The organism is Parasphingorhabdus sp., assembly GCF_039939955.1.
Lineage (GTDB): Bacteria > Pseudomonadota > Alphaproteobacteria > Sphingomonadales > Sphingomonadaceae > Parasphingorhabdus.
Genome location: NZ_JBDVHS010000005.1, coordinates 631,263 through 688,933 on the forward strand (window position 1 = coordinate 631,263; position 57,671 = coordinate 688,933).

Here is a 57,671-nt window from a genome sequence, read left to right on the forward strand (position 1 = left end):
GTGTTCGATGGCAAGTTGCCGATGGTCTTTGATCAGGACGGCGGCCGGATTGTCGGGGGATATCTTGTGGCGCGCGAAGGTGGCGGCACGCTCGCCTATGTCGGAGAGCTTAGCTATGAAGATATGGGTACCATGACCAATTTTGCCTTTAACGCGCTGAAATCTATTCAATACCGTAATCTTACCATCGGTATGGAGGGGGATATAGCAGGTGAAATTATCACGGAAGTGAAGTTTGCGGGATTGCAGCAAGGTGAAGATGCGAGCCAGAATTTCATCACCAAGCAACTTGCACGCATTCCATTGGAATTTAACGTGCGTATCCAGGCACCGTTCATGCAATTGATGAACAGCGCCAAATCCTATTATGACCCCGAAGCGTTGGTCGGGGAGAATCTTCCTGCGCTGCTGCGGGCACAAGAGGCGAGGGCGAAGGAAGCGGTGAGGGTTCTGGAAGAAAATGAATAGTTTATTCAGCCGAGGGAAAGCGATGATGCTTTATAGGAGAAGTCAATTGACGGATCGATCATATGGTGCGATTCGTCGTAAAATGAGGAGTTTAACCACCACCGGCCTGATCTTGGGGACATTGACAGCGCTTTCTGCCTGCGTGCAGGTGACTGCACCTGATAAGCCAATCGTCATCAACCTTAACATCGATATCAAGCAAGTGGTGTATCGCCTTGACGGCGATGCCAAGGACCTAATCAACGAAGAAGCGGATATTTTCTAATGTTTGAATATGTAAAGAAGCACAAGTCTTTGGCTGTTATCAGCGGTTTGCTGCTGACGGCGGTTGTTACCATGCCCGCTATGGCACAACGGAACCCGGCCTATGCAGCTGCGCGTGCATCCGGCGTTATCGGCGAGAAATCCGATGGTTATCTTGGCTATGTTGTAGCGCCTTCACCAGCAATCAAAGCGCTGGTCGAGGATATCAATATCAAGCGTAAAGCGGCTTATACCCGCAAGGCGCAGGAAACCAATTCCACCGTCGAGCAATTTGCTTTCACCTCTGGTTGTAACCTGATCATGCGGACGACGGCTGGCGAGAAATATCAGACGCCATCGGGCGGATGGGAAACACGAGGTTCTGGCGCCCCAATACGGGATGCGAGTTGCCCTTGAGCACGCTCTGAACAGAGATAACAAAAGGGCGCTTTGATTGAATCAAAGCGCCCTTTTTTGTCAAAAGCATCAACCGCTATAGGATGATTGTGATTTGACCCGTCTGATGGGGACCGAACTTTCGATAGAGGCGACACTTGGAATCTTCGTCAGCTTTCCGGTTAAAAAGGCTTCGAAATCGGCCAGATCTGCCACCGCTATTCGCATCAGATAATCACGGTTTCCGGTCATCAGCCAGCAGTCGGCCACTTCTGGATAGGTAGCGATAGCGTCTTCGAACGCATGCAGTGCATTATTGACCTGTTTGTCGAGTTGAACGGACACAAAGACCGAGAACCCAGATCCTAAACGTGCATCATCAAGTTCGGCTCGATAGCCCAATATGACGCCGCTCGTTTCCAGGTTTTTTACGCGCCGTGCGCAAGGTGTCGGGCTCAATCCGATTTGTTCACTCAAATCCAACATCGATATCCGCGCATTTTTTTGCAGGATGCTCAAAATGCTTCTGTCTATGGAATCAAAATTAGAGTTATTCATCATTATATGTCCAAATATTAGTGATAATCATCAGTTTATGATCTGTATATGTGAGAAATTGCAAGGTTATTCGATTAATCCTAGTGTATCAATCGGCAGACAAATAGATTTTTCATAGTGAAGCAAAGCCATGTCAAAACCGTCTCTCGAGTCCTTGAAAACCATCGAAAGTCGCATTTTGTGGCTGGCATCTTGGACGATCCACAATGCCAATCATTTGCGCGAGAAAGACGAGACCGGCGTGAAGGTCGGCGGTCATCAGGCTTCATCTGCTTCTATGGCTACCATTATGACGGCGCTCTATTTCGCCTGTTTGAAACCTGAGGACCGGGTTGCTGTTAAGCCGCACGCATCCCCGATCTTCCACGCAATTCAATATCTTGCAGGTCAACAAACCCGTGAGAAACTAGAGAATTTTCGCGGGTTCGGCGGGGCACAAAGCTATCCGTCCCGCACAAAAGACATTGATGACGTCGATTTTTCCACGGGATCAGTGGGGCTCGGCGTGGCGCAAACCTTATTCTCGTCGCTGGTGCAGGATTATGTCACCCATCACGGTCTTATGGCCGGGCGTTCTGAAGGCCGGATGATTTCGTTGGTCGGCGATGCGGAAATGGATGAGGGCAATATTTATGAAGCCCTGATCGAAGGGTGGAAACATGATTTGCGCAATTGCTGGTGGATCGTCGATTATAACCGTCAATCTCTAGATGCTGTTGTGCATGAAGGCCTATTCGAAAAATTTGAGGGCATGTTCCGCAGCTTCGGGTGGGACGTTGTCACGCTTAGGCATGGTCGGATTCAGGCAGAAATATTTGCGCGGGAAGGTGGCGACGCGCTGAGGCTCTGGATTGAGCAATGTCCCAATCAACTCTATTCGGCTCTGATATTCCAAGGGGCTGAGGCTTGGCGCGACCGGCTCCAGACCGATTTTGCGGACAATCCCGACGTATTGAAAATACTGGATCAGCTGGATGATGATCGGTTGGAAGAGTTTATGGGCAATTTGGGCGGGCATGATCTGCCCTCGCTCACCGAGGCATTTGCGCGCGCGAGCCAGCATGATCGTCCGACATTATTCATTTGCTATACAATCAAGGGGCATGGTCTGCCGTTGGCGGGCCATAAGGACAATCACGCGGGGCTGATGACCCCGAAGCAAATCGATGTGCTGCGCCAGCGCTTGAATGTGCGCGAAGGCCATGAATGGGAAAAATGGGAAGGGGTGGAAGACAAGCAACCGTTGCTTGAAACGCTGATTGAAAACACGGCTTTTTTCGCAAATGGTCATCGGCGACTGGCCTCTCCGAAAATTGCCGTGCCAGAGCAATTGCCGGTCCCCAAAGCGAAAAACAATATGCTGTCCACACAAATGGCTTTTGGCAATATCATGCATGATATTGCCAAAGAATCGACGGAGCTGGCCGATCGGATCGTCACGACATCGCCCGATGTCACCGTCTCAACAAATTTGGGCGGGTGGGTCAATCGACGCGGCATATTCGCGCGAAACGAAGCGGCGGACTTGTTCCGGGACCAGAAAATTCCATCGACGTTTAAATGGGATTCTTCGCCGGCCGGTCAACATATTGAACTGGGTATTGCCGAGTCCAATTTGTTTCTTCTGCTGTCAGCGCTTGGTCTGTCTCACGCCATCAATGGCGAACGACTGCTGCCGGTTGGCACTGTATATGATCCTTTCATTTACCGTGCCGCGGATCAGATGAACTATGCTTGCTATCAAGATTCGCGTTTCATGATTGTCGCAACCCCATCCGGCGTCAGCCTGGCCCCTGAAGGCGGTGCCCATCAATCCATCGGAACACCGTTGGTGGGCATGGCACAGGATCGTTTGGCCTATTTTGAACCAGCCTTTGCGGATGAACTTGCGGTTATCATGCGCTTTGGTTTTGCATTCATGCAGAATGATGATGGCCCGAACGCAGAATCCAGCAATTGCTTGGATGACGAGGCGGGTGGTTCGATATATCTTCGCCTGTCTACTCGTCCAATTGAACAATTTGAGCGCCAAATGACGCCGGCGCTGCAATCTTCAATCATCGACGGTGGCTATTGGCTGCGAGAGCCGGGCCCCAATACAGAAGTGATCATCGCCTATACCGGAACCTTGGCCCCCGAAGCGATAGAGGCGGTCGGGAGAATGGGCGAAGATGTCCGTGATATTGGGCTGCTGTCGATCACTTCCGCTGACCGGTTGCTGGCTGGTTTTTCGGCGGCGCAGAAACGCCGCCAAAATGGAAGCGTTCATGCCCGCTCTCACATTGAAAAGCTGTTCGATGGTATCAATTCCCATGCCGGAATTGTAACGATTTGCGACGCTCATCCCACAACCCTAGCATGGTTGGGTTCGGTGAAAGGCAACAGAACGCGCGCGCTTGGTGTCGAAAAATTTGGACAGACGGGATCCATAGCAGAACTATATCGGAGCTATGGAATAGACACGCACGGCATTATGCAAGCCGTCCAAGAGCTGTCGATCGGACGTCCTTTTCGGAACATGCCATAGCAATAGGAAGTTGATGCTTCGAGAATGAGGGCGTTCTAGACTAAGTCGGCCTTTACTGCGCCCACGGCAGCCATTCAATCTGGCTCATTTCAGGGCTTTTTTGCGTTGATATCGGCGGAAAATTCGGCCTAGCAAACGCCCAATTTTCCACCATGCAGTATCGCTGTTGACTTGACGCTAATGCTTTCCTAAACGGACCGCGCCTTGGCGGGTCGGCCTGCTGTTGTTTATGGCTCTTTTTGGCGCTCTTCGGGGCAATTTAAGGGGTAGTAATGGTAGCAAGCGAATCTGATCGGGATCCCCTCGAAGAGGATGTGCGGGTTTCATCGCTGGAAGAGCGACTGGAAACGGCACAGAATAGAGAGCGGATCAAAGCAGGGCACCGAAACAAAGGGCCAGACGAAAGTCAGCGGCTCGGCGCAAGGGTGCTAAGCTATTTGATTGGGGGCGTGGCTGCTGGTTTCATCCTTGGGTGGCTTTTCGACACCTGGTTGGAAACAACGCCATTGTTCCTGTTGCTGTTCTTCTTCCTCGGAACTGGAGTAGCGTTCAGGAAAATTTATGTGATTGCGAGCCAACCGGTGAAAGATATCGGAACGGCGTTAGCAGATGATGATGACGATTGACGATCAGGGGTTATATTAGTGGCTAAAGAAGGCAAAATTGATCCTATGCACCAGTTCGAAGTGCAACCCATTTTTGATGGTTTCACTTTGTTCGGTCAGCAGATCAGTTTCACAAACAGCGCGCTTTGGATGTTCCTCGTCCTCGGGCTTATTTATGTATTCATGATGGGCGGTATGAAGCGGGAATTGGTTCCCGGTCGCTGGCAGGTCATGGTTGAAGGCATTGTTGGCTTTGTCGATAATATCATCGCGACCAGCATCGGCCCCAATGGCAAGAAATATACGCCTTGGGTGTTCACCTTGTTCATGTTCATTCTGTTCTCGAACCTTTTGGGCATGATGCCTTTCGGTATCATTCCGGGTATCCATCCTTTCACGGTTACTAGCCAGTTCACCGTCACCGGCCTATTGGCTGCGATCAGCTTCTCGATCGTTTTGATCGTTGGTTTCTGGAAGCACGGGTTCAAGTTTTTCAGCCTGTTCATCCCGCATGGCACGCCGCTTCCGATGATCCCCTTGATCTTCATGGTCGAACTATTGTCCTTCCTCGTGCGTCCGTTCAGCCTCGCGCTGCGGTTGTTCGTTGCGATGATCGCGGGCCATATTCTGATAAAAGTGTTTGCGAATTTCGTCATTCAGGCGATTGACGCAGGCGGTGCCAGCTTGGGTATCGCGGTTCTCAGTATTGTGTTCATCGCTTTTGTTAGCGCGCTGGAATTGCTGGTTTGCGCTATTCAGGCCTATGTTTTCGCTCTTCTCACATCGCTGTATATCAACGATGCGGAAAATCTTCACTAAGTCACTTTCAATCCTAGTTTTACAATACGGAGTTTAAAAATGGATCTCTCTTCTGCACAAGTTATCGGCGCTGGCCTGGCTGCAATCGGTGTTGGTGCCGCTGCTACCGGTGTTGGTAATGTTTTCGGTTCCTTCCTTGAAGGCGCTTTGCGTAACCCATCTGCGGCTGACGGCCAGCAGGGACGTCTGTTCATCGGCTTTGCTGCTGCTGAATTGCTCGGCCTGATCGCTTTCGCTGTTGCAATGATCATTCTGTACGCACCGCCAGCGGTTGCTGAACCAGCAGCTGCAGCTGTTGAAGCAGCAGTTGAAGCGCCGGCCGCAGTCGAAGCACCGGCAGCAGCAGAATAATCTGCTGAATGCTTTGGCCTTGTCTAACGAGGCCAGGCTGTCAGTTTTGTGTCTTGAATCTACAGGTGAATAATGCCTCAAATTAGTCAGCTTTTGGAAGTCTATGGTAGCCAGTTTTTCTGGCTACTGATCGTCATTGGCCTCATTTATTTTGGCATTGCCAAGAATATGGTGCCGAAGATCAGCAAGACCGTCGATGACCGTCAAAAACGGATTACCGACGACCTTGCTGCGGCACAGGGCGCACAAGACAAGGCTGAGCAGATTGAGGCTGATTATCGCACCAGTATCAACGATGCGCGGGCAGATGCGGTTAGCAGCATCAATGAAGCCAAGGCCAAAGCTGCTAAAAAAAGCGAGGCTGCGATCAAGCGGGCTGATACGACCATTGGCAAGAAAGCCGATGAAGCGGATGCCGCATTGAAGACAGCCAAAGCAGCTGCGCTCAAGGAAGTCGAAACAGTGGCTGCCGAAGCGGCGCAGGCGATTGTTAAGACGGTTTCCGGCGGCAAGGTTACGGCAACCGATGCAAAGAAGGCGGTCAAGGCCGCTTTCTGAGCGCCTGCTGAAGGAGATAGAATATGCTATTGACGATTTTGGCAGAAGGCGCAGAGCCTACCGCACTCGGACTGAACGCTACCGGTTGGGTTGCCGTTGGTATGCTGATGGTATTCGGCATCATGCTGTGGGCGAAAGTCCCAAAGATAATCGGTGGCATGCTGGATAAGCAGATCGCCGAGATTAAGAAGACTCTCGACGAGGCTGCGAACCTCCGTAAGGAAGCGGAAGCTCTCAAAGCTGAATATGAAGCGAAGACCGCTGGCGCGAAGGCAGAAGCCGAAGCGTTGATGGACAGCGCTGAAAAAGAAGCTGCGACACTGGTCAAGCAGGCAGAGGCTGATACCAAGGCATTGGTTGCTCGCCGCAAGAAAATGGCTGAAGAAAAAATCGGTGCTGCCGAGCGCTCTGCGATTGCAGAAGTTCGCGCCAAGGCTGCCACCGCGGCAACGCAGGCAGCGGAAGCATTGATTGTTGCTCGCCATGATGCGGCAGCTGACAAGGCGTTGGTCGATCAAGCCATTGGCGATATCGGCAAGACGGTAAACTAAGCCAGTTTGCTCCCTGCCTATGGCGGGGTTGCAGCTTTTAAATCCAATTCTTCAATACATCGATGTTCCGGCTTGCGCGGGAATATCGATGTTTTTGATTCTAGCATTGCGATCAATGCACGCTTAGAACTACCACATGTCCAAGGCCGACCGTCCAGATCAACCCAATGCCGCTTCTCGCTTTAACGAGGATAAGGCGACCTATGCGGTGCGTGGGGAGGGGGATGCCCCCGATCTGGAAGCGGGAATGGCCGCGATCCGGGAAGTTCTGAATACATTGCCGACTAGACCGGGCGTGTATCGCATGCAGGATAAGCGCGGCGACGTACTCTATGTCGGCAAAGCGCGTTCCTTGAAAAACCGGGTTGGTGCTTACATCCAGATGAACCGGCTACCGCAGCGACTGATGCGGATGGTCGCGCAAACCCGGTCGATGACCATCGTGACAACGGGTAGTGAAGCCGAAGCGTTGCTGCTCGAAGCGCAACTGATCAAGAAGTTCCGTCCCGCCTATAATGTGCTGCTACGCGACGATAAGAGCTTTCCGTTCATTCTGTTACGGGAAGATCATGATTTTCCGCGGATCACCAAGCATCGCGGGGCGCAGAGGGCCAAAGGGCAATATTTCGGACCATTCGCGAGCGCCGGTTCGGTCAACCAGACGATCAATGCGCTGCAAAAACTGTTTCTGTTGCGCAGCTGTACTGACAGTTTTTTCAGCAATCGATCGCGGCCGTGCCTGCTCTATCAAATCAAACGCTGTTCTGCGCCCTGTGTCGATAGGGTCGACAAGAATGACTATGCAGAACTGGTCGAAGATGCTCGGGACTTTCTATCGGGAAAATCGACCGCGGTGCAGAATAAACTGGGGGAGGCGATGGAAAAGGCCTCCGAAGCTCTCGATTTTGAAATGGCCGCCGTCTACCGGGACCGACTGAAGGCGCTGACTTTCATTCAGGGCAATCAGGCAATCAATGCTCAGGGCTTGCCGGATGCCGATATTTTTGCGCTGGCCGCCAAAGGCTCCACTGTCTGTATTCAGGCGTTTTTCATTCGTGGTGGCCAGAATTGGGGGCATCGTAGCTTCTTTCCCGCGCACACCAGCGATGTCGAAATAGACGAAGTTTTTTCTAGTTTTTTGATGCAATTTTACGAACGGATGCCGCCGCCGAAGCTGGTGTTGCTCGATCGGGAATTACCAGATGCGATATTGCTTGCTGAGGCGTTGAGCACCAAGGCAGAATATAAGGTGAGCGTTTCGAAGCCGCAGCGCGGCGATCGCCGGAAATTGCTGACGCAGGCCAGCCGCAACGCAGAGGATGCGCTCGACCGGCGCATGGCGGAAACGTCCACACAGGCAAAAATCATGCGTGAGATGGTTGATCTACTGGAGCTGGATGCCGTGCCGGATCGCATCGAAATATATGATAACAGCCATATTCAGGGGACGAATATGGTTGGCGGCATGGTCGTGGCCGGCCCCGAGGGCTTTCGCAAAAACGCTTATCGGAAGTTCAATATTAAAAACCCCGACATTGCACCGGGCGACGATTTTGCGATGATGCGCGAAGTGCTCGAACGGCGTTTCTCCCGTGCGCAAAAGGAAGACCCGGATCGCGAAAAGGGAGAATGGCCTGATCTGGTGCTGATCGATGGCGGTAAAGGTCAGATGAGCGCAGCTCGCGATGCGTTGGCGGAAATTGGCGTCGAAGATGTTGTGATGATTGGCGTGTCGAAGGGGCCCGATCGCAACGCCGGGCGGGAGACATTCCATCTTCCCGATGGACGTGAAATCAATTTGCCGATGAACAGTCCTGTACTTTTTTATCTCCAACGCCTGCGCGATGAGGCACACCGCTTCGCTATCGGTGCACACCGAACCCGACGCGCAAAATCTGTCGGGCATAGTTCGCTGGATGATGTGCCTGGTATCGGTCCGGCCCGGAAAAAGGCACTGTTGCTGCATTTTGGAACGGCCCGGGCAGTCAAAAACGCATCTCTGGATGATCTGCAGGGCGCACCCGGCGTGTCAGCGACGGTCGCGCAGAAGATTTACGACTATTTCCATGCCTAGCTATTTCTGATGGTGAAAAATCCACCTTTCTTAAGGACCGTGACAACCATCACGAGTATCTTCCGTAAGCTATTCCCATCATTGGAGCCGAAAACACTAGGAGGTTCTTATGGCAGGCATGATGGTCGATGCAATTAAGGTTGGTGAGCTCGATTCCGCAGGGAATCCTGTTACGGCGGTCTACGCCAAAGTGTCCGGTATTTACGCGATATATTGTGCCGGTGCGCACGTCATGGTGCATTTCGCGGACGCAGAAAAGTTGGGTGTGGAGCAGCGCTTGTGCCTCGTTGCGGTGAACGACATGCGAGGGAAAATTGAAGAGTTGGTGAGCGATCTTCTGCGTCAGGGGGATGCCGAGGGACGGAATATCGTCACCGATATCCGGCGGCATCTTGCCTTTGCGCTGCAAATTGCGCTGCAGGGACAGAAAGAAATCGCACTGCTTCGGCTGACCCGACTTCATACAAGGCTGGTGGATCAGAAAGAATCCTCGGCCCGTCTATATTATCTGCTCAGCACCTTCGTGATCCTGCTGGCTGTGATCGCCCTGTCGTGGATCGCGACATCCCCCTTGTTCATGGAGAACATAGACCGCGACGAGCCGAAATATCTGTTATGGATCGCTTTCGCCGTCGGAGGCGTGGGCGCGTTTTTCTCGATCGCGATCGCCGTGCGCAGTCGTAAGGTCCGTTCGGCAACCGTCTTGCGAGACAATCTTATTGACGGCGGGTTGCGGGTGCTGGTTGGCGCCATTTCAGCGGTCATATTGATCGATCTGGTTTTTCTGAAATATATGCAGCTCGATCTAGCCGGTGTGGCATTCGACCGCGAATTGGGATGGCCTGAGGTGCTGGTGCTGGGCATTGTCGCAGGGTTTTTCGAACGCTTTGTTCCCGACATGCTGGGCCAGTTGAAAGGCAAAATGGAGAGCTCTGCAGAGACCAGTGCGCTAGCTGGTACGGCCGTTGTGGGCGGCGTTTCGCGCGATGAAAATTCGCCACATCGCGGCAATTTCCCTTTGCCGCCACCGAGCGCGCCAGAGCCCGAAGCCGTCGGCGGCGCCAGTCAAACAGTCGAGGAGCAGGACGAAGTAGACGGGGAGTATATCGACGGATGTTGTGATCGACTGGTGAACTCCGATCCGGAGGAACCGGTGACCGATGATGTAGAGCTGCCCCCGGCCATCGGCGGCGTGGTGGAAGATATCGCAACCAAACCCGATAACGGGGAGGATTGAGATGGCCTATCAACTGATATGGATGAATTCTGCCGGAACGTCGGCTTGGCGATCAATGGAAGATTTGCTGGGCGGCCGATGATTCCGGCTACCGACGCAAAGCAGCGTCCGACCTTGCGGCGCGGTGCGCGCGGCGAGTGGGTGGAGCGGTTGCAGGCCAAGCTGGAACTGAATGTGAACGGTATTTTCGGTCCGCTCACGGAAGCGGCAGTCCGGCAATATCAGCGCGATGAGGGCCTAGTCGCGGATGGAATAGTCGGCCCGCTGACCCGGGCCACTCTGATTGACTGAATTATCGCCAAAACGCATAATGCTTTTCCTTAGCGGGTCATTTTGTTCTACTGAGGCAATATGCAAATCCGTTGCAAAGAAGCCATCATCTGTTCCGTTCGCTCCCATGGTGAACATGGTGCGGTGGTGCGCTCACTCACCCCCGAAAACGGTCTGGTGTCAGGTTATGTGCGCGGCGCCCATTCACGGACGATGCGACCGATTCTAATTCCTTCCAATATCGTGCAGGCTGATTATCGTGCGCGGACCGAAGAGCAGCTGGCGTCGATGACGGTAGAACTGCAGCAGAGCAGGGGACCGTTTCTTGGTGAACCTTTGGCCAGTGCAGCACTGGACTGGGTGACTGCTCTGACCGCTGCTATCCTTCCGGAAGAGCATAGCTATCCGCAGCTTCATTCCGCCTTGTCCGCTTTGCTCGATGCCATATGCGGGGCTCCGTCGGCGAAGGGCTGGGCGGTGGCTCTCGTACGTTATGAGCTATTGCTGCTGTCGGAACTGGGCTTTGGGCTGACGCTAGACGCTTGCGCTGTGACAGGATCGGAAGAGGATTTGATCTACATCAGCCCCAAAAGCGCGACCGCGGTCAGCGCTTTTGCCGGGCAGGAATATAAAGAGCGCCTGCTGCCGCTGCCGCCTTTCTTTAAAGGCGCAACCACGCCAGAATGGGATGAAATTTTTGACGGTTTGCGGGTCACCGGGTTTTTCCTGAAACGCCATTTTTTCGAAGACCGGCGCAAGGATGTGATGGCAACCCGATCGGTTCTTGTGGATCGACTAAAAAGGGTGGTTGCGTAACCGCTGCTTTCTCGGCAGGAACGGCGCGCTTACAAGAAGGAACTCTCATGCATATTGCAGTGCTCGCCGGCGACGGTATTGGTCAGGAAATCATGGTCGAGGCGCTGCGCGTGCTGGAGGCGATGGACTTGCCAAACCTGCGTCTGGATCATGCGGATGTTGGCGGCGTAGCCTATCGCAACCACGGCCATCCTCTACCACCAGAAACGATTGCTTTGGCGAAGTCGGCTGATGCTGTGTTGTTTGGCGCGGTCGGCGATCCATCCTGTGATGATCTAGAGCGTCATTTGCGTCCTGAACAGGCGGTGCTGGGACTGCGGAAGAAAATGCAGACCTTCGCCAATCTACGACCTGCAAAGATGTTCCCGGGAATGGAAGATTCTTCGGGCCTAAAACCGGAAATCGCGCGCACTATCGATGTTGTCATTGTCCGGGAACTGAACGGCGATGTCTATTTCGGCGAGAAGGGCATGCGCAAGACGGCGGATGGTCTGCGCGAGGGCTATGATATCATGTCTTATGATGAGAGCGAGGTCCGGCGTATCGCGCATGTCGCTTTCAGAACTGCGATGGTCCGCGGCAAGCAGCTTTGTTCGGTGGATAAGGCCAATGTGCTGGAAACCTCGCAATTGTGGCGTGATGTGATGATTGAAGTTTCTGTCGAATATCCCGAGGTCGAACTTAGCCACATGTATGTCGATAATGCGGCGATGCAATTGGTGCGCAATCCAGGCCAATTTGATGTGGTCGTGACCGGCAATCTATTCGGCGATATTCTGTCCGATCAGGCAAGCATGTGCGTGGGTTCCATAGGCCTGCTGGCGTCGGCTTCGCTGGGCGAAGGTACCAAAGGCCTTTATGAACCTATTCACGGTAGTGCGCCTGATATTACCGGGCAGGGCATTGCCAATCCTTCTGCCATGATCTTGTCCGCTGCAATGATGCTGCGCCATAGCTTTGCGATGGAAGCGGAAGCAGCCCGGATCGAAGCGGCGGTTGCTGCCGCGTTAGAACAAGGTGTTCTGGGACATGATTTGGGCGGCAAAGCTTCAACGACGGAAATCGGCGATGCTATTGTCGCGCAGCTCTCATGAACGAATCTCGCTATTCTTTGGATATTCTGCGCAGCGCCGCAGAGCAGGTCTATCAAGAAATGCCTCCAACGCCGCAATATGAGTGGCCATTGCTTGGTGATCGACTTGGTGCAACGATCTGGCTGAAGCACGAAAATCATACGCCAACGGGCGCGTTTAAAATTCGCGGCGGTATTACATTTATCGACTGGCTGGTTAACGAACATCCGGAAGTTTCTGGGATCATAACGGCGACCCGCGGTAATCATGGTCAGGCACAGGCCCGTGCCGCTCGAAAAGCAGGTTTGCAGGCTGTGATCGTTGTGCCTCATGGAAACTCTATTGAGAAAAATGCAGCGATGCGAGGGTTCGGAGCCGAGTTAATCGAATATGGCCAAGACTTTAACGAGGCCGCCGCATATGCCGAGCATTTGGCAAGCGAGCGCAACCTAAAACTTGTCTCTGCGTTCCATCCGGAAATTGTGCGCGGTGTTGCAAGTTACGGTCTCGAGCTGTTTGACGCGGTGCTATCTTTGGATGCGGTCTATGTTCCGATCGGTAATGGATCGGGCATTTGCGGGACGATTGCGGCGCGCGATGCTCTGGGTCTATCCACCAAGGTGATTGGTGTGGTTTCTGAGCGCGCACCAGCAGCTAAGATGGGGCTGGAGACGGGCAAGATCGTTTCGAAAGGTAAAGCGGATACGTTCGCTGACGGGGTTGCTGTTCGCACGCCTAATACGGAAGCCTTTGAGATATACAGCAAGCATGTCGATCATATTGTCATGGTTGACGACGATGCCATTGCCGATGCGATACGAATCATCTGGCAGGACACACATAATCTGGTTGAAGGTGCGGGAGCCATCGCACTTGCAGGCATGATCGCGGAAAAGGATCAGATTGCAGGTAAGCGGCTTGCAGCGATCTTGACGGGCGGGAATATGGATCAATCTATGGTAGCTGCTGTTCTGGCAGGTCGAACCCCGCTAAGCTAAACGCTGATTAGAATCGGAACGGATGAAATGAAAAGAAATACCGGTCAAAACCGCGATATTACCAAGACTTGGCGCCCTGCTACCAAGGCAATTCGCAGTGGCACGAAGCGCAGCGAATTTGGCGAGACATCCGAAGCTCTGTTCCTCACATCAGGCTATAGCTACGATTGCGCCGAAGATGCGGCGGCCCGCTTTGCTGGTGATCAGGACGGCATGACTTACAGCCGTCTGCAAAATCCGACGGTGCAGATGCTGGAAGAACGCATTGCAATCATGGAAGGCGCAGAGGCTTGCCGAGCGACGGCATCCGGGATGGCGGCGATGACAGCGGCCTTGCTCTGCCAGTTGGAAGCGGGCGATCATGTTGTTGCCAGTCGCGCTCTATTTGGTTCCTGCCGCTGGCTGACAGATTCATTGCTCCCCAAATTCGGGATCGAGACGACCGTGATAGACGGCCGCGATCTAGAAAATTGGGAACAAGCGATCACGCCGAAGACAAAGGTCTTCTTCTTTGAAACGCCGGCCAACCCCACCATGGACGTGATCGATATCCGTAGCGTCTGTGATCTGGCGCGAGCTAAGGGCATCACTAGCGTGGTCGATAATGCCTTCGCCACCAATGTGCTGCAGCGGCCAATGGAATTTGGTGCAGATGTTGTTGCCTATAGCGCCACCAAAATGATGGATGGGCAGGGGCGTGTCTTGGCCGGTGCGGTCTGTGGTAGTGAAGAATTTATCGAAGACACTCTGCTGTCGTTTATCCGCAACACGGGGCCGACGCTGAGCGCATTCAACGCATGGGTTGTGCTCAAAGGGCTCGAAACGCTCGACCTGCGGATCCGGAGGCAGAGCGATAACGCGCTCGAGGTGGGCAAGTTTTTAGAGCAGCGGGTAGAGAAAATCTTGTACCCAGGTCTGCCCAGCCACCCGCAACATAATCTGGCAATGAGCCAGATGGAGGCCGCTGGACCAATATTTTCACTCTATGTTGGCGGTGGCCGTAAACGGGCCCATGGCCTTCTTAACGCATTGAGTTTAATAGATATTTCTAATAATATTGGAGATAGTCGTTCGCTGATGTGTCACCCATCTTCGACCACACATCATGGACTGGGAGAGGATGCCAGAGTGGAAATCGGGATTACCGAGGACATGCTCCGGATCAATGTTGGTCTCGAAGATCCCATCGATTTGATCAAAGACTTGGATCAGGCCCTTTCGTCTGTCGATCTTTAACTCTATATCGGTTGCATGGAATCATTCTTCCCGTTTGCTGAAACCACCGATGGGGTGACCGTACGCGTTTCGGTTACCTTCTTGCCGGAGCAATCCGACATTGACGGCAATCGCTGGTTCTGGGCCTATCATATCCGGATAGAGAATCATCGGGATGCACCGGTTCAACTATTGACCCGGCACTGGCAGATCAACGACGAGCGTGGTGGCCTGCAAGTTGTCGACGGTGACGGCGTGGTTGGCGAACAGCCGATCATCCAGCCCGGGAAAGCCCATGACTATGTCTCAGGCTGTCCGCTCAATACACCGAGCGGTTCTATGGAGGGGCATTTCACCATGGTGGGCAGCACGCCCTCTGCTTTTGATGTCCGTATTCCGCATTTCCCTTTGACCGAGCCGACTGTCGAACAATGAAGCGTACCCATTTGCCATTGAACGGGCTGCGTGTGCTGGATGCTGCCGCACGGCACCTTAGCTTTACCAAAGCGGCCGATGAACTGGCGGTGACGCCTGCGGCTGTGGGGCAACAAATCCGAGCGCTGGAAGATATGCTGGGTGTGGTGATGTTCCGCCGAACGCCGAAAGGTCTTGAACTAACGGATGAAGCCGCAGCCGGACTGGATGCCCTGCGTTCTGGGTTCCTGCAATTTGAAGAGGCCGTCCGGGCGATGCAGTCCGGTCAATCTTCTCATATGCTGACGATCGCTGCGCCACGAGATTTCACTCAGAAATGGCTCAACGGAAGACTTTCAGATTTTTCCGCTGATAATCCGGATACCAGTTTCGCGCTGGTCGCTGCCGATGATGAAATTGACTTTACCGAGGCGAATCTGGACGTCGCGATTTGGCTGGGCGATGGTCCGGGCCAGCATGAAGGCAAGATGCTAGGTGACACGGTGTTTGTGAAGATCGCCGCTCCCGGCAGTGACGGCGGCAATAAAATCGATTGGCCCGGCTGTCCGATATCGGAAGGCGAGGCGACTTTGATGCGCGTGGCGGACGGTGGTCTTGCCATTGAAGCAGCTGCCAATGGCTTTGGCTATGCTTGGGTACCGAAAATGCTGGTTCAGCGCGATCTCGCTGCTGGCCGGGTTGAGATAATCGGTGAAGATAGCGTGTCTTCGCGCGGATATTGGCTGATGGCGCCGCTACCGCAATGGCGACAGAAGAAAGTCAAAGCGCTGGTTGAGGCTTTGGTCGCCGCATAGGCCTTGTTCGTTTTTAGATTTCTGACCTTGTGCCCGGCTAATCGTCGCTAGGCGTCGATAACTTCTTCATCAAGGCTGGCCGCATTTTGCTGGATGAAATTGAACCGGTGTTCCGGGTTTTTGCCCATGAGACGGTCGACGAGATCTTTTACGCTTGCGCGTTGTTCATATTCCTGCGGCAGCGATATCTTATACATGGAGCGCGTTTCGGGGTCCATCGTCGTTTCCCGAAGTTGTGAAGGGTTCATCTCACCCAGTCCCTTGAAACGGCTGACCTCAACATTTTTACCCTTGAAGGGGCCATTTTCGATTTTGGCGCGGTCTGCTTCATCTTGCGCATAGAGGCTCTTGTTGCCTGCACTCAGACGATAGAGCGGCGGACGAGCGAGATAGAGATGCCCTTGCCGGACCATTTCCGGCATTTCCTGAAAGAAAAAGGTCATCAACAAGGTCGCAATATGAGCACCATCAACATCGGCGTCGGTCATGATGATTACACGCTCGTAGCGAAGGTTGTCGGGGTCGCAATCTTTACGGGTCCCGCAACCGAGCGCGAGAATGAGATCGGCAATCTCGCTATTGGCCATGATTTTTGTATTATTGGCCGATGCCACGTTGAGGATTTTACCGCGGATTGGCAAAATCGCTTGGGTTTTGCGTTCCCGCGCCTGTTTCGCAGACCCGCCGGCGCTGTCGCCTTCCACGATGAATAGTTCAGTGCCTTCTGGATCGCCGATAGAGCAATCCGTCAGCTTGCCCGGCAGACGTACTTTGCGGCCTGATGTCGCGGTCTTGCGTTTGACTTCGCGCTCGGCCTTGCGCTTCAGTCTCTCTTCCATCCGCTCCATGACAAAACCAAGCAGCGCTTTGCCGCGATCCATATTGTCGGTCAGGAAATGATCGAAATGATCGCGCACTGCATTTTCAACAAGCTTTGAAGCTTCTGGAGAGGTCAGCCGGTCTTTGGTCTGGCTCTGGAATTGCGGATCGCGAATGAAGACGGACAGCATCATCTCACCACCGGAAATGAGGTCGTCGGCGGTCAGCTGCGATGCTTTTTTGATCTGTACTAGCTCACCAAAGGCACGCAGGCCGCGGACAAGCGCATTGCGCAGGCCGGTTTCATGCGTGCCGCCATTGGGTGTTGGAATAGTATTGCAATACCAGCTGTAGCTTCCGTCGGTCCAAATCGGCCATGTGATAGCCCATTCTACCCGTCCCTGACTGTCGGGAAAATCTTGATTGCCGGCGAAGAATTCTGTGGTGACACATTCCCGTCCGGCGAGCTGCTCCCGAAGGTGGTCCGAGAGACCGCCCGGAAATTGGAAAACGGCTTCTGCTGGAACATCATCGCTGGCTTGGCTTTCATCGCATTTCCAGCGGATTTCGACGCCCGCATAGAGATAGGCCTTGGAGCGAGCGAGTTTGAACAACCGTGATGGTTTGAACATATTTCCTTCGCCGAAAATCTCGGTATCGGGAATGAAGGATATGCTGGTGCCACGGCGGTTGGGAGCGGTGCCAACTTCTTCGAGCTTGGACGTCGCATTTCCTTTAGAAAAGGATTGGCGATACAGGGTTTTGTTGCGGGCCACTTCGACGATTGTGTCGGATGACAAAGCATTTACTACCGAAACGCCGACACCGTGCAGACCGCCTGATGTCGCATAAGCCTTGTCTGAAAATTTACCGCCCGAGTGGAGCGTCGTCATGATGACTTCCAGTGCCGATTTCCCTGGAAATTTTGGATGGGGATCGACGGGAATACCGCGACCATTATCGGTAACAGTTAAGCGGTTTTCTGCGTCCAGCGTGATTTCTATTCGGCTGGCGTGACCGGCAACGGCCTCATCCATGCTGTTGTCGATTACTTCGGCGGCTAGATGATGGAGCGCCCGCTCATCGACGCCGCCAATATACATGCCGGGCCGCTTCCGGACAGGTTCCAGGCCTTCCAGGACCTCGATGGCAGAGGCGTCATAGTCACCGGTTTTGGATTGGGCTGGCGGGTTAGCGCCGAACAGATCATCAGACATGTCCGACTCTATAAGAGCGCAGGAGTCACACTGGCAAGAGGCTTATAGGCTCTTTTACCAAAGGACTGAAAATACACGAAATCCCTCGCAGGATGTTTATCGAACGCGGGGTCCACCAAATGGTAGCGGTGGCGGAGGCCGGCGCGTGCCACGCGGCAATTGAGCCTGAAATGCGCGACCGCAATGTTCGACGCAATAAGGAAAGCCTGGATTGACCTCTTCCCCACAAAAATGGAAGTCAGGTTCACCGGGGTGATTGATCGGCCAACGGCATATCTTGTCATTCAGGTCTAAAAGGCTGGTCTTGTCGGCAATTTCTTCGCTCGGCTTCGCAGGCACCAGACGCCGTGGCGGTGCTGGTGGAATCGGAGCCTGCTGGTCACCAGGGCCTTGGCGCAAAAAGCCGCCGGGGCCGACAGACACGATTTTCGGTCCATCATGTTTGGGTTGACGAGCCTGTTGAGCGGCATGTGTCCGAGCTGCTGGCGTTGGTGGTGGCATGGCGCGTCGTGCAACATGCTCTTCTTTCGGCTTGGCCGTGGTGGGGCTTTTTGTCGGCGGCTTCTTCGGTTTGGCAGCCGGTTTTGCACCCTTTTTGGCCTTAGGCTTTGCTTTGACAGGCGAGGGACGTGACTTCAGGCCAAGGCGATGCGCCTTGCCAATGACAGCATTTCGGCTGACGCCGCCCAGTTCTTCTGCGATCTGGCTGGCGGTCAGGCCTTTTTCCCACATCTTCTTCAGCGAATCGATCCGCTCGTCAGTCCAAGCCATGCAAAGTCCCACTCATTTTCGGTTTCCCGCAATATAGGGCTGCCGGGGTGATTATACAACCACGATATTGGCACGAAATTGGTGCGAGAGTAGCGCAATATAGGGTTGTGATTGGCGTTAGGAGCCGATAGGCGGGATGAATATGCTCGACCAACTAGAAAAAGATCAAACAAACGATAGCCCGGCAACCGCAATGCAATTTGCTGAACCGGGTGTCCCTATCATTCGCGGCGTTAACTGGGCCGGTTTTCTGGCATTATACTGGAAAGAGGTCCGGCGGTTTTTCAAGGTCCAGCTGCAGACGGTCTGGGCTCCGTCGATCACGACATTATTGTTCCTGATCATATTTACCATCGCGCTGGGGCGCGGCGATCGCACCGTATTGGGTGTGCCTTTCTCCGACTTTATTGCGCCGGGCCTGATCTGCATGGGGATGCTACAAAATGCTTTTGCCAACAGTAGTTTTGCGATGCTGGTCGGCAAAATTCAGGGGACGATCGTTGACTATCTGACGCCACCGCTATCGGTTGGTGAACTATTGGCAGCGCTCGTCGCCTCCTCCATGACTAGAGCTGCATTGGTCGGCTTTGCAGTCTGGCTAGCGATGTTTATCTGGCCGGGTGTCAATGTCGGTGTGGTTCACTGGTGGGCTGTACTTTGGTTTGGCATCATGGGTGCCGCGATGTTATCTTTTCTGGGCGTGATGACGTCAATCTGGGCAGAGAAATTTGATCATGCCGCTGCGGTCACCAATTTCGTGGTTGCGCCCTTGGCACTATTGTCGGGAACATTCTATTCCATCGACCGTCTGTCACCGGCTTTTCAGGCCGTGAGCCATGTGAATCCCTTTTTCTATGCGATATCCGGGTTCCGCTATGGCTTCTTGGGTGAATCCGATTCTCCGGTAGTGCTGGGCGCACTGATCTTGCTGGCGATCAACGTTGGCCTAGCGCTCATCTGCTATTTCTTGCTGAAATCCGGTTGGAAGATTAAGTCCTGAACGCGCCGGTCTTAGTGCCGGTGAATTTGGTGTAGCTTATATTTGCCATTCTCGGTCGCCTGAAAAAGCCTTGCGACATCAGGGTGGCTTACCGGCTCACCACTGTCATCGGACAAGAGATTTTGCTGGCTGACATAGGCAACATAGCTGCTGTCCGTATTCTCAGCGAAAAGATGATAAAAAGGCTGGTTCCGTGGCGGCTGCAAATCTTTTGGAATTGCCTCATACCATTCCTCGCTATTCGCGAAGACCGGGTCGATATCATAGATCACACCACGAAAATCAAAAATGCGATGGCGCACAACATCGCCAATGGCAAAACGCGCATCAAGGACGTCAGGTGTGTTGGGCGGCAACGGATTGCCGGACTTGAACGGATCTACTGAATTCATAGTCGCAATTTAGGCGTTTTGGGGCCAGATGCAAGTGTTGCATCAGGATCGTAATGTCGTGAGATGCTGGGAAAGTGGGTGCGCGAGCACGGAGGGATAGTGGCCCGGATCGTGTCGTGACGCGTTGTTTTTGATTTCTGTCTGTGGAGGTGCGTTAGGGATTCGAACCCTAGATACCATTGCTGGCATACCGCATTTCGAATGCGGCGCTTTCGACCACTCAGCCAACGCACCTCAATAGACCGGGCAGCATGTAGCGATCATCCTGCGGCCCTGCAACCCATATCAGGGGTTAAAATAATTGCCGGCTCGTGAGTTGGGGCGTGATCGAAACGCCGCATAAAGCCGATGCACCGAAGAGGCGATGGAGATAATACTATTCCAGAACCGAACGTCTCAAAAACTCTTAATTTCTTTGTTAGAATTGGACCATAAAGGGACGGCAGACTGCAATTCAGCGATGAATTGATCTTTTCGCTAATAATAGCTGGGAATAGCCAAGATTTTTTGGCACGATAGAGTTTCGGCGAAGGACATCTGCATGACCAAGAAAAAAACGGCTGAATATCAATCTCATCTGCAGGACGTCTTAGACGCTCCGGAAGGTGCGCATATTGCCGCTTTGTTTGATTTTGATGGCACGATTATCGCTGGCTATTCAGCCACCGCGATGTTGTGGGAGAAAATCAAGCGGCGAGAAATGACCGCCGAAGAAATTGTCGAAACGATCAACGTAATGGCACAATATAGTACCGGGAATATGGGGTTCTCGGGCCTGATGTCGGGCGCAGCGAAGTTCATGAAGGGCGTAACCGAGGACAGCTATTTCGAATTTGGTGAAGAGCTTTACGAAAAACATATCGCGCGGAAAGTCTATCCGGAGGCACGGGCGCTGATCGAAGCGCATCGCGCTAAGGGCCATACGATCGCCATCGTGTCATCCGCGACAATCTATCAGATTGAACCGACCGCTCGCGATCTGGATATCGAGCATGTGCTTTGCTCGCAATATGAAGTCGAAAATGGTGAATTTACCGGCAATATCATCAGACCCTTATGCTTTGGCGAAGGCAAGGTGATCGCCGCAGAGAACCTGGCAGCGGACTATGATCTAGATCTCGACAAAAGCTATTTTTATTCCGACAGCTATGACGACATCGAATTGCTGGAACGCGTGGGCAAACCACGACCGCTAAATCCGAATACGAAATTGCGTGAAGCAGCGCGGGAAAATGACTGGCCGTTGGAAAAATATGAAAGCCGGGGGCAGGGCAAACCGGTGGACTATTTTCGCACCATCTATGCCACGGGATCGCTGATCGGGTCGGCGGTGGCATCGTTACCAATATGGGCGCTGACAGGATCGCAACGAGAAGCGATGAACTTTTCTACCGGTTTATTCGGTGACGTGGCGACGGCGCTGACTGGCTGTGAACTGGAAGTGACCGGTGAAGAAAATCTATGGACGTCACGGCCCTGTATTTTTGTATTCAATCATCAGAGCAAGGCTGATGTGATGATCCTCGCCAAATTGATCCGCCGGGATATGGGCGGCGTGGCGAAGAAGGAAGTGCGGGAGACGCCGGTCATCGGCAAGCTGATGGAATTGGCAGGAACGGTATTCGTGGACCGTGCCAATGCCGGAAGTGCGATCAAGGCCATGGCGCCATTGATTGATGCGATCAAGGTTGATGGCAAATCCATTGTGATTGCACCGGAAGGCACGCGCACTCTGTCACCGAAACTCGGTCCGTTCAAAAAGGGTGCTTTTCATATGGCTATCCAGGCTGGCGTGCCGATGGTGCCGATCGTTATCCACAATGCCGGTGATGTTGCGCCCAAAAACGAGTTTCTGATGCGCCCCGCTCAAGTCAAGGTGGATGTTCTGCCTGCGGTGGATACTAGCAAATGGTCGGTGCGGACGATGAATGACCATGTCGCTGAAGTGCGGTCCATGTTCCTAGAGGCGTTGGGCCAGGCGGATGAAGAGGAAGCATTGGAGGCGCTCGTCAATGACGAGGGTTCAACCAAAAAGACCCCAGCTAAAAAGACGCCAGCTAAAAAGACGGTAGCGCGGAAGAAACCAGCGGTTAAAAAAACGAGCATCAAAAAAACGGCGGCGAAAAAATCCGTTGCAAAGAAGCCTGCAAGTCGATCTACCCGAAAAGGCAAAGCTGCCGCCGGGAAGCCGACAAAAATGAAAGCGGCGAAGTAGACTGAAATCAAGGGGCCGGGATGGACGAAGCAGCACAGATAGCAATTTCCGCCCCGCTACTGGCGCAGGGGCCCAAGCTATTTGTGATCGACGCTCGCAACGGTGTCGAACGTCGGTATCTACTCGATTGGCTCCACACATCGATGGCGGAAGGCGGTCCTGACGGGAAGCTGAATTGGGTCAGCCTGCCAATATCCGACGAACGGGCGAAAATGCGCCTTGATCGCCTAGAAGAAAAGCTGAATGAAGGCCCCGATACTTTGGTGGTGCCGGTTCGCATCGCCTGGCGTATCCCCAATTTTGAAAAGAGCCGTGCGGTCAAAATGCGGCACGTCATTTTCGGTGATCCACGCAATCCGGGTAGCTTGCGTGCTCGTTCGATTCTCTTGCGCAATAAACGCCGGGCCCATTGTCTGACTGGGCAACCGGCAACAATAGGTGAACTGAAACAACGCTTTGCCGAACTGAGCAAGGATTATGATCAGACCGATAATGCGGAATTGGCCTCCTTTGTTGTTCGACAAGCGGGTCTAGTGCTGGATATTGCCGAGCGCGGTTTGCGGGGACGACGCTATAAGGTGCCCCGGCATGTCGCCGCCGGTTTGCGCAGCGATCCACGTTTTCGGGGCGCCATGACACGGCTGTCCGGTGATCTCGGTGAAAGTGAAGCGGCGCTCTACGAGCAAGCTTCAAAATATATGAAGGAGTTGATCGCCAGACCCAATCCCTTGTTTATCGACATGAAGGCCAAGCTGGATCGCTTCATGCTTTCGCAGGGCTATGAAGACAGGGTGGTGTTCGATCGCAAGGAGCTGAACCGATTGCGCCAGACCATGCGGGAACATCCAACATTATTATTGTTCACGCACAAAACCTATATCGATGGCGTAACTGCCACCGATCTTGCTTATCAAAACGACTTGCCGCTCATCCATCTATTCGGTGGCATCAATCTGGACTTCTTCGGGCTGGGTTTCATGTTGCGCCGCGCCGGCACGATTTTCATCCGACGTAGCTTCGAGAACAACCCCGTCTACAAGCTGGTCTTGCGTTATTACGTAAGCTATCTGCTCGAGAAACGCTTTCCGATGACCTGGGCTTTTGAAGGAACACGGTCGCGGCTCGGCAAGTTGATGCCGCCACGCTACGGATTGCTTAAATATGTTATGGATAGCGCGCACAGCAACGATATCGAGAATGTGCATATCATTCCGGTTGTTACCAGCTTTGACCTGATCCGCGACGTCGAGGAATATGCGAGCGAGCAAACCGGGCGGATAAAAAAGCCCGAGTCATTGAGCTGGTTCTTCGGTTACCTCCGCAGCCTTCGCGAGCCGATGGGTAAAGTCTATGTGGATTTTGGCGACCCGGTGGTTGTCAAAAAGGCGCCCAATCCGGATGATCGACTGGCGTTGTCGAAAATGGCCTTTGAAGTTGCCGTACAAGCCAATCGGGCAACGCCGCTGACGCTAACGTCGCTCATGTGCCTCTGTCTGTTGAGCACGGCACCGCGTGCGATGACCGCCGATGAACTGCGTGCCACGATCAACTACATGGTTGAATGGGCTCAAAAACGCGACATCCGGTTGAGCGAAGATTTGACACAGCAAAGCCTGGATGGCGTGCTTCAAGTAGTGGAAACATTGGTAAACAATGGGCTCCTGGTCCGCTATGACAAAGGCTCATCTCTGGTGTATGCGATAGAACCGGACCAGCACCCTATCGCGAGCTATTATCGCAACTCGATCATTCATCATTTTCTCGACAAGGCGATCATCGAACTATCGATTTTGAAAGCGCGGGAAGTCAGTGATCGAAAGGCGGAAGATGTGTTCTGGGAAGAAACGGACCGTCTACGCGATCTTTTCAAGTTTGAGTTTTTCTATCCCGAAAAACAAGAATATCGCAAGAATTTGAGAGCAGAATTGCAGCGGGCTGATCCGAAATGGGAGGCAAAGCTGGAGGAGGGCGGCATCATGCTTGCTAGCCTCGTCAACCGTTTTCAGCCGTTGGTCGGTCATGCGGTATTCCTTCCTTTTGTGGAGGCCTACACCGTTGTTCTGGACATATTGTCGCGGCTGGAAGTTGGCGATGTGATTGATAAGAAGAGCTGCGTAGAGATGGCTTTGAAAGAGGGGCAGCAGGCCTATCTTCTTCGCCGGATTACCAGTGAAGCTTCGATCGGAAAAATTTTGTTCGAAAATGGGTTCAAAATGGCAGCTAGTCTCGGTCTGACGGGTGAATCCACTGCCGATACGGTGGCTGAACGAAAAGCGTTGTTGCGGAAGTTCAGAGCGCTTTCCCGCCGTATGGAAAAATCCCGGCTTGAATTGCTGACGCTGGCCGACAGGGTGTTTGAATGATCCGCGCCGTGGAGAGGATATAGTTGATGACCGAGCAGAGCAATATTAGTCAACTGAGCGCACAGGATGCCCAGTTTCTATACATCCAGTCTGCCACCAATCTTACCCATGTGATGGCCGTCTATATTTTTGATCCATCAACTGCGCCGGACGGAAAGGTGCGGTTCAAGGATATCATAGAACATATGCGCAAGCGCATGGATATTTCGCCGATGTTCAAGCGGAAGCTATACCGTTTGCCGATGGATATTGATCATCCCTATTGGGTGAAAGACGAGCATTTCGATCTTGAAGCGCATATCTCGCATGGCCGCTTGCCCGCGCCTGGTGACTGGCGGCAATTTTGTATCCACGTGGCGCGCCATCACAGCAAGCCGCTGGATATGACACGGCCGCTTTGGGATATGTATGTGTTGGAAGGCCTCGATAATGTCCCGGGCTATGCAAAGGGCAGCTATGCCATTCTGACGCGTATTCACCATTCGACCATCGACGGTGTGTCGGGTGCCCATTTCTTTGCCGCTATTTCTGACAAAGATGCCAAAGGCACTCCGGCGATCCCGCTGCCGAAAAGCAACCTACCGGACAATGATCTACCGACAGCCGCCGAAATATTGAATCGCGCGGTCAACAGTACAGTGACGTCGCCGGTCAAATTGGCACAGGCATTGTTGAAATTTGCCCCCGCGCTTCTTTCAAAGGCTCAGAAAAATCTGACGGGTAGTGACGAGAAAACAGAAACCGGCGTTCCGGAAACCCGTTTCAATGGTCCTGTGACCCCCCATAAGATGTTTGATGCGGTCACATTTGATCTTGATGAGCTGAAAAAAATGCGTCTCAAGGTGGCTGATGCGACGATCAATGATGTTGTGCTTGCGATCTGTAGCGGGGCTTTGCGCCATTATCTGACGAAACATAAGGAACTTCCAGATGATTCTCTTGTCGCGGTAGCTCCCGTGAATGCGCGGAGCAGCTCGGGTGAGGAATCCAATCCAGGCAATAATATATCCGCGATGACGATCAAAATTTGGTCGAATATAAAAGATCCGGTTGAGCGTCTGGAAGCTATTCGCGATACGACGCGCGAGACCAAAGCGGCAAAATCCGGGCTCAGCGCGCGGATTATGACTGATTTGACTAAACATATCCCGGGCGTCACGATGGCGGGTGTCGCGCGGATTTTGACCGATGAACGTTTCGCCCCGAAAATGAGCAATTTGATGGTCTCTAACGTTCCTGGCCCCCAAATTCAGCTATATATGAACGGAGCGAAATTGACGCACCAATATGGTTTGGCGCCGTTGGCACATGGAATGGGTCTTTTTATCGCTACACCAAGTTACAATGGGACAATCTCTTTCAGCATTATTTCCGACCGCAAAATGATGCCGGATGTTGAGTTTTTCAGGGAATGCCTGCAAAAGGCGTTTGAAGAACTGCGGGATGCCATTCCAAATGCTGTTGCACGCCGGACCAAAAAAACGGCGGTGACATCAAAGAAACCGGTAACGCCCAAAGATGGTTCGGTGATGTATCGAAGGGTTGCTAAAAAGCCCCGAGCTACTGCATCAAAAGCGGTCGGCGGAGACAAGCCGAATGTGAAATAAGGAGCGGATATTGTACGACGCCTGCTTTTCGGGCGGTGAATGCTCCCATGCGTAATTTTGGTGAAAGAGTGAACCGAAGATGATCCTGAACACGACTTTGAAGATGGAAAAAGCGATGGCGCAGGCCAAGAGCTATTCCGAATGGTCGAAAGCCGCGAAAGCGCACGACAAATCCACCGGAGTCGACATATGGAAAACATCGGATGAAAGTAAGCATTTCGATCATATATCCATCCGCCGCCGATTGAAACGCCTCTCAAAGCTTTGGAAGTCGCAGGACAATGCGGGGCTTCTCTATGCTTTGAACGAAGGTATCCATGGAAATATGGATGGTATGGGCAATGCTCGTCTTCATCAAAAGGCCAAATTTGGTACGAAGCGGCTTATCCAAGACTATGTCGATGCGATCGCAAATTCGCTGGAATATCTAGCGAGCGACAAGGTGACCGATATACCTTTTGAGGAAAAGCTCGATTTTTTCCGGCGCGCGCAGCATTGCTATGGGCGTTCTGCTTTTCTGATGAGCGGTTCTGGTGCCTATCTCTATTTCCATGTTGGGGTCGCGAAGGCGCTTTGGGAGGAAGGGCTGCTTCCTCATATCATGTCCGGGTCCAGCGGCGGTTCTGTCGTGGGTGCCCTGATAAGTACCCACGCCGACGCAGAGATACCGCCATTTTTTGAACCGGAAAACCTGATTATCGGTGCTGACAAAGAAGATGACGGGCAGGGTGGTTTTCTGGGTGGGGCCAGACGGATGCGGGCAGATGAAATACGCCAGCGGTTGTCAGACATGCTTCCTGATTTGACGTTTCAGGAGGCCTATGAGCTTACCGGTCGTCATCTTAATGTTTCTATTGCGCCGGCAGAAGAACATCAGACTTCAAGGCTGTTGAACGCTATTGCATCTCCCAACGTCTATATTCGCGAAGCGGTGCTGGCCTCTTGCGCAGTTCCTGGCATTTATCCGCCGGTCACGCTGGCGGCCAAAAACCATCGCGGCGAGCGGGTTCCTTATTTGCCAAATCGCAAATGGGTGGACGGATCGGTGACGCATGACCTTCCGGTTAAGCGGCTCGCACGGCTTTATGGCGTGAATCACCATATCGTCAGCCAGGCCAATCCATTGATCACGCCTTTTGCCACGGACGTCAGTCATAAACGCAATCCACTCTCGTCTATCCGCAATGCGTCGACAGCGACTTGGAAAGCATGGATCAACGCCAATGTGGAAATTATGCAGAAGCCGCTATCCTATTTCCCGCGTTTGAATAGCATGGCAAATATGGCTTTGTCGGTGATCAACCAGGATTACACAGGTGATATCAACATTATCCGACCGACAATGTTCTGGGGACCATCGAAGCTTTTAAGTAATTTGCCGGTAGAGGATATCACGGAGCTGGTGGAGCTCGGTGAACGAACCACATGGCCAAAAATTGAAATGGTTCGCACCCAAACGAAGATTAGTCAGACGCTGGACCGGATATTATTCGAATATGAGAACGAACTGGCGCATGATCACGAGGTCGTGAAAAGGAAAATCGCTTGAAACAGGAAGACGGTAGGTTAGTCCTTTCAAAGGGATCAAAAGCGGCGGGGGCCCAGTTATATTGGCAGAAATGGCTGCCGGCAGGTAAACCCAAGGCCCTCATCATGCTTGTGCACGGCTATGCGGAACATAGCGGTCGATACCAGTATTTCGCAGAACATTGCTTGAGCAAAGGCTATGCTGTTTATGCGGTGGATCACTGGGGGCACGGACAATCGGATGGCACGCCCGGATTCGTTCCGGAATTTTCCGTATTCGGTGACGGGGTTGATCAGTTGCTGGCCCGTGCAAAAGAAGATTTCTCCGATTTACCGGTCATGCTTGTCGGGCACAGCATGGGCGGGTTGATTAGTGCGGCCTATTTGTTGAAAAAACAGGCAAGCTTTGCTGCCTGTGTGCTTTCCGGTCCGGCGATAAAGGCAGCGGAAGAACCCTCTGCATTCCTCAAAGCCGTCAGCGGCTTTTTATCTCGGTTTTTTCCCAAGCTTGGCGTGCTCGAACTTGATTCTGATGGGGTTAGTCGTGATACGAAAGTTGTCGCCGACTATTTGGCAGATCCGTTGGTTTATAATGGAAAGATGGGGGCCAGATTGGCCGCAGAAATGCTGAACAACATGACCAGCGTTCAGCAAAATGCCGATCAGATTTCACTACCACTTCTCCTGTTGCACGGTGAAGAAGATAGTCTTGCGGGCGTGGAAGGCTCCAAATTTCTAAACAGCCATGTTTCTTCCACTGAAAAGATGCTGAAAATCTATCCCGAGCTATTCCACGAGATTTTCAATGAGCCGGAAAAAGATCAAGTCCTCAATGATATGACTGATTGGTTGGATGCGCATCTGTCAGCCGCGAAGGGATAGGGGAAAGTCATGGCAATATTGGTTTCGATCTTAGGGCTTATTCTGCTGAGCTTGGTTGCCCTCTATGCACTGTTTCCGCGGGCTCTGTTCGAATTTTTGCGTAACGCCCTGCGTAAAAAGGGTCGGCTGACGCTGAAATCGATCCAAGTAGGGGATATGAACTGGCCTTATCTGGAGGGAGGGGCTCCCGATGCCGAACCTCTATTGCTGCTTCATGGCTTTGGCGGTGACAAGGACAACTGGGCTGCATATGCGCCAGAGATTGTTGGGCAATATCGGCTGATTGCTCCTGATTTACCCGGGTTTGGAGAAAATAACAGAGATATTGATCGCGATTATGACATGGCTACCCAAGCTTCGCGTGTCCGGGAATTCCTGGATGTGATGGGAATTGAAAAATGCCATATTGGTGGCAATAGCATGGGTGGTTATGTGTCGTTGCGCTTTGCATTGGACTATCCAGATTATCTGATGTCCTTGACATTGTTTAACAACGCCGGGGTCATTGGAGCCGACGAAAGCAAACTCCAGAAACAAGCCCAGGATGGTCAAAACCCGCTCGAGATTCAAAGTCCCGACGATGTGAAGCGGATGCTTGCTTTTATTGCTCACGAGCCGATGAAGGTTCCCGGACAATTTCGGAAAATCTTCTACGAAGATTCATCTGCGCATCGAGAGTTGCTCAACAAAATATTCTGGACCCTGGTCGAAGACGGCATGAACAATCCATTGAATGACCATCTTGATCAAGTGAAGGCACCAACATTGATCATATGGGGCCGTCACGATCAGTTGATTGATGTCAGTTGTGTGGATGTTTTGGAAAAGGGCATTCCAAACGCTGAATCGGTAGTGTTTGAGGATGTTGGCCATGTTCCGATGATAGAAAACCCAAAGGGAACGGCGCGGCATCATCTCGAGTTTCTTGCAAAATACTGAAATTCCTTTCAGTCTAAACGAGATGGGCTTCCGCTAGAGGAGTCGTCGGAGAAGGGATTTTTATGGAATTGAAAGTTGGATTGCTGGGTGGCGGGTCGTGGGGAACCACGGTGGCGTCGTTGGTGTCGCGTAACGCGCCGATTAAACTCTGGGCGCGGGATCCCGAAACGGTCAGCGATATCAACAACAATCATTGTAATAGCAAATATTTGCCGGACATAAAATTGCCATCGGCTTTGACCGCGACGTCCGAAATTGGCGAGGCGGTATCGGGTGCAGATGTGTTGGTTATGGGAATCCCCTCCAGCAATTTTCGCAGCGTATTGGAAGATGTTAAACAACATCTGCGGCCTTGGGTTCCGGTCATCAGTCTAACCAAGGGCCTAGAGCTGGCTACCAGCAAACGGATGACGGAGGTCATTGAAGAGGTTCTTCCCGGGCATCCTGTCGGCGTTTTGACTGGCCCCAATCTGGCGCGTGAAATTATGGCTGGCCAAGCGGCTGCCAGCGTAATCTCGATGGAAGATGAGATAATCGTGAAACAGCTACAGAAGCTTTTCCATTCCGGCTTTTTCCGCGTCTACACCAATACCGATTTGCTCGGCTGCGAATTGGGCGGCGTGCTCAAAAATATTATCGCTATTGCCGTGGGTATGGGTGATGGTCTGGGTGCAGGGGACAATACCCGGTCGGCCTTGATCACCAGAGGGCTTGCGGAAATTACGCGTTTGGGCGTTGCCATGGGCGGTAAAGCCGAGACATTTGCGGGTCTCACCGGAATGGGCGATATGATAGCCACTTGCACCAGCCCGTTGAGCCGCAATCGTCATGTCGGTGTCGAGCTTGGCAAAGGGCGTCATATTGATGAAATCATCGATGAAATGCTGATGGTAGCCGAGGGCGTTAAAAGTGCGCCGACAGTTATTGCGCTGGCGAAGAAATACGGGGTCGAGATGCCTATCGCCGAAGATGTTTTTGAAGTCACCAAGGGAAACCGCTCTGCTGTTCGAGCGTTCCGCGGGTTGGTAAATCAATCTGCCGGTGCAGAGTCAGATGCAGGCTAAAAACAGCCGGTGCTCACGGCGCTAAAATGCTCAAAACATGATTTAAAACATTGGGGTGATGACGGATAATTCGTTCAAAATCGCAAAATGTTAACGAATTCGGCTGCGCAAATTTGATTCAAATGACTCAAAGATAAGAAAATTTTCGAGTCAATTAAGCATGTTACGAAATCTTCTGAGTTTTACTTGCGTTGAAATGGGGCATATTGTAAAATTTTGTACCTTAGGCAGAGGAACTTGTTAGGCTGAGTATCGTCAAACACCTTGTCACATAAGGAGTATATTATGGACTTTAGCAATCGCGCTGCCAATGATGTGGAACAGAATTTGCTGATTGAAGCGAATGATTTGTTAGTCCATGCGCCCACTTCTGAACCTGATATTTTCGCGAAACAATTTAATGAAATTGATCTGAGGTTTGATCGATCTGATGAAATTTTCTGGTGCTATATGAACCAGACATCTCGTCCAAGTTACACCTATGAATTGGGAGATGAAATTCAACAGGTTCAAGACTGGATCCACTCGAACTATGCGATGGATGGGCTGAAAGTCGCAGATCCTTTGCGCTATTTTGTTTGTGGATCACACACACCCGGTATTTACAATTTGGGTGGTGACTTGAAGCATTTCGCCGACTGTATACGTCGTCGTGATTTGGGAGCATTGAAGAAATACGCTCGTACTTGCGTCCATATGCAATATGAGAATAGCACTGGCTTCGGTGCGCCGATCATTACCATGGCTTTGGTGCAGGGTGATGCTCTGGGCGGTGGATTTGAACATGCGCTGGCGTTCGATATATTGGTCGCCGAAAAAAGCGCGCGACTAGGCCTGCCGGAAATTCTATTCAATCTCTTTCCAGGCATGGGCGCCTACAGTTTCCTGAGACAACGTCTCGGCCGCAGAGATACGGAGCGCTTCATTCTTGAAGGCAAATTGTTCACCGCCTCTGAACTTTATGATCTTGGTGTAGTCGATATCTTGGCAGAAGATGGAATGGGCGAAGCGGCTATCATTGAATATACCAAAGAGAACCGCAAACGCTTCCACGCGGAACGGGCCGTTTATCGTGCCAGGAAAATCGCAAATCCAGTGAGCTTGGAAGAGCTGATGGAAGTCACCGATCTATGGGCCGAAACCGCGCTTTATCTTGAAGAAGCGGATGTCCGCAAGATGGAACGCTTAGCCAAGGCGCAGGATCGCCGCATCCAACGCTCATTGAGCGCGGTCTAGTAATCCACTAAATTTGTGCAACTTTTTCAACGGGCATATCGTCGTGATTGCTTGTCGAAACGGTTGCGAGATAGGCACGAACATCGGCTATTTGTTGCTCGACCTTGGCGAGATATTCACTCCGCATATCTTCGAAATCCCGTTCGGTGATCACTTCGAGTATTGAACATGTTTCGACGAGCCCGGTTGCGCCAATATTTGCAGCACCGCTTTTGAACGCATGGGCGTGGAACCGAAAGTCCTCTACCGATTCATCAACGATTGATTTTTTGAATGCGGTCAATATCTCGTTGGTATCCTCAAGATAGGATTCGATAATGGATTGAACGAAGGCATCATCTCCAATCGATAGCAGATATTCTAACTGAGCTGGATCGACTGCTGGTGTTGCGGGCTCGCTAGATTCACTATGGAGGTTGCTGATGACTCCGAGTGGGTCGGGAACGATTTCAAGGGCTGTTGAGCTGATATTACCGGCAGTCTGCGCAGTGATAACGTTGATTAACTCCTTGGCCTCTATCGGTTTTGTCAAGCGCAGATCCATACCGGCATCAAGGCATTTCTTTTCGGTTTCATCCGTTGAATCGGCCGTCAAACCAATGATCGGAATATGCTGACGCGGTCCTTCTATCTGACGCCATAATTTGCAGCATTCAATACCGCCCATGATTGGCATGTTCACATCGAGAAAGACAATATCAAAGGAAGTTTGCTCAAGCTCCTCAAGCGCTTTCTCACCGTCGGCTACCGCGGTAACTTCATGACCAGCATTGGCCAATATTGTTTCCAGTACCATCTGATTGGTACGATTGTCGTCAGCAATAAGCACCCGAGCCGATGCAGTGGTGGACGGCTGAGGCTCGATATCATTTCGTGGATCAGCATGCTGCTGTGCTCCCGTGACAAAGGAACAACCGATCTGGACGGCGCTGCGTATCGTGCCGAAGTCTGAACCCGCCGGAAGGAGAGTGGCGAAGGCCGCCCGCAGTTGGATGTCTTTGAGATTCTTCTCTTTGCCTTCAGCAAACAAGACGGGAGGAAGCTTGGCTTCCCGGAAAGCAGACCAAAGCGGCGATTCATCATCATGGTCGTTTGCAATTGCGTTATCCAACAGAGCGATATCGTAGGATTCGAGGTTCCGTTGATCCAAGATTTTTTCGACATCGTCCAATTCGTGACATTGGATATGATCTATCTGTATTGGTTGATCATCATCATTGCAGATGATCGGAGCATGACGATCTCGGGTAAGAGAGAGAATTCTAACGATGCTATCGTCAGCGCTATCCTCGTCTGCATCCAATTCTTCAATGTCTTGAGTTTCTGTAGGAAAAGACACGGTGAATGTGCTGCCAGCACCCAGCTCACTTTCCACCGAAATATCTCCACCCATTTGGGCCGCAAGATTTTGGCATATCGCCAAGCCAAGCCCTGTTCCACCGAACTCGCTTGCAATCGTTTCATCTGCTTGTTGGAAAACATCAAAAATTTTCTTCTGCGCTTCGATAGCAATGCCTGGACCGGTGTCGCTAACCGAAACCCACATTTGACTATGATCATTCTCGGAACCGAACCCGCATCTCAAGGTAATTGACCCTGATTCAGTGAATTTGACCGCGTTGCTGGTAAGATTGATGAGAATGTTGCGGACATAATCCAGTTGACCGGAGATGATCTGGTCGCTGCTAGGGTCTGCCTGAAGGACGATTTCGAGGCCTTTTTCGTCCGCCGCAATCTGCATGATGTCGCGCACTTCAGACAGGACAGCAACAACAGAAAATGGTTTCGGTTCTGGCAATTCTTCAGTTGAATCCGAATGTGCAAAACTAAGTAGCTGGTTGATCAGGTGCAATAGATGGCGCCCGGCCGATACACTGGTCGAGACCATTTGATGCTGCTTTTCCGGTAGCTTCATATCGAGCATATAGGTGCCATAGCCAATGATGGCATTGAGCGGCGTACGCAGTTCATGACTGATACTGGCGAGAAACAGGCTTTTGGACTTGTTGGCCGCTTCTGCTTCTTCCTTTGCTTGTGATATTTTGGTGATCAGCGTCGAGCAATATGCCGGTATCGCTATCAATCCGACAAGCAAACCGATGGAGAGGGAAGAGTTCTCGCGCCAAAAATCTACGGAATAGATCGTCCAGCCGAAAGCGAGAGACGCCATTGCTGACGCAAGGAAAAGCCAAGGGACTCCGAAGCGGAATCCATTTCCCAAAATGACCCATAGCAATAAGGGATAAACGGCAGCGGAGCTTTCTCCGCCAATCTGAAACAGGAAGGCTGCTGCGCCAAAATCCGTGCAAAGTCCTAGGAATCGCCTTAAGTCTGAAGGCGCGCGATCAACATGATAGGCGACCGCTATCGCGATGCTTACAACGAAATAGACACCGAAGCCGATGATCATTCCGGCCGGGGCGCCTAGAATGGCGCATGCTGAAAATGCGAGAACGATCAAAACTATCCTGTTTTTGATCATCTCATGTTCGCGGTCCCGAGCCTGACCATCCATACCATGGGAATGGTGGTGGTGATGGTGGTGGTGCGATTTTGAAGAACTATGGGTTTTTCTGGACAGCATATCGCTCAACCTTCTGCCGACCGGCTGGGCTCATCAATCTTACGACCTTCAAACAGCTTGCCAAGATCTTCGGCTCTTTGTGGCCGTGCAATTTTAAATCCTTGGATTTCATCGCAACCAGAAATTCGCAGCAAATCCAGCTGCGCATCATTTTCAACACCTTCCGCCACTACGCGCATATCCAGTGCGTGGGCCAAATGCGCGATGGTCCCGATGATGGCGCGATCTGCTGCGCTATGCTCGATGCGCGAGATGAAGGTGCGATCAATTTTAAGGCAGTTGGCAGGTAAATCTCTCAGATATTGCAGAGAGGAATAGCCGGTTCCGAAATCATCAATCGAGATTCCAACGCCATGGCTGCGAATGCGTTGCAGCGTTTCTCTCACCTGCTCATTGTTGTCGATCAGCAATTCTTCGGTGATCTCGATGGTAATTTGTGAAGGATCAATGTCATTGGCTTCAATATTTGCCAATAATTCATCGCAAAGCTTATTATTTTGGAATTGCCGTGGAGAAACATTGATCGCGACGCGGGGCAGGTCAATGCCTTTGTCCGCATAGGCTTTGATTTCGCGACATACTTCGCCAATGACCCAATTGCCGACAAGGTCCATGAGGCCGCTATCATCAGCAACGCGAATGAACTGAATTGGTAACAACCGGCCTCGAGTTGGGTGATCCCATCTGATCAGGGCTTCCAAGCCTACGTAATCAAGGTTTTTGGAGTCAACAATTGGCTGATATTCGAGCGCAAACTGGTTCTGATTCAGCGCATCACGCAATTCATTTTCTAGTGCTGCGTCGGCTTGGGCAATTTCGTTCATGCCTTCCGAGAAAAACCGATGGCAATTGCGGCCGTTTGCCTTGGCATCATACATGGCAAGATCCGCCATGCGCAGAACTTCTTCATATTCATCCCCATCACCGGGAATTAGGCTGACGCCAATTGACGCGCCGATGACTTGCTCAACGCCGCTAATCGCGTAAGGTTCGTTGATTGCCTTGAGGATTTTTGAACAACGAGAATTGATAGAATCCAGGCTTTCAAATTTGTTCAGGATGATTGCAAACTCATCGCCACCAATGCGTGCAGCAAAATCATCCGGCTCTATGACTTTGGAAATCCGTTCAGCAACTTCTCGCAAAAGCGCGTCACCACTATGGTGGCCACGGGTGTCATTGATGATCTTGAAGCGATCCAAGTCGAGAAGCAAAAGGGCTGCTTCGCTATTCGATTTTTTGCAGTTTTCAATCGTCGTTTTGACGTTTTCGGCAAGCAATACGCGGTTAGGAAGACCCGTCAGCATATCGTGCAATGCCAAGTGTGTTCGATGCTCTTCGGCAAATTTCCGGGCAGTGATATCGACTGCCGTTGTCAAAACGCCGATCGTTTCGCCTTTGTGATTAAGAAGTGGCGACTTGTTGCAATGGAAAATCAGATCGACGCCGTCGCTCGTTATTTTTTCTTCATAATGCGGGATAGCCAGTGAGGACTTCAGAACGAGGGCATCGCGTCGACGTGAATTGGCCGCCAGAGTGGATTCAAAATTATTGGCAAAATCTGTGCCCACCATTTCATCTGGATCTTTGTCGAACAAGGCAGATTGATAGGCGTTCGTAAACAGACATTTTCCGGAACGATCTGTGGCGTTGATCATGATCGGAATTGTGTCGATGATTTGTTCCAGCATACTTTTCCCTGAAGACCCTTCAGGAGATACTGTTGCACCAGAAGCGGCATGCTTGCGTTCGATTTCCGACGCCCGCCGGCGCAGTGTCACGCTTCTCTTGGTTTTGGTAAGCAAGGACGAAGCCCGGTTGCAGAATTCAACGTGCGAAACGGGGCTCTGAAGAAAATCTGTGGCGCCAGCATCTAGTGCGGCCAACCGACATTCTCGGTCCTGATGTGCTGTAATAACAATAGCAGGAATTTCGCTGGCACCCGGCATCATCCGGACTTGCCGGATAAATTCGGCACCATTCATTTGCGGCATACGATAGTCGACGACCATCAAATCCGCTTTGTTTTCACGAAGCCATTGTAGGGCTTCGACAGGGTCGGCATAGGTGACGGCGGAATACTTCTCCCCCATCAACGTAACGAACTGAGCATAGATCCTCAGGTTCGTTGGCCGATCATCAACTATTAATACACGCGTGCTCATGTTTATGGGCACTACAGGCCGATGTTCAAGATAAGGTTAACGTCCAATAACGAAATTATTTTTTACATCACAGCCTGTTATCGCGGCCCGCGCGAATCATGGTTTGAGTCAGGCGTTCAATAGTGAGACATCCCCGCCTGCTGCAGCAATATTGCGGGTTATAGTTTTTTCATGAACATAACGGTCCGCCAAATCACTGGGTATGAGCATCGGAATGATTGCTCCTTCTTTTTCTGCCAGCATTTTGCCCCAAACCCCAATTTTCGGATCTTGGGGGGAGACTAGCAGAGCGTCAAAGCTCCCCTGTTTTATGTTTGCAGCGATATCCGGTTCGGTAAGTGAAAACTGACCAATCAGGTTTGCGATGTCGTCATAGTCAGTCAGATTGGTGGGCAAAAGGTCAAGCGGCTTATTGGCGTCTTTGTCTATTTGTACAAAAATATTACCCGTTATCAGCGACCGTAAGCATCCCTGAGCAATCTCCTTGGGATCGGACAGTAAGGACAGAATGACCCCTCTGCCTCTCATCTGATAGAGATTAGTCTCTCCCGCCGGTGAGGCTAACCATTCAGAGGAGGGAAGGGCTTCCTTGCACCGCAAAATCTCTGACGCGAGAAGTGCTTTCCAATCGGCGGGCATGCTTTCTGTTGCTGCAGACAGGGCTTCGGCTTTATCTGTCCGGTCGAACCAGCTCATTTGTTGTTTGTGAATTCCGGCGAGATGATCGCAAACTGTAGCGAGGCTGCTTACGGAGAATGCACTCTGATCGCCGATGGCCACTTCGTCGGAAATAATAGGCTCGCCGTTCGATTTACTCAATCGGCGAAGATAGAGAGGCCCGCCTGCTTTGGGGCCTGTGCCCGACAGGCCATGGCCACCAAAAGGTTGAACGCCGACAACCGCGCCAATTTGGTTCCGGTTGATATATATATTACCGACATCGGCGGAGTCAGCCATCTGGTCGCTTACAGAGTCAATCCGGCTCTGAATTCCTAAGGTTAGACCATATCCTCTTTGACAGATTTTGCTAATTAGATCTTTCTTTTCCGCTGCCGGGAAACGAACCACATGCAGTACGGGGCCAAATATTTCTCGATCGAGATCCGAAAATTCGGTCAGTTCATAAGCGACCGGATAGACGAAGTGCCCTTGGTCAATGTCTTTACCCGGCGTTTGCTGGATCAATCGAGCGCTATGGTTCAGGCGGTTGATATGATCCTGAATATTGGTCCTGGCGGCGGTATCAATGACGGGCCCAATATCCGTTTCCAGCTTAACGGGGTCGCCAATCCGTAACGCTTCCATTGCGCCGGACAGCAATTGTATAAAATCATCGGCGATATCGTCTTGTATGCATAATATCCTGAGTGCGGAGCATCTTTGTCCCGCACTCTGAAAGGCCGATGAAATCACGGCGTCAACGGTCTGCTCCAGAAGCGCCGATGAATCGATGATCATGGCATTAATACCGCCTGTTTCGGCGATCAAAGGCGTTAAAGCTCTGCCCGCATCTGCGAGACTAGTTGCAATTCGTTTGGCAGTCGCCGTCGATCCTGTGAAGCAGACACCTGCCGTTGTGGGGTGTTTGACCAGCGTTTCACCAACAACAGCGCCATAACCGGGAATGAATTGCAAGGCGGCGGCATCCACACCTGCTTCATGAAGAAGCTTTATCGATTCCGCGGCAATTAGAGGCGTCTGTTCGGCCGGTTTGGCGACGACCGTATTGCCGGCCGCAAGAGCAGCGGTAATTTGTCCCATGAAAATGGCCAATGGAAAGTTCCATGGAGATATGCAGACTATAACCCCCAGTGCTTGACGGTTTTCGAAACTTCTATCGCGTGCTTGGGCGGCATAATATCGACAGAAATCGACTGCTTCCCGAACTTCATCAATGGCATCGCTCCACGACTTTCCGGCTTCTCGAATAGCGAGACCATGAAAAATATCGGCACGCGCTTCGAGCAGGTCGGCGGCTCGTTCCAATATTATTGCCCGATCATTTGCCGAACGGGATTGCCATTTTTTTAATGCAAAGTCTGCGCTCTCGATTGCTTCAACTACTTGGCGTGTAGTTGCCGGAGACCATTGGCCGACGACGTCATCCAACCGTGCAGGGTTTTGGATCGACATGGTTTTCGCCAGACATTCCTCACCATTGATGATTGGAAAGGCTTCGTAAGACGCCGCTTTTGCAGCCGCCAATCCCTTTTCAAATCTCTCTCGTTCAATAGGGTTGGACAAGTCCCATCCCATTGCAGCTTGTCGACCATCCTTCAGATATTGGCGAGGTGAGGGGATTTTGTCGTTATGCTTCTTTTCGAATCCGATCAGCGCCTGCAGGGGCGTGGCCGTCAAAGCGCGGATGTCGGTATAGGGATCGACCAGCTTATGGACGAAAGAACTATTCGCGCCATTTTCCAGCAACCGGCGGATCAAATAGGACAGCAGGTCCTTTTTCGTGCCGACAGGTGCGTAGACGCGGCTCTGAACATTGCCTTGATCCAAAATCATGTCGTGCAATTGTTGTCCCATGCCAAACAGCCGCTGGAACTCGAAGTCCATACGCTGTCCGGCCATTTGCTGCACGGCGGCGATGCTGTTGGCATTATGTGTTGCGAACTGTGGGCTGAACGCTTCCGGTTTCGAAAGAAGTTGAGCCGCACAAGCGAGATAGCTCAAATCAGTCATCTCTTTGCGGGTATATACCGGATAGCTGCTTAGTCCCATTTCCTGGGCTCGCTTTATTTCACTATCCCAATAGGCTCCTTTGACCAGCCGGATCATTAGCGGCGCACCTAGTTTCCCAGATTGTATGCTAAGCCAGTCCAGCAAGGGCAGGGCGCGCCTTTGATAGGCCTGAACGACAAAGCCTAAGCCATGCCATCCTTCTAATTCCGGTTTTTCAACCAATGCAGCGAGTACATCCATTGAAATGTCCAGTCGTTCAGCCTCCTCGGCATCAATTGTTATCTGGATGTTGGAGGCTTTGGCTTTGACGGCGAGTGGCAGCAGCAGATCGACCAATTCTGGAACCACCTGTTGCGCCTGTTCATATCCATAGCGGGGATGAAGGGCGGATAGCTTGATAGAAATCCCATTATTCTTTCGGGCGTCATGTGATTGCGCGTGGGCTGCGACTTGGTCGAGCGCGTTGCTATAGGCCCGATAGTAATTTGTCGCATCGATTGCTGTTCGAGCGGCTTCCCCCAGCATGTCGAAGGAAAACAGATATCCCTTCTTGCTATATCTGTCGGCTCTTTGCAGCGCCTGATCGAGTGTTTCGGCGAAAACAAACTGTGAGGATAGCATGCGAACGGCGAACCTGGTCGCTTGACGCAAAACCAGATTGCCGGCGGCCGCGATCGGGTTTCGTTTTTGACGGGTTGCGTTTAGCCATCGGTCTGCAAAGTGGAGCGCGCGACCGGCAAGGCTCATCGGAAGACTGTGTCCCGGGCCAGTATGCGATAGCCAGTCCCGACCCATGATCTTGTCGCGGATCAATTCGTCAGCTGTCTCCGGATCGGTAGTCCGCGAAAGTGCCTCGGCGAGCCGCATCAGTTGGACTCCCTCATCGTTCGATAGACCATATTCGGTTAGAAATTGGTCGATTAACGGAGGTTTGTTGTTCGAGCGCAGGCTAGCTATAAATTCTGTGCTGTTTTGTTTGATTTTCTGCCATTGCAGATCATCTAAAGGGAGCGCCGCGCGGAGCGTGTGAAACAGTGCATCTTCACTGCTTAGGCTGGCGGCTGCGATCCTTTGTCGCAGGGCTTCTTCATTCAATGCTGAGCTAGACTTGCATTCCATCATCTATATCTAGTTGAGATAATAGGAAGATGGTCCTAAACTTTAATTAAGTATAGAATTTTGAGCTATTTTTTGATCAAATTTTAGACCATTGGGGGCGTATGAGCGAAAAAGCATTGGATAGATTCGATTGGCTAATATTGGAAGCGGTGCAGGAGAATGGCCGACTGTCGCTTGCAGATTTGTCGGATCGCGTAGGACTTTCCAAAACACCTTGCCAAATGCGGCTGAAACGCTTGGAGCGTGAAGGCTATATCACGGGCTATCATGCCCGACTGAATACGCGCAAAGTGCGACAGAACTATGTCGTATTCATCGAGGTCAAGCTGGAGTCCACTAGTCGCCGTCATCTCGACGATTTTAATAGGGTCGTGAAAAAGAACGACGCCATTCAATCTTGCCATATGCTGGCAGGTGGATTTGACTATCTTCTAAAGGTACGCTGCCGGAACATGGAGGAATATCGTTCCATTTTGACCGATTTCATCAATGACCTCCCCGGTGTGCGTCAGACAAGCTCTTTTCCGGTCATGGAAGAAGTGAAGCGAATTTCATCCGTGAATCTGAAAAACAATTTCCATTATAAAGACTGAAATATTCGGTTTTTGCTGTCGACCAAGATGACCAAGCGAGCGAAAACATGCTCATCGGGATTGCATTGGGCGACTATTTTTGGTTAAAGCTTTTGAATTATTTGTGGAGGAGGGGCGCGTCTCCACAACGTCTATCATCGAAAAGCAACCGGTAAATATCCGTTTGCACATTGCGATGGGACCATGGGGGTAATTGATGATCCGACTTGGGATCATGATATTTATATGTGTCGCCACAATTTGGCCTGCGATGGTCGAAGCCAAACGTGTTGCGCTGATCATCGGCAATTCTGCTTATGTAAACACTAGTTCCTTACCCAATCCTACGAACGATGCGAATATTGTAGCTGATTCAGCCCGGGAAGCGGGCTTTGACGACGTCGTTGTTGCGCTGGATCTGACCATAAGTAGTTTCCAGAGAGAGCTGCGGACCTTCCGGGAAAAAGCCAATGGTGCCGACGTCGCTATGATCTACTATGCGGGTCATGGTATGGAAGGGCAGGGCAAAAACTGGCTCATACCGATTGATGCTGAACTGAATACGGCGTTCGACCTGCCTTATGAATCCATAAATATCGAACGTATGATGGAATCAGTGTCCGGCGCGCGGATAAGAATGGTTGTGCTGGATGCGTGCCGCAACAATCCATTTGGCAATAGATGGGCGTCGGGGACTCGGGCAGTGGCTAGAGGGCTTGCGGGGTTTGATGCCGATGGCGTGCTAGTGATTTATGCCGCAGCACCGGGGCAGACCGCTAGCGACGGAAATGGATTCAATTCCCCCTTTGCGCTGTCGCTTGCCAAACGACTGCCGCAACCAGACTTGCCGCTTCAACTTCTCGGTGGTGTTGTTCGTGATGATGTCTTGTCCGCTACTGGCGGCAACCAGCGCCCATTTGTCAGTGCGAGTATCACCGGTACGCCGGTCTATCTTGTGAAGCCGGCGGCACCAAAGCCCAATCCTGAATTAGCAACCAAAACGCGATCTCCGGCAGCACCTTTGTCGACCACCAATCGGTCGACTATGGACGCACTGATGTGGCGTGGCGCAAATGGTGCGGGGACGCTGGCTGCATACCAAGCCTATATAAAGGAATTCCCGACGGGGCTATTTGCCGATTTAGCCAAAAGAAATATTGAACAGTTAGGCGCTTCTCAGGGAGTAGCTTCTGTCCCATCGGTCGATTCTGGAACTAGCAGTTCTACGCAGAATCTTGTGTCCAAACCTCGTTCTTCGTCGACCTCTCAAGGAACCAATTCCGGCGTTCAATCGGGACCGGCCTCGGTCAGTTCGAAAAACATATCGGCACAGCCGAATATGCCCGACCTTCCTGTGCCGTCAACGAGAACAGGTTCAGAGACGCAGTTGGCTTATGTGCCGCCCACGACCGCCGAGCCAGATTTGCCGACCTTACCGGCGACACCCTTGTTGCCGAAGGAAGGCTATCCGGACTGCCGGGAAAGTTATCAGATATTTGAAATGCCGTTTGATAAAGCGGAGAACATCAACGAGTGCACGGTCAAGCTGGACAAATATTATAGCGAGATTTTGACCCCATTTCGCGAACGAATGATCCAGCATCAAAAGACTATTTCGCAACTTTATACCGATAAAGTCGGAGGGAATATGCGATATTCCCCCAAAAGCCAGGACGGCTTTTACGAGATGATGATGCGGGAGCATGCTGACTCTGATCCAGATGGGGCGAACCTCGCTGATTATCGTGCAGCGGAAGCGCGCTATCAAAAGGATCGTGAATATCTGCAGGATCGTTTTTGTTTCAACACCGGATGCGGCGGTTACCCGGTGCCGAAGTTTGATGTAGAAAAGGCGCTTGCTCAGCCAAAGGTTAAAATGGAGCGGTCGACAGGGAATACAGACACGACGCTTGCGTTGGCCAAGGACGAGCCAGAGAAGAAAAAAAGGAACAGGAAGAAGAAACCCCGTTCAAACTCAAAAAAATGCAAGGGCGCTAGAACCGGTGGTGGCTTGTTCGGTGGTTTGGTGGGCGGTGTAATCGGAGATGCGGCAGGCCTTGGTAAAGTTGGAACGTTAATCGCAAGTGGCGTCGGTGCGGTCGTGGGCGCGGAGATTGCCTGCCAACTTGATGAGAAAGAGCAGGAAAAAGCTGCAGAGGCGACGATGGCTGTCGTTGAAAAAGAAGAGGTTGGTGCCGTCGCAAAATGGCAAAGCCCGACCCGGGCCGACGTTTCCGGCTCTTCTATGATTACCGCTCTGACTGCTGAACCGGATGGCCGGAGATGCCTGAACATAACAGATGTTGCCATCATCGATGGTGAGGAAACAAAAATTGCCAAGCAGATGTGCCGTGGCCCCGGAGAGAAAAATTACACCGTCATGGCGTGACTTCTCCAGAATGTGCAAAAGCGCTGATATCAGCAACCATCATTCGAGACATTATGAGACCGGCGTAAAATTGATGCCAGATGCAACTGGCTGGTTGAGGATATGGCCAGAGCAGTCTAGCATTTGGATTACACATGGTTGGAGAATGATGGTTTGATTCCTGAACAGCATTATGAGCAGCAATATCTTGATGTGATGCGGAAAATTTGGACGCAAGGTGATGAACGCATCGATCGAACCGGCGTGGGCACGCGTGCTATTTTTGGTGTGACGATGCGCTTTGATCTAGCCAATGATGCTATCCCGCTGCTCACGACCAAGCGCGTATTCTGGAAAACGGCAGCGCGGGAAATGCTTTGGTTTCTCACCGGCGACACCAATATCCGTGAATTGGTGAAGCAGAAGGTTCATATTTGGACTGACTGGCCTCTTGATAAATATCGCAAGGAAACCGGAGAGCAGATCGACCGAGATAGCTTTGAACAAAGGATCATCGCAGATGATGCCTTTGCCGCGCAATGGGGCGATCTGGGGCCGGTCTATGGTAAGCAATGGGTCGATTGGCCGCGCTATACGCCGGCGGGTGAGGGGCTGTATCGGCGCGAGGAAACTGGCATTAATCAGATCGCGGCGCTGATCGACGGGATCAAGAACAACCCCGGTTCCCGGCGTCATATTTTTACCGGCTGGAACGTCGCCGAACTGGATGAGATGGCCTTGCCGCCTTGCCACAAAACCTATCAATTTTATGTTTCTGACGGGAAATTGTCAGGGCTACTCTATCAACGCAGCTGTGACCTTGGCCTTGGTTTTGCGTTTAACGTCTTTTCGGCCGCTCTTTTGATACGGATGATTGCGCAGCAATGTGATCTCGAACCGGGAGAACTGGTTTGGAATGGCGGTGATGTGCACCTTTATCTTAATCATGCTGATCTGGTAGAAGAGCAACTATCGCGCGAACCTTCGGGAGCTCCGACGTTCAAAATATTGCGGAGACCCGATTCCGTGTTTGGCTATCAAATTACGGATTTTGAAGTGGAGGGATATTTCCCACAATCTCACATTAGCGCGCCGGTTGCCGTCTAGGCTGAACGCCGCAGATTTCCAGTAATACACTTAGTGTAAATGAAAGTAAAATATCGCCTTCCAAATCTGTTTGGGAGTAAAAATGTTTATTTCTAGTAAAATATGATACTAATATATTTCAACTGAGTCGCGAGTATTTTTATGTAGTATTTATCGAGTAATCACATCAACTCTGAGGGGAGAGCATAGAATGTCATTTCGTTCCATCAATCGTTTACTGTTAGCCACGGCGTCTTCGGCCACCTGCATCGCGGGATTGTCGACAGCGGCCCAAGCCCAAACCGCACCCACTTTCGCAGAAGATGCTCCTTCTATTGTTATTCGAGATGATTTGACGTTGGACGATTCACCCCCGGTCGGTGTTTTTGATAATCTTGTGGATGTTACCGGCGTTGGACAAATGACTGTGCGGGCAGACCAAAGCTCAACATCATTGGGTCTTTGCACCGGTACGCTGATCAACCCACGTACCGTTCTATTTGCGGCTCACTGTGTGAATAGCCAGGCAGCTGATAGCTATGGTTTTGATTCGGGCGGAACCGCGATTGCTTTTGGTTTTAGTGCAGACAATCTTCCTGCCGTTCGCCGTTGGGTCGGACTCGACGGTGGTGTGGCAAATCAGACTGATGTCGATTTCAACATCTATAATGTGGAGCAAGTCTGGTACGATGAACGCTCACTTCCAACCGGTTTCCTGGAAGCAGACGTCGCGCTGGCGACACTCGATACCCATGCCGGTGGTGTCCCGACTTGGACTATGTTGTTCTCGCCACTAACGGCAGAGACACACGGCGTTATCAACGGATACGGCGCGAGGGGGCTAGGGCCTGATGGTTCCAACCTTGGCATCGACTTCCGTCGGCGCATTGCAGAAAATATGATCTCGTCTGGCAGCTCGCTGAACGATAGGAATAATTTCCTCTTCGGTCCGGCTGATTATGGACTTCCACAAACTCTGTACAATACAGATTTTGATAGCCCGGCCGGTCAAGATGCTTTTGATGCCTCCAATGGAGCGTTTGATTTCGATCTTTATGATGGAGCCGCGTTACCGCGTGAAGGCACCACCGCAGGCGGCGATTCCGGTAGCGCACTGGTTGCTGATGAATTGTTCGATACACCGGTCATCACGGCGGTATTGTCAGGTGGTTCCAGATTTTTCGGCAATGATCCGACTGATCCACTAACATTCCAACCATTCTCATCATACGGAACGCAAAGCTTCTATCAGCCGCTATATTTATTCTGGGATGAGATCGTAGCGAACAATAGCTATGTCTACGCATCCAGCCTTCCTGGCAATGGTGACTGGTTAGATGCAGACCATTGGGTGCAGGACATGGACCCCAATTACGGCATCAGCGTTGATGGTGAACTCGTCAACGCGCTTCCAGGCTTCGAAGCGCCGGGTGTTTCTGGCGATACGCCAAAATTTGGTAACATCTGTTTCTTGGATGATTGTCTGGATCTTTCGACGCTAAGTGTTGCATTTGATGAAGGAACGCCCAACAGCGTCTTTATCGAAGGCGGCCCCGGTAGCGTTAACTTCGTTCCCAACAATGTCGTCGCTGATCCATCAACCGGTATCCGCGCGCGTTATTATGAAGTTACGCTAGCGGCGCACGGTAAAACGAAATTGCGCGATGACGTGACCATTGATCGGCTTAACCTTCAAGGCGCAGCCCGTCTCAATATTCGCAAGCAGGGCAATCTCACCGTCTTGGGTGATTATACGCAAACTGGTGGTTGGCTTGACCTAGACGGCAGTTTGACAACCGGGGAAGCATTTCTTGGTTCCGGTTTGTTGACGGGTACTGGTTTGTTCGATCCGACCTTCCTGACTTCGGTAAGCGGTTCGATCGCTCCGGGTGGGCATTTCGGCGACACCGGTACATTGACGATCGCTGGTGATGTGATCCTTGCCTCTGAAACGCTGACTGTTTTCGATGTCGGACGGCGCGGCAATGATAAAATTGCGGTGATCGGTGATGCTGATAATGCTGGCATCATATCCCTTGGTGGTACGGCTGCTGTGGTCAACGCATTCGGCCGCAGAGGTGCGCGCTATGGCCAGACTTTCGAGATTATCACAGCGGAAGGCGGCGTAGAGAATAGCTTTGACAATGTGGTTGGCCGCATTGGCGTGCTGTACCCAGAACTACAATATGAGCCCAATGCAGTGGTCGCTAGGATGCGTGCGCTACGTTTCTCCGATTTCTTCAAATCAGGCGGCGTGAGAAATCCCTTCTCTAGGGCATTTGGTCATGCGCTTGATGGTGCTCGGCATCGTTCTTATGCCGATTTGGCGGATGTCTATGGACTGATCGATGTGATGGAAGTGGGTGAACTGAACACCACTTTCCAAAGCTTGTCCGCTTCGCAAGCCGGTCGAACAACGACTTTGGATGAGAAACAGAGCTCCACCATGCGGACGCTGGTTTCCGACCGGTTATCATTGCTTGGTACGCATCAAGGCACCGCTGGCAAAATCCGGATCATGGGGGCGCCGGAAGTCCTGAGTGCAGGGCGCCAGTTTACCGGTAGCACCGCATCTCAGATGAGTTTTGCGAAAAACTATCAGTCGTCCAATTGGAATGCTGTGACGTTGCCGGAGAATATGAGCGGCTTCATGTCTGCTGGTTATAACCGTTCATCTCTGGCCTTCTCGGATAATCCTGAGGGCACGGAGCAAGGCAGCTGGCATATTGCGATGGGTCTGGAATTTGGTTTGGATGATCGCACTACCATGGGAACGGCTTTCGGTTATGCCAATGGTGACCAGCAGGTCGGCGGCACTATTGCCAATGTCGAAACAAACCAAGGTTCGGTCTATGGTAATTATCGCCTCGGCAGGAACTTCTATGTCGGCGGGCAGGCCACGGTAGCTTATTCGCAACTTGATAGCAGCAGTCGCGGCGTTGGCGGACTATCTGCAAATGGCTTGAACACAAACTCGCTGACTTTCGCCAGTGAGATTGAAGCAGGCTATAATATCGAGGTTGATGGATTGCTCCTGACACCGCGGGCAAGCTTAAGCTATTCTTCCTATAGTGTGGACGGTTTCCGCGATAGCGCCGGTAGCTTGGCAATGGCTGTGGATGAAATTAGCCGGGCTGGCGCCGAAGCAAAATTTGGCCTGAAACTATCCGGAAGTTCCAAAATGGGCTTTGCTTCAGGATGGTCATTCCAACCAGAAATGAAAATGGACTATGTGAACCGTTTGTCTGGGAATGATACCAACTTCCAGGTCCGCTTTCTGGATGCAGAGAATGTAGCTCTTGCATTGCCTATTGGACTGCAGGACGCGTCTTATGGTGAGATGAGCGGTGGCTTTAGTTTCACCAACGGGCCGTTGAGCTTTGGTGCAGCGGTTGAAAGCCGATTGGGCCAGCAGGTCTATCGCGATGATCGGGCGGTAGTGAATATGTCGCTTCGCTTCTAAATCCAGACTTTTCGAAAGTTAAAAAAGGGGGGGAGCAAATATCTTGCTCTCCCCTTTTTCTTTTTATGGCGCAAAGGGCAGGTATGTTGACCTTTTCAATCGATTGAAATAATATAACAACCAGTTGAAATAAATATTGCGTTGCAACAATGTGACCGGGCTGGAGATTGTGGATGGTTGAGAAGAACAGAAAAGCGAATTTATCGCCCCTGACTTTGCATATACCGGAGCCAAAATTTCGACCTGGCGACAAAGTTGATTATAGTGATGTCGAAGTCCAAAAGGCTGGCGATCAGCAACGGCCGGATATTTCCACAAAACCGAATGATATGCTGGATATGGTCTATGATCTCATCCGGGTTTTGGATGATGATCATCGGGCAGTAGGGCCGTGGGATCCTAAACTGGATGATGAAACGCTTCTGAAAATGTTGCGGACTATGGCGCAGCTAAGGGCGTTTGATGACCGTCTCCACCGGCAACAGCGGCAGGGCAAGACTAGCTTCTACATGAAATCCACCGGTGAGGAGGCCACTTCGGTTGCCGCCGCAATGGCGCTTGATAAAGAGGACATGTGCTTCCCCAGTTATCGCCAGCAGGGCATATTGTTCGTCCGTGGCTATCCTATGACCGAGATGGTCAATCAGATTTTCTCAAACAAAGCAGACAAGTTGAAGGGTCGGCAATTGCCGATCATGTATAGCTCGCGTGAACTGAATTTCTTCACCGTCTCCGGTAATCTGACAACCCAATATCCGCAAGCGGTCGGCTGGGCGATGGCCAGCGCGTCGAAGGGTGATGATCGCATTGCCGCTGTATGGTGCGGTGAAGGGTCGACGGCGGAGGGGGACTTTCATGCTGCGATGACCTTTGCCGCTGTCTACAATGCGCCGGTGATCATGAATATCGTCAACAATCAATGGGCGATTTCTTCTTTCTCGGGTTTTGCTGGGGCGGAGCGCACAACCTTTGCCGCACGGGCAGCTGGCTATGGAATTGCTGGGCTCCGCGTGGACGGCAATGATCCACTGGCGGTCTATGCCGCAACCCAATGGGCGGCGGAACGGGCGCGGACCAACCAAGGTCCGACGGTGATCGAACATTTCACCTATCGCGCGGATGCACATAGTACTTCAGATGACCCCACCGCTTACAGAAGCGCGCAGGAGCGTGAGGAATGGCCGCTGGGCGACCCGATCATGCGGTTAAAGCGGCATTTGATCCAGCGCGGTGTCTGGAGCGTCGAGCAGCAGGAACAGCTGGATACGGAATGTCTTGAAGCGGTCAAACAAGCCGTCAAGGAAGCCGCCAAAAATGGTATATTGGGCCACGGATTACATCAGCCCTTTGAAACGATGTTTCAGGATGTGTTTGAAGAAATGCCCTGGCATTTGGAAGAGCAGGCTGCACAGGCAAATAAAGAACGGGAAATCAAATGGCCGTCATGAACATGATAGAGGCCATTAACTCTGGTCTCGATACAATGATGACGCGCGACGAGAATGTCGTGATCATGGGCGAAGATGTCGGCTATTTTGGCGGGGTTTTCCGCGCGACTGCAGGTTTGCAGGAAAAACATGGCAAGACCCGCTGTTTCGATACGCCTATATCAGAATGCGGAATTATCGGTGCTGCTGTAGGCATGTGTGCTTATGGCTTGCGACCAGTGCCGGAAATTCAATTTGCCGATTACATCTATCCCGGCATGGATCAGCTTATCTCTGAAGCAGCGCGGCTGCGCTATCGTTCTGCGGGTGAGTTTACTGCACCTTTGACGGTTCGTTCGCCTTTCGGTGGCGGCATCTTTGGTGGGCAGACACATAGTCAGTCACCCGAAGCGATGTTCACCCATGTTTCCGGCTTAAAAACGGTGATTCCATCAACGCCTTATGATGCCAAAGGGCTTCTGATTGCGGCGATTGAGGATAATGATCCCGTGCTCTTCTTTGAGCCCAAACGTATCTATAATGGCCCTTTTACCGGCTATTATGACAATCCGGTGGAGCCTTGGTCTAAATTTTCTGAAGCCGAAGTACCAGAAGGTCACTATACCGTGCCGCTTGGCAAGGCGAATATTGTCAGGGCAGGGGATGCGGTGACGGTTCTCGCTTATGGTACAATGGTTCATGTCGCCAAGGCGGTGACCGAAGAGCATGGTATCAATGCCGAAGTCATTGATCTGCGGACCTTGGTTCCGCTTGATATCGAAACGATTGAAGAGTCGGTCAAAAAGACCGGACGGTGTTTGATAGTGCACGAAGCAACCCGCACCAGCGGATTTGGTGCGGAGCTATCGGCTCTGGTACAGGAACGTTGTTTCTATCATCTCGAGGCGCCGATTGAGCGGGTCACGGGGTTTGACACACCTTATCCGCACAGCCTGGAATGGGCGTATTTCCCGGGGCCTGTGCGTATCGGGGAAGCGTTGGAAAAAATTGTCGGGGATTTGAAATCATGAGCAAATATATATTCAACCTGCCTGACATTGGCGAGGGTATTGCTGAAGCGGAAATCGTTAAGTGGCATGTTCAGATTGGTGATATCGTCGGGGAAGACGATCAGCTAGCGGATGTTATGACTGATAAGGCAACGGTGGAAATGGAAGCTCCCGTTTCGGGCAAGATCATTGCGGTCGCTGGCGACGAAGGCGATATTATTGCGATCGGTTCGATGCTGGTGGAAATAGAAGTTGAGGGCGAACTGGAAGAATTGGAAGCATCTAGCAGCGTAGCCGACATGCCTGAACCAGAGGAATCTGATGTCTTGGCGTCTAAACAACCTATTGAAAATAAAGAAAATATAGAAGAGGCTCCTACAAAACCTGCTCTTCAGACTGAGTCTGAAGAAAAGCCAGTCACGATCAACACGGTTGACGCGCCGGCAGCGGAGAAATTGGCGGAGAAGGTCCTCGCGACTCCTGCCGTTCGCAAGCGTGCTGCTGAGCTTGGTGTCGACCTCGGTCAGGTTAAAGCCCAGGGTGAGCATATCCGGCATAGCGATCTTGATGCCTATTTAAACTATGGTTCGGGACAGGGCTATCGTCCATCGGGCGCCTCTGAAAAACGTGACGATGAAAAGATAAAAATCATCGGTATGCGCCGGAAAATCGCCCAAAACATGGCCGATTCTAAGCGGAACATTCCCCATTTCTCCTATGTTGACGAGATCGACATGACGGAAATTGAGGATATGCGCGCCGACCTCAACGCCAACCGCGGCGAACGCACGAAGTTGACCATCCTGCCATTGATGATTGTCGCCATTTGCAAATCCTTGCGCGACTTCCCGATGCTAAATGCCACATATGACGACGAAGCAGGCTTCGTTACGCGGCATGGAGCCATTCATCTGGGCATGGCGACACAGACAGAGCAGGGGCTGATGGTGCCCGTATTGCGCGATGCGCAGGATCTCAATATCTGGCAACTGGCTTCGGAAATCAGTCGTCTGGCTGCTGCTGCCCGTGATGGTACAGCCACGGCAAAGGAATTGACCGGATCGACGCTCACGCTCACGTCATTGGGACCATTGGGCGGGATCGCGACGACGCCGGTGATAAACCGTCCCGAAGTGGCCATTATCGGCCCCAACAAGATTGTGGAGCGCCCAATGATCATCGACGGGGATATTCAAGCCCGTAAGCTTATGAACCTATCGATTTCCTGCGATCATCGCGTGGTCGATGGCTATGATGCCGCTAGCTATGTGCAAGCGTTGAAACATTTGCTTGAGACGCCGGTGCTGCTGTTTGCTGACTGAGAAGCAACGTCCTATCGACGGGCGCGCCGATTAGAGGCCTAGATTTCCAAGCGTTTCTTGATCAAACTTCAGGCGGAAGGTGATGAACGGTCCGTCTCTGGTGTACCGGCTTTCTTCAAAGTCGCGATCTGCAAAGCCGACCACATTATAACCCATCGAAATATAGCCGTTCTTGAACGGTGAAAGACCGATGCTTGGTCCACCTGAATAGGCGATCGTGTCAAAGCCATTGCCGATGCGTGCGGTCACCTGGCCGCCAATATCCATGATGCTGGAAAGATCATATTTGATGTCGGCGCCGAATATATTGCTCCAGCCTTCTACGTCATCGGGGCCAAAGCGATCAAAGACATAGCGGCTTCCCCAGAAGAAGTTATATTCTCCAATCTCGTAACAATCTGCATCGATCGGCGTATAGTTGACGCTGATGCTGTTGATCACGCGCCGCGACGTGACGTTACCATCGACAAGGAGAGGAACGCCGCCAATCGGTCCCGGTGCTCCTGCGACGGCGTTGCGTACCTGGTCTTCGCGAACTTCAAGCTTTGCAAGCCAAGACCATTCGCTGCCCGCAGGGTTATGCGCCCAGCTGGCTTCCGCTTCGACGATCCGCGTGCTGACGATATCTTTATCTTCGGCAACAAATATGCTGGCCTGTGCACCGATAGCGCTGCCTTCGCCGATCTGTTTGAGCAGGGCCGTTGTGAAGCCATAGCGTTGGTTGATATCGCCTTTGCGATATTCCAGACGGCTGTTCCAACTCCAATCGTCACTGCGATAATTTGCGCCAGCGGTGACGGCGATAAAGTCCTCGGTCAACGTATCATCATTGCCCAGAAAACCGCCTGAAGCGACAGGCTGCTGGTTATTGATCACATCACTGCGATCAAATCCGCCGATGGTTTCATTGCCGTCGAGAGAAAAGTCCACGGTCCATTTGTCGCCAATTGGAATACTCTGCGTCAGGCCATAGGCGGCATAGGTGCGTGGGCCAAATTGGGTCACTTCCTGCTGGTTCATGCTGCTGACAATACGGCCGCCGCTCCAAGGTGTAACGTCAACACCAATGCGTGCCGTCCGCGCCTCGATATTCTCACCATCGGCTATTTCGTAGGTTCCGATGAGTTTGATGTCATTGGTAATGGCATAGCGAGCCGAGACGCTGTGTCGTGACGGGAAATCAATGCTTTCGTCCTGACCGCCCAGAGCAAATTCTGTTTGGGCGTCCAGTTCTAGCTTGCCACCAAATAGCTGCTGTGTCGCGCCGAGCCGGACGAGCGTGGATTCATTCACCGTACCGTCGGAAAGCTGGTCATTGGCATAGACCATACCAGCACGGAAGGCGGTGCTGTTGGTGCGATATTCCAGTTCAGCGGTACCGGCACGGCGGCGAGCATCCGTCATCAAGAAGCTTTCCTGATAGCCGGTAACAGCAAATGACAAATTATCGCTAATCGCAATGCGCGTATCGAGGCCGAATTTTTCGGTGCCGGACTCCGACGCATTGAGTTGGCCTAGACCATAGCCGGTTTCTTGACGTCTCATATAAGCGAGAATGTCGAATTTCGAACCATGATGCTCGGCTTCAACCAGCCACGCGGTTGCTGCGCGTCCGGTGTTTGCTTCGGTAACTGTTTTTGCCTGATTGTCGGTAACGGCCAGCTCCGCCCGGATTTCGGTCTTGGCATTTGGGCGATAGCGTACATCGACGCCGAGAAGGTCTGTTTTAGACGTTTCATTTTCGTCGCGGACGGCCGTTGCACCGATTTTGAGCTTCTTGTCCGTCGTCTGATAGGTTACGCGCCCGCCCGCGTTTAGATTGCGTTCGCCGATGCCCAATACCTCATATCCGGCGATGATGAATTGCGGATTGAGACCGCTGCCGCGGCTCAGGACTGGTTCGCGGAACCGCAAGGTGCCGGACAGATAGTCGATGTCATAATCAATATGACGGGACAGCTCACGCCGTTCGATGATCCGGTCCGACCGGAAGCGATCACGGGTTTCCAGCGAGATGCGTTCGCTATTGGCCAGGATATTGCGAGAGGCGAGGGCATAGGGGCCTGATAGACCACTTCCCTGGATTTCTTCGCGGTGGAACCGATTGGGCGAGTCAGCGCCAAAGGCATTGAGATGAACCCGGTCGCTAAGATATTCTGTCTTCAGACCGTTGAAAGCACGCTGATATCGCGCCAGTTCCGGTTCATCAATGCCGGTTTCGAAATCACCGAAAAGAGCGTAAAACTGTGGTCTTTCCAGCTTGAGATACAGGCGGCGCACCGATGAGGCATCATAGCGCTGTTCGCTGCGATCGGCATAAACCGTATAGTAGCGACGTGGATCAACAACACCGGCGAACCGTGTTTCATCATCTTCTTTGTCACTATCATAGGCGATGGTCATCAACCATTTGCCCGTCACGCGGCCCTTGGCATATAGGGATATACGACCATCGAGATTGATATTGTCTTCATCATCAACCAGATCTTCCAACCGTTCGTCCAGCGTGTTGAAACCAATGGTGCCGCCTGCAAAACCGACGACCGTCCATGGCCGGTCGCCTGGATCGAGCCAAGTTTCGATCCGCTGGGTGCGTTCTGTTTCGCCATCGCGGAAGGGGAAGGAAATGCTGATCGATCCGGAGGCCGTTGTTGGCGCTAGTTCGATGTAAGCGATACCTTCTTCGCCTTCTACACGCCATACCGGTGCTGCCCGCTCAAGGCCGGCGAACTCGCTGGCTTGTTGGGCATCGATTTCGACCGCAGGTGCATAAGGTGCAGGGACTTCAAAGTCTCCAACCATCCCGTGGCGGGCTGGCTTGCCGTCGCGATCAGTCAGCCGGACTGCAATGACCGGACGGGTTACGCCATCGGCGACCAAGGTTGAACGATCTTTGAGCAATTCTGCGTTGAGCGCACCGCCTGCATAGTGGACCGTCCGTTCCAGTTGCTCGACCAATTTACCATCGCGATCAAGCACCCGTGCCACAAATATGTTGGTCCGGTCCTGAATTTCGATCCCGCGCCATGTGCTGACCCGAACTTTGCGGTTCGAGCCTTTTTTCGTACCGTCAAAGGCCAGAGGATTGACAGGAACGCCATTGAGCGAAAGTTCAACTTTTTGCCCAGTAAGATGTTTGATCGCAACGCGCAGGGCCTTCACACGCGGATTGTGGTCCTCTGCAGGGAACAGCCATTCAATGCCCGGATTCTGGCCCGTCAGCCAATCACGGCCAGCGCCAGCAGCTTCCGGATCAGACATGACTTCAGGTTTCTGATAGCTGTCTTGTGTTTTGATCTCTCTGGGGGCGACTTTCTTTGCCCGGAAATTAGCGCGTTTCAGTGCGCCACCACGACCGTCAACAAACCGGGAAATTGCGCTACCGGCGCTGCGTGTGTTGTGCGCGCAGTCGACGGGTGCGAGATCGGCAGGGAAGGTTGATGGATCCACCTGAACCACGTGCGTTCCAGGCTTGAGGCCTTCGAAATGGTAACGACCGTCGCTGTCGGTAATTGTGTAGGTTCCGTCTTGCAGCATGACGCGCACATTCGCGATTCCCGTGATATCCTTTGAATCGGCTTTGCAGCCACCATGTGTAATCTGGCCGATAAGGGTGAACCTTTCGGAAATGCCATCTCGCTCAATACGAACGGCTACATCGGTAGTTGGGCTAGCCGCACCGCGATCATCCACGGCAGAGGCGAGATTTATCGCGTCTCCAGGTCGTGCGTCCTGCCGTACTTCCGCAATATAAGTCAGCAGACCGCTCGCTGAGGCCGGAAGGGGAGGTGCTTCAACGGTGAAATCCCGGCCATTGGGGCGGATATTGGCGGTGACCAGATTACCATTGTAGCGGACCGTACCGATTTTCAGGCGCATCGCGCTCGGCAACTGATCTGTAATAGTGATTGCGCCAGTGTTTCGCGTGGAATCGGCATTCTGCACCGTAACTCTGTACTGCACGGCGTCTCCGGGCACGGCTTGTGCTGTGGACGCTGCTTTTGTGATCAACAATGGAGTTCCAGGGCGGTCGAGCGGAACATCAATCCGGACTGGTGCCGGGTCATCCAATGTAATGATCCCGCCATAAGATCCTTCAGCGATGGTGAAGGGAAGTCCATCTGACCGCAAAAGACTGGCCAATTGCTGAGGGGTAGCTTCTGATGCAAAGCTATAAGGCTGGGGAGGTTCGACGAGCAGCCGGTAATTGCCCGGCCGTGCAAATGGGAACCGATAGAAACCTTCGGTGAAATCATAGACGTTGCCGCTGCTATCGGTAACGCTGCCACCCGAGATGACCGTGCTCGGGTAGATAGAAACACCATCATCGCCGAAAACGTCCGCCGGCAAGCCGGTCGCGTCGTCGATCAGGGTTACCCGTGTACCGGAAACCGGCGTGCCATCGCCGCTGTCGAAGAACACACCGAACGGATCGATCAATATCTCTCCGGTTACCGTCGCGATGGGAGACATGTTTGCGCCCTCGATCGTGACGTCGAACGTATCGCCGGGTAGAACCGAAAGAACACAATCTCCGTGTACAGGAGCAGGAGGGACGGCAGCGGTGTTGATCATGCCAACGAAACGGCCGCTATTGGCCTCGGTTTCAATAACATTTATCACTTCACGGTCACCGCCAGGGGTGGTGAAAACTATATCAAAATTGTCCGGCGCCAGCGGGCTTACATTTCTGCTCGCTGCAATAACCGATACGATCAGGGGCTCGCCCGCGCGAATGCTCTCGGTCGGTGCGGTTGCGGCCGGACTTACGGGTGTTCCGGCAAATACACCGCGGGGGGCAACCGGGACGTCGCCTTGCGAGCCTCGGCACATAGCACCGGCAAGTGGCAACTGTTCCGCGCCGGGCGGATCATCAAAACGATAGAGGGAAATTTCGGGTGGAATGTCAGGTGGTGGAACAACCTGAACCTCGACGCTATTGGACGGCTTCTGCAACCGCTGATCGCCAACATCCCATTCTGCTTGCGCAACATTTGTAATGAGAGGCAGGGCCTGAGGTTGCTGCTGTGCGAGTCCCATAGAGGAAGAGGCCGTCAATGCATATGCAGCCGCTGCCAGACTGACTGGCCTAAGAAAGTTGGTGAGCAAACCCACAGCTAAAAATGGAATATGGCGACAATCCAACAAGAATTGCCAGTTTGCCGCCATATTTCATAGCTTTTTAATCTACTGTTACGCGGAAGATCATCGCGCTGACGGTATCAGCGGCAATGTCAGACAAAGTCCCGGTAACCGTTGGATCAGCAAAACTACCGCCGGCAACGCCACCTGTGCAGACCTGCGTCTGTGGTGGACCAGCAGTAATGACTGCCGTCGCGTCTACCAGAATAGATCCGGTCACAAATGTGATGCCGTTGCCGCCCACATCCGCTGGCAGCGTATCGGTGATTGTTACACCGGTTGCCGTAGCTGAACCCGCTGCGTTGGCGACCGAAATACAATATTCGACAACCGCGCCGGGGATTGCTTTAGGGTTGGTAGATCCCAGTGGATCACTGACAACACGGCTCGACTTGAACACCGAAATGCTCGCTGCAGAAACCTCATAAGTGTCCGTATCACTGTGATAGCCGTCGGCTGCGCCATCGGCCGTACCGGTGCCAGCTGCGTCCGCAAAGACGTTCTGAACAACCGTTGGATCGTCAACATCAAGATCATTGTTAACAAATGCCGTACCGGTGGCCGCATCTGCCGCTTGACCGATCAGGACGATATCAGCGAGATCGCCAGTCAAAACGGCCGTTGGGATGTCAGCGACCGCGTGAACGGTTACCGTTTCATCTTCTGCCAAATCCTCAATCACGGTGATCAAAGTATCAGTAC

At 52.1% G+C, this 57,671-nt stretch carries 42 protein-coding genes, 1 tRNA gene and 1 pseudogene (2 of these 44 cut by a window edge); 34 read left to right on the forward strand and 10 right to left on the reverse strand.

Annotated features, from left to right (window positions below; all coding sequences use genetic code 11):
- The 3 genes from ABJG22_RS08315 to ABJG22_RS08325 form a co-directional block, all read left to right on the forward strand.
- Positions 1-468, forward strand: the final stretch of a protein-coding gene (locus ABJG22_RS08315) for a YdbH domain-containing protein (RefSeq protein ID WP_348019773.1). The gene continues 2,676 nt to the left of window position 1, outside the view; only the last 468 of its 3,144 coding nucleotides appear in the window; its start codon lies beyond the left edge, outside the window; it ends in the stop codon at positions 466-468.
- 82 nt (positions 469-550) lie between these two features.
- On the forward strand, positions 551-733 hold the full coding sequence (locus ABJG22_RS08320; RefSeq protein WP_348019774.1) for a YnbE family lipoprotein: 183 nt from the start codon (positions 551-553) through the stop codon (positions 731-733).
- Positions 733-1,128 carry a YdbL family protein gene (locus ABJG22_RS08325; RefSeq protein WP_348019775.1) on the forward strand — a complete coding sequence of 132 codons (396 nt, stop codon included), beginning with the start codon at positions 733-735 and terminating at the stop codon, positions 1,126-1,128. Before ABJG22_RS08320 ends, ABJG22_RS08325 begins: the two co-directional genes overlap by 1 nt.
- A gap of 69 nt (positions 1,129-1,197) precedes the next feature.
- On the opposite strand, the gene ABJG22_RS08330 is transcribed toward ABJG22_RS08325, so the two are convergent.
- Positions 1,198-1,668, reverse strand: a complete 471-nt coding sequence (locus ABJG22_RS08330) for an Lrp/AsnC family transcriptional regulator (protein WP_348019776.1) — start codon at positions 1,666-1,668, stop codon at positions 1,198-1,200.
- A gap of 127 nt (positions 1,669-1,795) precedes the next feature.
- Here ABJG22_RS08330 and ABJG22_RS08335 point away from each other — a divergent pair, with 127 nt between their 5' ends.
- The 15 genes and pseudogenes from ABJG22_RS08335 (at position 1,796) to ABJG22_RS08405 (ending at position 15,988) form a co-directional block, all read left to right on the forward strand.
- Positions 1,796-4,192 (forward strand): transketolase, encoded by a 2,397-nt coding sequence (locus ABJG22_RS08335; protein WP_348019777.1) that lies wholly within the window; start codon positions 1,796-1,798, stop codon positions 4,190-4,192.
- 272 nt (positions 4,193-4,464) lie between these two features.
- Complete coding sequence (locus tag ABJG22_RS08340) at positions 4,465-4,818, forward strand: AtpZ/AtpI family protein (protein ID WP_348019778.1); 354 nt, start codon at positions 4,465-4,467, stop codon at positions 4,816-4,818.
- Between the two features lie 45 nt (positions 4,819-4,863).
- On the forward strand, positions 4,864-5,616 hold the full coding sequence (locus tag ABJG22_RS08345; RefSeq protein WP_348020332.1) for a F0F1 ATP synthase subunit A: 753 nt from the start codon (positions 4,864-4,866) through the stop codon (positions 5,614-5,616).
- A 39-nt stretch (positions 5,617-5,655) separates the two neighbouring features.
- A pseudogene (locus ABJG22_RS08350) lies at positions 5,656-5,874 on the forward strand (F0F1 ATP synthase subunit C); the annotation flags it as partial.
- Between the two features lie 165 nt (positions 5,875-6,039).
- A complete protein-coding gene (locus tag ABJG22_RS08355) occupies positions 6,040-6,525 on the forward strand; it encodes an ATPase (protein ID WP_348019779.1) in 486 nt (161 codons plus the stop codon).
- A 23-nt stretch (positions 6,526-6,548) separates the two neighbouring features.
- A complete protein-coding gene (locus ABJG22_RS08360) occupies positions 6,549-7,076 on the forward strand; it encodes a F0F1 ATP synthase subunit B (RefSeq protein ID WP_348019780.1) in 528 nt (175 codons plus the stop codon).
- 136 nt (positions 7,077-7,212) lie between these two features.
- On the forward strand, positions 7,213-9,150 hold the full coding sequence (gene uvrC, locus ABJG22_RS08365; RefSeq protein ID WP_348019781.1) for an excinuclease ABC subunit UvrC: 1,938 nt from the start codon (positions 7,213-7,215) through the stop codon (positions 9,148-9,150).
- 109 nt (positions 9,151-9,259) lie between these two features.
- Positions 9,260-10,387 (forward strand): hypothetical protein, encoded by a 1,128-nt coding sequence (locus ABJG22_RS08370; protein ID WP_348019782.1) that lies wholly within the window; start codon positions 9,260-9,262, stop codon positions 10,385-10,387.
- 18 nt (positions 10,388-10,405) lie between these two features.
- Positions 10,406-10,678 (forward strand): peptidoglycan-binding domain-containing protein, encoded by a 273-nt coding sequence (locus ABJG22_RS08375; RefSeq protein ID WP_348019783.1) that lies wholly within the window; start codon positions 10,406-10,408, stop codon positions 10,676-10,678.
- 60 nt (positions 10,679-10,738) lie between these two features.
- On the forward strand, positions 10,739-11,473 hold the full coding sequence (gene recO / locus ABJG22_RS08380; protein WP_348019784.1) for a DNA repair protein RecO: 735 nt from the start codon (positions 10,739-10,741) through the stop codon (positions 11,471-11,473).
- Between the two features lie 47 nt (positions 11,474-11,520).
- Positions 11,521-12,567 carry a 3-isopropylmalate dehydrogenase gene (gene leuB, locus ABJG22_RS08385; RefSeq protein WP_348019785.1) on the forward strand — a complete coding sequence of 349 codons (1,047 nt, stop codon included), beginning with the start codon at positions 11,521-11,523 and terminating at the stop codon, positions 12,565-12,567.
- Complete coding sequence (locus ABJG22_RS08390; RefSeq protein ID WP_348019786.1) at positions 12,564-13,544, forward strand: threonine dehydratase; 981 nt, start codon at positions 12,564-12,566, stop codon at positions 13,542-13,544. The genes leuB and ABJG22_RS08390 overlap by 4 nt, the downstream gene beginning before the upstream one ends.
- Positions 13,545-13,571: 27 nt before the next feature.
- A complete protein-coding gene (gene metZ / locus ABJG22_RS08395; protein WP_348019787.1) occupies positions 13,572-14,780 on the forward strand; it encodes an O-succinylhomoserine sulfhydrylase in 1,209 nt (402 codons plus the stop codon).
- Between the two features lie 15 nt (positions 14,781-14,795).
- A complete protein-coding gene (gene apaG, locus ABJG22_RS08400) occupies positions 14,796-15,194 on the forward strand; it encodes a Co2+/Mg2+ efflux protein ApaG (RefSeq protein ID WP_348019788.1) in 399 nt (132 codons plus the stop codon).
- Positions 15,191-15,988, forward strand: a complete 798-nt coding sequence (locus ABJG22_RS08405; protein ID WP_348019789.1) for a LysR family transcriptional regulator — start codon at positions 15,191-15,193, stop codon at positions 15,986-15,988. The genes apaG and ABJG22_RS08405 overlap by 4 nt, the downstream gene beginning before the upstream one ends.
- Before the next feature lie 47 nt (positions 15,989-16,035).
- On the opposite strand, the gene parE is transcribed toward ABJG22_RS08405, so the two are convergent.
- The gene (gene parE / locus ABJG22_RS08410) at positions 16,036-18,024 is read right to left on the reverse strand and encodes a DNA topoisomerase IV subunit B (protein ID WP_348019790.1); all 1,989 of its coding nucleotides are present in this window, start codon (positions 18,022-18,024) and stop codon (positions 16,036-16,038) included.
- Between the two features lie 96 nt (positions 18,025-18,120).
- Positions 18,121-18,795, reverse strand: a complete 675-nt coding sequence (locus tag ABJG22_RS08415; protein ID WP_348019791.1) for a GcrA family cell cycle regulator — start codon at positions 18,793-18,795, stop codon at positions 18,121-18,123.
- Positions 18,796-18,988: 193 nt separating this feature from the next.
- Between ABJG22_RS08415 and ABJG22_RS08420 the strand changes: the two genes are divergently transcribed.
- Positions 18,989-19,795, forward strand: a complete 807-nt coding sequence (locus ABJG22_RS08420) for an ABC transporter permease (RefSeq protein ID WP_348020333.1) — start codon at positions 18,989-18,991, stop codon at positions 19,793-19,795.
- An 11-nt stretch (positions 19,796-19,806) separates the two neighbouring features.
- On the opposite strand, the gene hspQ is transcribed toward ABJG22_RS08420, so the two are convergent.
- Both hspQ and ABJG22_RS08430 read right to left on the reverse strand, forming a co-directional pair.
- A complete protein-coding gene (hspQ, locus tag ABJG22_RS08425) occupies positions 19,807-20,187 on the reverse strand; it encodes a heat shock protein HspQ (protein ID WP_348019792.1) in 381 nt (126 codons plus the stop codon).
- A gap of 144 nt (positions 20,188-20,331) precedes the next feature.
- Positions 20,332-20,421, reverse strand: a tRNA-Ser gene (locus tag ABJG22_RS08430).
- A 307-nt stretch (positions 20,422-20,728) separates the two neighbouring features.
- Here ABJG22_RS08430 and ABJG22_RS08435 point away from each other — a divergent pair.
- The 8 genes from ABJG22_RS08435 (at position 20,729) to ABJG22_RS08470 (ending at position 32,020) form a co-directional block, all read left to right on the forward strand.
- Positions 20,729-22,402 carry an HAD-IB family hydrolase gene (locus ABJG22_RS08435; RefSeq protein ID WP_348019793.1) on the forward strand — a complete coding sequence of 558 codons (1,674 nt, stop codon included), beginning with the start codon at positions 20,729-20,731 and terminating at the stop codon, positions 22,400-22,402.
- 20 nt (positions 22,403-22,422) lie between these two features.
- The gene (locus ABJG22_RS08440) at positions 22,423-24,765 is read left to right on the forward strand and encodes a glycerol-3-phosphate 1-O-acyltransferase (RefSeq protein ID WP_348019794.1); all 2,343 of its coding nucleotides are present in this window, start codon (positions 22,423-22,425) and stop codon (positions 24,763-24,765) included.
- A gap of 26 nt (positions 24,766-24,791) precedes the next feature.
- Positions 24,792-26,372, forward strand: coding sequence for a wax ester/triacylglycerol synthase family O-acyltransferase (locus ABJG22_RS08445; protein ID WP_348019795.1), 1,581 nt, complete (start codon positions 24,792-24,794; stop codon positions 26,370-26,372).
- Positions 26,373-26,451: 79 nt separating this feature from the next.
- Complete coding sequence (locus tag ABJG22_RS08450; protein WP_348019796.1) at positions 26,452-27,921, forward strand: DUF3336 domain-containing protein; 1,470 nt, start codon at positions 26,452-26,454, stop codon at positions 27,919-27,921.
- Positions 27,918-28,781, forward strand: a complete 864-nt coding sequence (locus ABJG22_RS08455; protein ID WP_348019797.1) for a lysophospholipase — start codon at positions 27,918-27,920, stop codon at positions 28,779-28,781. Before ABJG22_RS08450 ends, ABJG22_RS08455 begins: the two co-directional genes overlap by 4 nt.
- A 9-nt stretch (positions 28,782-28,790) precedes the next feature.
- On the forward strand, positions 28,791-29,720 hold the full coding sequence (locus ABJG22_RS08460; RefSeq protein WP_348019798.1) for an alpha/beta fold hydrolase: 930 nt from the start codon (positions 28,791-28,793) through the stop codon (positions 29,718-29,720).
- 62 nt (positions 29,721-29,782) lie between these two features.
- Positions 29,783-30,784: an NAD(P)H-dependent glycerol-3-phosphate dehydrogenase gene (locus ABJG22_RS08465; protein ID WP_348019799.1), complete on the forward strand. Its 1,002-nt coding sequence runs from the start codon at positions 29,783-29,785 to the stop codon at positions 30,782-30,784.
- 285 nt (positions 30,785-31,069) lie between these two features.
- On the forward strand, positions 31,070-32,020 hold the full coding sequence (locus ABJG22_RS08470) for a crotonase/enoyl-CoA hydratase family protein (RefSeq protein WP_348019800.1): 951 nt from the start codon (positions 31,070-31,072) through the stop codon (positions 32,018-32,020).
- Between the two features lie 7 nt (positions 32,021-32,027).
- On the opposite strand, the gene ABJG22_RS08475 is transcribed toward ABJG22_RS08470, so the two are convergent.
- From ABJG22_RS08475 to putA, 3 genes are all read right to left on the reverse strand, one after another.
- Positions 32,028-34,604 carry an ATP-binding protein gene (locus ABJG22_RS08475; RefSeq protein ID WP_348019801.1) on the reverse strand — a complete coding sequence of 859 codons (2,577 nt, stop codon included), beginning with the start codon at positions 34,602-34,604 and terminating at the stop codon, positions 32,028-32,030.
- A 5-nt stretch (positions 34,605-34,609) separates the two neighbouring features.
- Positions 34,610-36,769, reverse strand: a complete 2,160-nt coding sequence (locus ABJG22_RS08480; RefSeq protein ID WP_348019802.1) for an EAL domain-containing protein — start codon at positions 36,767-36,769, stop codon at positions 34,610-34,612.
- 108 nt (positions 36,770-36,877) lie between these two features.
- Positions 36,878-40,555, reverse strand: coding sequence for a bifunctional proline dehydrogenase/L-glutamate gamma-semialdehyde dehydrogenase PutA (putA, locus tag ABJG22_RS08485; protein ID WP_348019803.1), 3,678 nt, complete (start codon positions 40,553-40,555; stop codon positions 36,878-36,880).
- A 125-nt stretch (positions 40,556-40,680) separates the two neighbouring features.
- On the opposite strand from putA, the gene ABJG22_RS08490 reads away from it, so the two are divergent.
- From ABJG22_RS08490 to ABJG22_RS08520, 7 genes are all read left to right on the forward strand, one after another.
- On the forward strand, positions 40,681-41,172 hold the full coding sequence (locus tag ABJG22_RS08490) for an Lrp/AsnC ligand binding domain-containing protein (RefSeq protein ID WP_348019804.1): 492 nt from the start codon (positions 40,681-40,683) through the stop codon (positions 41,170-41,172).
- Between the two features lie 214 nt (positions 41,173-41,386).
- On the forward strand, positions 41,387-43,540 hold the full coding sequence (locus tag ABJG22_RS08495) for a caspase family protein (RefSeq protein WP_348019805.1): 2,154 nt from the start codon (positions 41,387-41,389) through the stop codon (positions 43,538-43,540).
- 153 nt (positions 43,541-43,693) lie between these two features.
- Positions 43,694-44,626 carry a thymidylate synthase gene (thyA, locus tag ABJG22_RS08500; RefSeq protein WP_348020334.1) on the forward strand — a complete coding sequence of 311 codons (933 nt, stop codon included), beginning with the start codon at positions 43,694-43,696 and terminating at the stop codon, positions 44,624-44,626.
- A 190-nt stretch (positions 44,627-44,816) separates the two neighbouring features.
- Positions 44,817-48,068 (forward strand): autotransporter domain-containing protein, encoded by a 3,252-nt coding sequence (locus ABJG22_RS08505; RefSeq protein ID WP_348019806.1) that lies wholly within the window; start codon positions 44,817-44,819, stop codon positions 48,066-48,068.
- 173 nt (positions 48,069-48,241) lie between these two features.
- On the forward strand, positions 48,242-49,516 hold the full coding sequence (locus ABJG22_RS08510; protein ID WP_348019807.1) for a thiamine pyrophosphate-dependent enzyme: 1,275 nt from the start codon (positions 48,242-48,244) through the stop codon (positions 49,514-49,516).
- A complete protein-coding gene (locus ABJG22_RS08515) occupies positions 49,504-50,526 on the forward strand; it encodes an alpha-ketoacid dehydrogenase subunit beta (protein ID WP_348019808.1) in 1,023 nt (340 codons plus the stop codon). Before ABJG22_RS08510 ends, ABJG22_RS08515 begins: the two co-directional genes overlap by 13 nt.
- On the forward strand, positions 50,523-51,827 hold the full coding sequence (locus ABJG22_RS08520; protein ID WP_348019809.1) for a dihydrolipoamide acetyltransferase family protein: 1,305 nt from the start codon (positions 50,523-50,525) through the stop codon (positions 51,825-51,827). The genes ABJG22_RS08515 and ABJG22_RS08520 overlap by 4 nt, the downstream gene beginning before the upstream one ends.
- A 30-nt stretch (positions 51,828-51,857) precedes the next feature.
- On the opposite strand, the gene ABJG22_RS08525 is transcribed toward ABJG22_RS08520, so the two are convergent.
- Both ABJG22_RS08525 and ABJG22_RS08530 read right to left on the reverse strand, forming a co-directional pair.
- The gene (locus tag ABJG22_RS08525) at positions 51,858-56,867 is read right to left on the reverse strand and encodes a hypothetical protein (RefSeq protein WP_348019810.1); all 5,010 of its coding nucleotides are present in this window, start codon (positions 56,865-56,867) and stop codon (positions 51,858-51,860) included.
- 142 nt (positions 56,868-57,009) lie between these two features.
- Positions 57,010-57,671: the 3' portion of a hypothetical protein gene (locus ABJG22_RS08530; protein ID WP_348019811.1), read on the reverse strand. Its footprint extends 415 nt past the window's final position; 662 of the gene's 1,077 nt are visible here — the last part of the coding sequence; the start codon falls outside the window, past its right edge — the gene reads right to left on this strand; it ends in the stop codon at positions 57,010-57,012.

Coding starts and splice junctions, on each gene's coding strand:
- ABJG22_RS08320 (WP_348019774.1), top strand. CDS start 551: ATGAGGAGTTTAACCACCACCGGCCTGATCTTGGGGACATTGACAGCG.
- ABJG22_RS08325 (WP_348019775.1), top strand. CDS start 733: ATGTTTGAATATGTAAAGAAGCACAAGTCTTTGGCTGTTATCAGCGGT.
- ABJG22_RS08330 (WP_348019776.1), bottom strand. CDS start 1,668: ATGATGAATAACTCTAATTTTGATTCCATAGACAGAAGCATTTTGAGC.
- ABJG22_RS08335 (WP_348019777.1), top strand. CDS start 1,796: ATGTCAAAACCGTCTCTCGAGTCCTTGAAAACCATCGAAAGTCGCATT.
- ABJG22_RS08340 (WP_348019778.1), top strand. CDS start 4,465: ATGGTAGCAAGCGAATCTGATCGGGATCCCCTCGAAGAGGATGTGCGG.
- ABJG22_RS08345 (WP_348020332.1), top strand. CDS start 4,864: ATGCACCAGTTCGAAGTGCAACCCATTTTTGATGGTTTCACTTTGTTC.
- ABJG22_RS08355 (WP_348019779.1), top strand. CDS start 6,040: ATGCCTCAAATTAGTCAGCTTTTGGAAGTCTATGGTAGCCAGTTTTTC.
- ABJG22_RS08360 (WP_348019780.1), top strand. CDS start 6,549: ATGCTATTGACGATTTTGGCAGAAGGCGCAGAGCCTACCGCACTCGGA.
- uvrC (WP_348019781.1), top strand. CDS start 7,213: ATGTCCAAGGCCGACCGTCCAGATCAACCCAATGCCGCTTCTCGCTTT.
- ABJG22_RS08370 (WP_348019782.1), top strand. CDS start 9,260: ATGGCAGGCATGATGGTCGATGCAATTAAGGTTGGTGAGCTCGATTCC.
- ABJG22_RS08375 (WP_348019783.1), top strand. CDS start 10,406: ATGGATGAATTCTGCCGGAACGTCGGCTTGGCGATCAATGGAAGATTT.
- recO (WP_348019784.1), top strand. CDS start 10,739: ATGCAAATCCGTTGCAAAGAAGCCATCATCTGTTCCGTTCGCTCCCAT.
- leuB (WP_348019785.1), top strand. CDS start 11,521: ATGCATATTGCAGTGCTCGCCGGCGACGGTATTGGTCAGGAAATCATG.
- ABJG22_RS08390 (WP_348019786.1), top strand. CDS start 12,564: ATGAACGAATCTCGCTATTCTTTGGATATTCTGCGCAGCGCCGCAGAG.
- metZ (WP_348019787.1), top strand. CDS start 13,572: ATGAAAAGAAATACCGGTCAAAACCGCGATATTACCAAGACTTGGCGC.
- apaG (WP_348019788.1), top strand. CDS start 14,796: ATGGAATCATTCTTCCCGTTTGCTGAAACCACCGATGGGGTGACCGTA.
- ABJG22_RS08405 (WP_348019789.1), top strand. CDS start 15,191: ATGAAGCGTACCCATTTGCCATTGAACGGGCTGCGTGTGCTGGATGCT.
- parE (WP_348019790.1), bottom strand. CDS start 18,024: ATGTCTGATGATCTGTTCGGCGCTAACCCGCCAGCCCAATCCAAAACC.
- ABJG22_RS08415 (WP_348019791.1), bottom strand. CDS start 18,795: ATGGCTTGGACTGACGAGCGGATCGATTCGCTGAAGAAGATGTGGGAA.
- ABJG22_RS08420 (WP_348020333.1), top strand. CDS start 18,989: ATGCAATTTGCTGAACCGGGTGTCCCTATCATTCGCGGCGTTAACTGG.
- hspQ (WP_348019792.1), bottom strand. CDS start 20,187: ATGAATTCAGTAGATCCGTTCAAGTCCGGCAATCCGTTGCCGCCCAAC.
- ABJG22_RS08435 (WP_348019793.1), top strand. CDS start 20,729: ATGACCAAGAAAAAAACGGCTGAATATCAATCTCATCTGCAGGACGTC.
- ABJG22_RS08440 (WP_348019794.1), top strand. CDS start 22,423: ATGGACGAAGCAGCACAGATAGCAATTTCCGCCCCGCTACTGGCGCAG.
- ABJG22_RS08445 (WP_348019795.1), top strand. CDS start 24,792: ATGACCGAGCAGAGCAATATTAGTCAACTGAGCGCACAGGATGCCCAG.
- ABJG22_RS08450 (WP_348019796.1), top strand. CDS start 26,452: ATGATCCTGAACACGACTTTGAAGATGGAAAAAGCGATGGCGCAGGCC.
- ABJG22_RS08460 (WP_348019798.1), top strand. CDS start 28,791: ATGGCAATATTGGTTTCGATCTTAGGGCTTATTCTGCTGAGCTTGGTT.
- ABJG22_RS08465 (WP_348019799.1), top strand. CDS start 29,783: ATGGAATTGAAAGTTGGATTGCTGGGTGGCGGGTCGTGGGGAACCACG.
- ABJG22_RS08470 (WP_348019800.1), top strand. CDS start 31,070: ATGGACTTTAGCAATCGCGCTGCCAATGATGTGGAACAGAATTTGCTG.
- ABJG22_RS08475 (WP_348019801.1), bottom strand. CDS start 34,604: ATGCTGTCCAGAAAAACCCATAGTTCTTCAAAATCGCACCACCACCAT.
- ABJG22_RS08480 (WP_348019802.1), bottom strand. CDS start 36,769: ATGAGCACGCGTGTATTAATAGTTGATGATCGGCCAACGAACCTGAGG.
- ABJG22_RS08490 (WP_348019804.1), top strand. CDS start 40,681: ATGAGCGAAAAAGCATTGGATAGATTCGATTGGCTAATATTGGAAGCG.
- ABJG22_RS08495 (WP_348019805.1), top strand. CDS start 41,387: ATGATATTTATATGTGTCGCCACAATTTGGCCTGCGATGGTCGAAGCC.
- ABJG22_RS08505 (WP_348019806.1), top strand. CDS start 44,817: ATGTCATTTCGTTCCATCAATCGTTTACTGTTAGCCACGGCGTCTTCG.
- ABJG22_RS08510 (WP_348019807.1), top strand. CDS start 48,242: ATGGTTGAGAAGAACAGAAAAGCGAATTTATCGCCCCTGACTTTGCAT.
- ABJG22_RS08515 (WP_348019808.1), top strand. CDS start 49,504: ATGGCCGTCATGAACATGATAGAGGCCATTAACTCTGGTCTCGATACA.
- ABJG22_RS08520 (WP_348019809.1), top strand. CDS start 50,523: ATGAGCAAATATATATTCAACCTGCCTGACATTGGCGAGGGTATTGCT.
- ABJG22_RS08525 (WP_348019810.1), bottom strand. CDS start 56,867: ATGGGACTCGCACAGCAGCAACCTCAGGCCCTGCCTCTCATTACAAAT.